The organism is Ruegeria sp. YTSA072, from assembly GCF_059610285.1.
On record NZ_JBXWNI010000016.1, the window covers coordinates 1 to 56,344 of the forward strand.

Genomic DNA, 56,344 nt, shown 5'->3' on the forward strand with positions numbered 1-56,344 from the left:
GAGAATTTCGATCTGATCATGAAAGACGGCAAAGTCTACAAGAACACGCTGGACTGAGTTCCAGATGAAGTCCTTTGCTCAAAGCCAATTTTGTAACGACTGCTTTGGGCTCGTAGCTGACATCCGATCCTGTCACTCAGGCAGTTGCCGGGCAACTTGGCGGCCAATGTCGGCAAATGTGCTGCAACCAGCCTTGTGCACTCGCAGCTACCAGATTACTGGGCTATGTCCGGTCAGGGCTCTGACCGCCAGTTGGTGCGAGCCGCAGAGGACGGCGGGACAGAGCCCAAAGTCGACACTTTTCATGAGGCTCGAACCGACTCTTCTTGGAGAAACAACGCGTTTGCACTACCCTCGGTGTTGCCCAGGAGAGGAGCATAACGTTGGACCGAAAATTGGCAACGATCATGGTTGGCGATTATGTCGGCTCGACTAGCGCAATGGAACGAAACGAGGAAAGCGCCCTCTCCCAAGTTCTGAGCGGACTAGACCTCGTTACACGTTGTGTGAGCAAGCATCACGGAAGAGTTTTCAATACAGCTGGCGATGCCTTGCTTGCTGAATTTGAAAGCCCCGTCAATGGCCTCAAAGCCGCGATAGAAGCTCGTTCAGAGCTTGCAACAGCACCAGGTCTTACACCGCAGTCTATGCGCTTTGGCTTGCATTTGGCAGATGTCGTTCGGGTAGGGGAAGATTTGCGAGGTGATGGTGTCAACATCGCCGCTCGATTGCAGCAATTGGCCGAACCCGGTGAAATCGACGTATCGGAAGCCTTATTCGACCATGTCCGTAGAGTGTCGCCCTGTGCATTTGAAGACCGGGGGGAACATCGGCTCAAAGGGCTGGACGAAGCCATGCGCATCATGCGCGTCGGTGCCTCTTCGGATCGCCATGTTTTCCAACTTGCTCCGACCGTTGAAGCACCAAAATCCGCCATCAAGCCGAATTCAATCGCCGTTTTGCCATTCCTGACGAGAACTGGAGCAGACGAGGATCAAGATTTTCTCGCCGAAGGATTAACGGAGGAATTGATCCACGATCTGAGCCTCATCCGTTCACTTTTTGTGAGTTCTCGAACAGCTTCCGTGGCGTTGCAAACAGATGATCCCAAACTAATCGGGGATACGCTTGGTGTGCGGTACGTATTGGCTGGAAAGGTTCGTAAGATGGGCTCACGTGTGAGTCTGAGCGTGACCCTAACTAGAACCAGCGACGGAGGGCTTGTCTGGTCAGATCGCATTCAGCGGCCTTTCGACGAAGTAATCGACGCGATGGAGGAGATAGTTGCGCGCGTGGCGGCCACGGTATCAGGCCGGATTGATCACGAAGCGATTAGCGCGGTCCGTATGAAACGGCCCGAGAATATGACCGCTTATGAATATTATCTGCGGGGTCTGGAACAACACCGTATGGGCACTGTGGCAGACTCGTTCTACCGCGAAGCACGAGAATGGTTTCGAAAGTCGCAGGAAGCCGATCCCAACTTTGCGCGCCCCATTGCAATGGACGTGTGTTCCTGGAGCGGTATGGCAGATTTCGATCTGGCATCTGCAGAAGAAAAACTCAACCGCGCGATGCAACTGGATTCTTCGGATCCCGAACTGCACCGCATTCTGGGTACTTTACAGATTAAGCTGAACAATGACTATGACGCCAGTCGTCGCCACCACGAGCGAGCGATGCAACTTGCTCCGAACGATGCCTACATTCTTGGGCGCTGCGCCGCTTTCTACACTTTCGATGGGCAGCCAGAGCGGGCCCTGGAGTTACTGGAGCACGCGGCGACACTTGACCCGTTTTTGCCGGTTTGGATTGTCGAGGAGCAGGTGGCGGCACTATACGCATTGGGGCGCTTCACAGAATCCAACGAAGAGGCCAGGAGCCTCAATTTCCAGACTCGTCGATCCCGGCTCTACAGAGCAGCAAGCCGAGTAGCTCGAGGCGACGTTGAGCGCGCACGTGAAATCGTGGCCGAAGCGTTGGCCGACGACCCCACTCTCAGTCTGGAATATGTGAAGTCACAGGAATTGCTACGCGACACAGAAAAGTTAAACGCCCTTTTTAACAATTTGCGCAAAGCAGGGTTGCCTGACCACCCTATCGCCAGTGCGAATTCGTAAAGATTTTGCACTGCAGAGGTGACACTGAGCAATTGTTTTTGTCCAACAGCGCTGAAAGGACCGCTTTGTCCGCAGGGCCGCCGTTCGTTCCTCATTGTGAACTTTCGAATGTCTGTTGTGAGCCCAAACTTTTACGTGGTTACGGCTTCGCAAAACCACTGTCCAAATGCGTGTCCGACTGCGATCAGAAGCAAACTGCTTGTTGGTTCGAGGCGTTTCACTATGTTTGGTGGCCGGAGGGCTCCGGTGCGTTCGCGAATTACAACTCTAATGGTCGTCGATATGGTCGGTTACTCATCTATGATGAACGCCAATCAGGATGCCGCAATCGAAGCAGTACGAGAGCTCAAGCGCGACCAATTGGAGCCAGTGCTCGCCGACTTCGGTGGCGAGGTCCTAAAACGCATGGGTGACGGCTGGATCGTTGCCTTTGCCTCAATCGGTGCAGCTTTGGACAGCGCCATTCAGGTGCAAAGCAATCTTTATGACCACCCGACCATAAAGCTAAGGATCGGTTGCCATCTGGGAGAAATAGTCGAAGACGATGATGATTTTTACGGCACTGGTGTGAACATCACTCAACGCATTCAAACTGAAGCACCGCCCGGTGGCGTGATGGTGTCGGAAGACTTTTACCGTCAGCTGTCAACCGAACAATCAGCAGTGCTTAGCGACGCTGGCACATTCAGCCTGAAAAATATCTCGCAGCCGGTCCGGCTATATCAATGGCGACTTGCGCCCGGTTCAACAGGCAAGTCGGGTGATGTACCATCAATTGCATTCCAGTCCTTTGATTACGCGCCGGTTGATCCAGAGACCAAAGCGCTCGCTGGTGACCTCCGTGATCAACTTATCGTAAGAGTATCGCGAAGAAAGGGCGTTTCCGTTTTCGATGCATCTGCCAAGTCTGTAGAAGCCGCGACCTATGATTTGCGCGGGCGCGTTCGGATCGCTGGGAGGCGCGGAAGGTTCACCATTACGTTGGTCTCACGTGCCAACGCGAGGCCTGTATGGTCACAGACATACGAAGCTCAGACTGAAGATGTATTCGATTTCTGCGACACTGTCCTGGAGCAGGCAGAGGGGGATTTACGTCTCCAAACCAATGCGTTCGATGGGGATAGACTTGCTGGGCTCCCAGTTGACGACTTGAGTGTATCTGAGCTCCGTGCACGTGCCGCCAATGAATTTTACAAGGTTACGATGGAAAGCTGGGAAGAGGCACTTTCACTTATAGAACGTGCCATCTCGCTCAATCCGCTGGACGGGATGTCGCTTTGCATGCGCGTGGAAGCACAACTCATGCTCCACGGTGCACGCTACAAGATTATGTCTGCCGAAATTAAGAAAAGATGTGAGGAAGTCCTAAACACCGCGGTGATGCAAGAGCCCAAGAGCGACTATGTCATTTGGGTCCGAGCGAATTTCCGGCTTGCAGTGCAAGACGATATTTCAGGAGCGCTCGCTGATCTTAAACGAGGACGGCAACTTAATCCCGCGTATTTGGAAAACCATGAACTTGAAGGTCAGATTTTGCTTCGTAGGTCTGAATTTGCGGGCGCTGATGCTGCATTTTCGCGTCTCGTAGAGCGTGGCGAGCAGGATCCACTGCAACCATATCGGCTGTTCATGCGTGGCATTGCAAGGTATTGTGGCGGAAATTTCGAAGGCAGTGTTGAGGATGCCTCTGCCGCCTATGACATGCGCCCAAATGAAGCTGGCCACCTAAAACTCCGCGCGATGGCGCTGACTGAGATGCAACTTCATGAACAAGCCCAGGCATGCTTGCAAGCGGCCCGGCAGCTATCACAAGCCCCAATGATGACGACAAAACCACCGGTCTTGCCACCTGACATGCGCTGGATGTTAGACAGGCTAAAACCTGTCTTCTGAAGTCAATTGGCCATGTTATTGATGCAAATCTTGTGTGCGGACATCGTCCGCTTTGTCCGCGTCACCGCCATCTGCGTACCACTCAGAGAATGTCCGGTTTAAGTAGTTCTCGACCTGCCGCATGAGCGAAAGACCGAGGTGTGATCAAGGTCCGGTAAGGGCTCAAAGTGGACCTTCGCTGTATCTGCGATGAATGTCTGCCATGCGGACAAGGCTTCTGTTCGCTGCGGTGGCTCCAAGGTCGGCTCTGCTCACGCAAGTCAGCCTCAAGCAACTTTGACCAGTAGTTTCTGCGCCTCTCCCCATTGCCTCGGCGATTGCCCATACATGCGCCTGAACTCGCGACTGAATTGAGACGGGCTGACATAACCAACGTCCATTGCGGCTTCGTTCACAGGCATCCCGCCCGCGATCTTCATAGCGGCGTTGTTGAGGCGCATCGACTTAACGAACTGGATTGGGGCCATCGTCGTAACCTGCTTGAATTTGCGATGGAAGACGGCCCGGCTCATGCCCGCTCGGCTCGCCATATCGTCTATTGAGATCGGCGCATCCAGGTGTGACGACACATGCGCAATGGAACGAGCGATTGCGTTACCGGCACCGAATGCCTGCCGGGCGAAGGTGCCAGCTTCTCCCTTCAGGATCGAATAGAGCACCTCACGCAATCGCGCCTGGCCGAGAACCGCTGTATCCATCTCGCTGTTTCCGAGCTGAAGTAGCCGCAGCAGCGTATCAGTGAATCCAACGTCCCATCTCGCGAGCCTAATTCCCGGCTCCCGCAGTTCTCCTTTGACCACAGGCAGAACGCCCCCGGCGTTTTCCATCTCCATCGCCAACTCGGCCATAACACGTTGTTCCAGTGAGATCATAACCCCGTAGAGAGGGTTGTCATGCGAGGCCAAAGGCGTCCCCGCCTTGACCGGCATCGACATTGGGCAGCAGAGATACCGGCTGTTGTCGTATTCGTATCTTCGGCCGTCCAAAATGGCTTCCTTTACCCCGCTGACAATGGCCACGATGCAGGGCTCGTAAACAGCCGGAACACAGGGGATTGATTGCGTGGCACGAAAAAGCTGCACGCCCTTGATGCCCGTCTCCGTCACGCCGTCCGTTTCAGTTCGGTCTGCGATGATTTGCTTGATCTGATCCTTGCTCATTAGAGCGATGTAATGGCTCCAGGTCGATGCTGGCAACTATCTTGATACAATCAGGCAAGTATTTGTGATGAACTTGTCTATTTCTGCATGCTAGCGAGAGTTATCTGCATTTCCAAGTTGAAACACAATTCGCTCGATCCCTGCGCCAACACAAATAGGAGACAAAAGATGCCAGACACCACATTCGGACCCAACGGCTGGACGCCCGAGCGCCTTGGTAATCTCTCCGGCAAGATCTACCTCATCACGGGTGCCAACGCCGGCGTCGGCTTCCAGGCCGCGCGGACGCTCCTAAAAAAGAACGCCAAGGTTGTAATGTTGAACCGTTCGGCTGAGAAGTCTCAGGCGGCTGTTGCGGACCTGAAGAGTGAGTTCGGCAGTGAAGCAGAGGTGATCTTCATTCGCATGGACCTGGCCTCGCTCGCAAGCGTGCGTGAAGCTGCGGACGAGGTTCTGAATTCCGTTCCCCGGATCGGTGCGCTCATCTGCAATGCTGCTATCGCGCAGGTGCCAACCCGCAAGCTGACAGAAGATGGGTTCGAGAGCCAGCTCGGCACCAACCATTACGGTCACTTCCTACTCTGTGGTCTTCTGTTTGAGCGGATCGAAGCCTCGAAAGGTCGGATCGTCGTTGTCGCCAGTCTCGGCTACAATATGGGTCTGAAGACGATCAAGTTCGGCGACATGAACTGGGAGGAGGGTTACGGGCCGAACACCGCATACTCGCAAAGCAAGTTGGCGCAAATGATGTTCGCTTATGAACTACAGGACAGGCTTGCCGCCGCAGGGCGCACCGAGGTCGAGGTTTATGTCTGCCATCCCGGCTCGTCGGCAACGTCACTGATCAGTACGAGCGGCAGCCGGACGATGCGGTTCATCTGGTGGCTGATGACCAAGACACCGATGGTTCAAACGGCCGAGCAAGGGTCCTATCCCGAAGTCATGTGCGCCACCGAAGAGAATTTGACCGAACAACGCGCACTCTACGGACCAACAGGCCGCTTAGAAGCCGTTGGCCCGGTCGGCAAGGGTACATTGAACCCACACGCGTATGACAAAACCGTCACGGCAAGGCTTTGGGAAGTGACTGAACAAGAAACAGGCTTCAAGTGGAAGATTTGATCCAACGGGTCTCGTGCGGCTGGTGATACTTCACCCACAATCGGACATTCGTGCAGCGTGCAGCATTTAGTGAAATGGGCTCGTTGCAGCCATCGGAGGCATTGCAGTATATGCTGGGCCTCGCCAACTACCCAAATCATGGCCGGCCCATAAGAGACATTCATCGCAGTCACTGATGCCGCAGTGCGGCTTCACCAGACCGGCCATTCGCTACGGACAAAAAAATCCTGAAACTGCCGAACTCACAGATTGCAGACAAATGCAGCCGTTTGATCTACCGCTATTGGGCGGCTCGAAACATCGGAAACAGGGGTGGGGCTTGGTCGGCTTTGATTAGACCCATCTCTTGGAAACCATAGCGCTTATACAGCGATAGATTTGTAGGGTTTGTCGACTCTAAGTAAGCAGGTCTTCCATCTTCATCACAACGTTTGAGGCAGCATTCAAGCAACGCGGACCCCAACCCTTTTCCTTGGCGAATTGGATCGACCGCAATAAAAGCTAAATGCCAGCAGTCCTCATCGGGATGATAATTGTCCATCTGCCCGAAGGTTTCGAACAACGCATCATGCTTTTCTGATGAGACCGTCTGCTCAAAACAGGCGACAAGCAGTTCTTCGTCAGGGTGAATGCTTGGCGGAAGCCAAAGTGCGCCAGCAGTAAAATCATCGTTTCGAAACGCGCTACCCTGTTCAAATGCACGCCCCCCAAAGAAGTCCATTACGCGCGGGAAGTGGGTAAGGAAATCGGCAGGTTCAGGATACAGCCAACGCATGAATGGGTCGGCAGAAAATCCAAGAGCAAGTCCGCTTAACAAACTTTCTGCCTCACTTCGGGTTGATGATCTAAACATGAAATTACCTTTGGTCGTTACACCTCGATTTTCACGTTTCAGCATGTGGGCCGCAAATACTTGTTGTCAAATGCGCAATTTATTGTCCTGCTTAAGCAACGAAGGATGACTGCGTCGAGCTCCCAGCAGACCTCTGAGGCGACGCAGCATCCTGTGATATTGTCTCTCGTCAATGTCGGGTTGTCGTTGTGGGAGGGTATGGCGGATCGGAGGGTCAGTCATGGAAACCCTAACTTACCTGCCATTCGCGCTTCGCCCAACCTGGAACAAGGGACGTATCGTCGGTCAGAAGCGGCCGCGAAAACCTAAGCATGTCTGGGCGATCCGAGTTCGACTTGAACTGGCCGAAAACCACCACGATCCCGCGTTGTTCAACATGGCAAGTCTTGCGGGCGAGGGCATCGATGACGATTGACGACCTGCACATCATCGAAAGCTTTTTCAGTTACTTTTGGATTGTCTCTCCCATAAAGTTCGTCGAAATCAGAGTTGGCGGTGATCGAATGAACGGCGCAGAATCTTTAGTCAAAACCTTTCTTCACAACGGCGTGGATACAGTTTTCGCCAATCCAGGCACGTCTGAAATGCACTTTGTTGCGGCTCTTGATAGACATCCCGAGATGAACTGTGTTCTGTGCCTGTTCGAGGGTGGAACGACGGGCGCCGCTGATGGCTACTACCGCATGAAACGGGACGTCGCCGGCACTCTGCTGCATCTTGCACCGGGGCTAGGCAACGCATTTGCCAATCTACACAACGCCCGAAAATCAAGGTCCGGGATCGTGAATGTGGTGGGAGATCACGCAACACATCACCTGCGTTATGAAAGCCCACTCAGAGGGGACATTATTGGCGTAAGTCAGGCTATAAGCCATTGGACACGAGTTTCTGATCACGCCACAAGCGTCGCATCGGACGGGGCCGCAGCCATTCAGGCCGCCCGATCTCAAAACGGCCAGATCGCCACTCTTGTTCTTCCCGCCGATACTGCTTGGGATGCAGCGACTGGCCCTGCGACGAATAGCATTCTGGCCCAACCACTTCATCGTCCGTCTTTGGAAGACATCGAGGCCGCAGCCATGCGTCTGAAGACTGCAAACGCAGCTTTGATGATAGGTGGGTCCGCGCTTTTTGGTTCACTTCATGTACTGGCTGGAAAAATTTCCGTCAAAACCGGATGCCGCCTGTTGGCGGATACTCTAATCCCTCGAATTTCGAAGGGGGCCGGGGCTGCCAAATTGGATCAACTTGTGTATCCAATTGCACCCAAGATCGCTCAGCTTGAACAGACATCGTCAATCACTTTGATCGGCGCCGACCAACCCGTTGCCTTCTTTGCATACCCGGGGAAACCGAGCACACCTGAGCCCGCCGGTTGCACGGTTTCAAGCCTGTGCGCTCCGAGGGATGATATTGCATGGACTCTTCAATCACTGGCAGACGCAGTTGGTGTTTCGAGCAAGACACAGCTGAACACATACGCTCTCGACCTGCCTCCAATCCCAACCGGAGATCTCACCTTAGCAAAAGTCGGCCAGACGTTAGCGGCCCTCATTCCCGAAAATGCTATCGTTTGCAATGAATCCGTGACGTCCGGGTTCCACGTCATTCCTCCGACTGCAGCAGCGCGACCACATGACTTGCTTGGGGGAACCGGTGGGGCGATAGGGCTTTGCCTACCGTGCGCAACTGGCGCAGCAATTGCATGTCCAGACAGAAAAGTAATTGCACTAACAGGCGATGGATCCGCCATGTACACATTGCAATCTTTGTGGACGATGGCGCGCGAAAGCCTGGATGTTACGGTGATTGTATTTGCCAACCGCGGCTATCAAATACTTCGGGATGAGCTGGCAAATGTCGGTGTTGAGAGTTTTGGCAAGAATGCGGAGGCAATGTTTGATGTGGAAAACCCAACGCTTGACTGGGTTGCGCTTGCTAAAGGGCATGGTGTTCCCGGGATACGAATTGAAGACACCGATGGCTTTGTAAAAGCCCTTTCTGCGGGGCTATCACGTGACGGCCCTTTCTTGATCGAAGTTGTGTGCCCGCCAGCATCTTGAGCACAAATTCTTTTTGAAACGGACGGCCCACAACCGCCGTTGACCACCGGTCTCCTCCGCTGCGGTGCGGCCCGTCGAACCTGCCGTTCGCTGCGAGAGCAAGATTAAGGTCATGCTGAATTCACACAGTGCGGACTTTGCCGCCATGCGTTTGTCTTCGCTGAATGTCCGCTACTCAAAAATAGACCCGACGCTTGGCCGGGCCTGTTGGTGACGACGGGGATCGTCACTCCGTAAGGTGCTTGTAAAAAGTATTCCAGAAAGCGCCTCATTCTACTTTTTGGGGCTTGCGCCTGGCAAAGCGGAAAAAAAGCCGACCGTCGGTTACAGCAAAGCCAAGAGCAATGATGGCAAACCCGACCCAAGCTTCTGGCTCCATCTTTTCACCAAGGAACGTGACACCAAGACCGATAGCGAACGGTGGGATCAGCAGCGTAACCAAAAGAAGATTGGCGGCTCCGGCGCGCGCAAGGATTGCGAAATAAAGTACATAGGCCAGCGCTGTTGATAGAGCGGCCATCCCAATAAGCGCTGCCCATACTCCAGCAGACAGAGCGAAGCTTGGGGGACCATCCATCACGAGAACAATAGGGATCATAAGCACTGTGCTACCGATCAGCATGCCAAGTGCATTCACAAGTGGTGGTTGGCCTGAAAGAGCAGTTCTGCCCCATACACCGGCAAATGCATAGGAGAGCGTTGCCCCAAGGATAGCCAGCTGTGCCAGATTTCCCGGATTGAACTCGGTCAATGCGCTTGGCCCCATAATAAAGGCCACCCCTAAAATACCAAGTGCCGCACCTGCTATCTTCTTTGGAGTCAGCGGCTCGTCCTTAAGAAGCAAGCCAGCCACGACCGCAGCAAACATTGCCGTCGTTGCGTTGAGTATTGAAGCCAACCCGCTGTCGATTTGCATTTGCCCCCAGAAGATCAGCGAGAACGGAATAGCGTTATTGAGCGCCCCCATAACGAGATAAGCGCCCCATACCCGAGGGGCACGTGGAACTCTCAATCCTTTGAATAGGACGATGAGTGCCAGTATTGGGACTGCCCAGATCACCCTATGCAGCGTTATTGTCAGCGGGGGCACTTCAGTCAGTGCAACCTCGCCGAAGAAGAACGACCCGCCCCAAACCGCAGCGAGCAGAAGCAGCATGACGCTGGCTGTAAAATCCATTGCTGGCATGGGTTGGTTTGTCATGTCTTCTGGTTCCGTCACTAACTATCACCTAACGGATTAGCTGACGTGCCCCCGACACCGCGACCCGTTTCTTGCGGAAAGCCAAAACAAAGCCAACTCTCATCTATCCAATTGTGAACGGCTGCATTCGCCTATCGGCGGAGTGCCTCAGCAATCATTTCTGCAAGCCTTTCGGGCTGATCAACGCTCGCCCAGTGTGTGGCATTATCGAGAACGATCCGATCCATCTTGTTTTCTTCTAACCAACGGACGGTGCTATCCGGACAGTTATCAGGGTTGTAGAGATAAATCACATTTGCCGCGTTCTGCAAAAGCTCGCCGGGCACGCAGCTTGCTGAATAACGCCGTGCGTCGGTGCCGAGTTGCCACAGTGCCAGAGTATCAGCCTTCGAAACTTCATTACGATACCGTCGGATGATTGGTGCCGTTTTCGCCATTTCATCAAGCCGTTCAAGAAACGCCGCACGAAACGCAACTGGATCACCGTAGTCGGCGGCAGTTCCAGAAAAATAGGCATCCTCGGCAGTGATATTACCTTCCAATGAAATAATGGTTGTCAAAGGACAGCTTGCCCTTTTGGCAGCCAGTGAAGCTATGATTGAAGCAACCGAATGAGCGACAATGATCTCGGCTCCGTGCTTGTTCGCTTCGTCGGCGACGATTTGAGCAAGTGCCTCGAGAGTTGTTTCTTTTGCCAAAGGCTGAGCGCCAAATCCCGGAAGATTGATGGGTAGCAAACGATAGCTGTTGGCGAGGTGGGTGTCAGCCAAATCGTCATACATGCTCGCATTGTCACCAAAGCCTGCAACACAGAGAATGGCGGGCCTTTCATCGTTCGCTTGACTGGGGTGTTTGGTCATTTCGGCTTCCAGAGCATCGTATGCAGACATTAACACTGCTCCGCAGCATTCGACAATTTGGGCTCTCTCCAGCCGTTCTCTGCGGCGGGCATCGATGGAAGGTAAGAGCCCTAAGCCGCCATTGTTCTGATTTCACGCGTTTGCAAACGCGGCATGGCTGGCGGCCCATAGCCGACCTTAATGGCCTTTGCGTCGAAAGTCCGGATTGAATCCAACCCGACATTTCAGTTCGTTAACGATCTCTCAGTATCAGGGTCTCACTCAGCTAAATAATTGAAGGAAAACTTGCGTTATGATCGGGTTTGTCAATTCTACAACAAAGGCACCTATCAACGGGATTATCAGTAGTGCACGAGGTGCGGCACCATAGGATTTTTCAGCGGCCGAAATATTGGCCAACCCCGTTGATGTGACGCCAAGAAACACGCCTACAAACCCGGACGCCATCACCGCACTTTCATAATCAGATCCCATTAGCCGGAACAGGATAATCCCCGCAAAAGCGACGGCCAGCAATGTCTGAACCGCCAGAATCGTAAAGATTGCAGGTCCGACTGCGGCCAAAGTCCACAATTGCATTGTCATCAAAGACATTACCAAAGCAAGGCCGATAGAGAGCTCGGAAATCAGGGCCAGACTTCTTGATTGGTTTGGTTTTGGGAACTTCAATTTACGAAACACAAGTGGCCCCAAATTAATGACCAGTATTCCACCAATAAGACACGCGGCAAAGGTCGGAAGATTGAAGTTGATCTGATCTAACAGATAGTGAATTCCTGTACCGATACCGATTGTAAGAGCCACCGTAAGAATGGTGCGAAGCATACTGTCGTAAGATATTTCCACCTCAGTTTCAGAATGCGCGACGCCAATACTCAAAATTGCATCTGTCTCAGGTGTCAATTTGTGGTGCGCTACCAAACGGGCGGCAACTGGCCCGCCCAAAACCCCGCCAAGCACCATACCAACGGTGGCAAAAGCGATGCCGACCTCGCTGGCCGAGGCAACACCATAGTCGCTCTCGAAAACTGATGCCCATGCCGCTGCTGTCCCCGGCCCTCCAGCCATCGAAATCGACCCACCAAGCAAACCGATAAGTGGGTCCAGGCCCGCAGCATATGCGACGAGTCCACCGACCACATTTTGAAGGATCATGAACGCCACCGCCGCAACTGCAAAGATGGCGAATAGTTTTCCACCCTTGCGCATGGTTTCGAATGTTGTGGACAAGCCAAGCGCCGCGAAAAACACAATGAGAAGCTCATCTCGCAAATCCATATCAAACCTGAACTCAATACCTAGAGCGAAATGGATCACACTAAACAAGATCGAAACCGAGAGGCCCCCAACAATTGGGTCGGGTATGTTAAGCTTTCGCAGGAACCTAATTTTCGCGTTTGCAAATTTTCCAAAATACAAAGCAAGAATAGCTATAATTATAGTTTGTCGGCCATCTATAGCTATCGGATCCACTACGAACTCCTTTAGTAAGGCTGGGTGCTACACCGGTGTCAAACGTGCGCAGCACATCAGTTCTGTGCGAGTGCGCGCAGTTCTCGATACCCATAGACGAGCCTCGTTCAACTTGTTTTGGGTCGCCCCATAGACCCCAATATGAATATCGGGATTATTCCAAGTCAATAGAGATGTCTATGTTGGCTAAGTTTGAGAAAAACAAGGACAATGACTCGAATTACAATCGGTTGCCCGCCAAAGTACGGGCGAGCCATCTAAAACAGCCTTATCCCGGTCAACGGACCTTGGTGCTCGCCCCAGCGAAGGACTGGTTTACGCCGTCCCGGCAGGTCACTTCGTGCATGTGGCAGGTTTTTCGTGCTTGCAGCGAAGGTCTGCTTGGTGGCACTTCCTGCCAAGTAGCTTGTGGCACGGCGGTTGGAGGCCATCGGTCTGGATGCACGTTGTTAACAAGATTGGGCGGCAGCTTTTGGGATTCAGGCGGCAATTCACTGGGAATACGCAGAGCAGTCAGAAAAAGCCCTGAACTGGGCGTCTGATCGTGAAGTACACCACAAACGGAAGCAAAATCGCGACTATCAATCTCATCTGAAAAAACCTTCTGATAGTTAGACCGCTATGTTCTCACAAACATGGTTAAACGCAGATTTACTTAAACAGCACCCCCGTCAAGCGGAGGCGCTACTTTCAGGCCGTTTGGTTCTCATTTTCTCCACCGCCATGTCTTTTGCGGACCGGCTTTTTCGTTTTGCAACGGTGCGCTGCGCATCAAAAGCAGCCTGAAGTTCCTGATCTTTTTCCGAAACCTCTTTCGCTGGGGCAGGTGTGGGTTTGGCTTCAGTAAGAGCTTTAGCCGTGTCCTTTGCTTGCTCGACAGTCAGATCGAAGTGTGTACCTTTGATTTTCGGCGCGTCACCTCCCAAGAACTGCATGAAATACGGATCCTCGAAGTATCGGATCTTGTTTGCGATCACTGGCATTTTGCCTTCACGGATCAGCACAACCTCGTTTTCCGGCAGACGACCAACGTGTTCTGGCCGGAGCAGCCGAATGCCTTCTTCACGCTCTGATATGCTGCCCATTTCCATTTTGCCGAGCGCCCGAGACTTCGACTTGCTCATGACTGTTTTGTCACCGATAGACTTGGACACATGTTCGCGTACCTCTGAATCCTCAGAGGCTGCAAACATTTGCGTCCCGGCGTTTGCCAGCATCGCCCGCACACCTTCATGCCCATAAATGTCCTGCAGGCGCGACAGCGTTTGCGAAATCACGATGATCCGACCGCCGAACGATCGCATGGTGTCATAGGCTTCAACGACGCGCTCAAGATGGCCGAGACGCTGAAACTCATCGAGCAGCATCAAAACCTTGAACGGCTCATCTGGGCCCGGTTCGTGGGTTTCGATTGTGTTCACCAGATCGAGGAAGAACAGGCGAATGAGTGTCCGGAACTCTTTGACCTTTTTCCCCGGCACAGAAAAGTAGATCGAGGTGGGGCGCCGACGCAGATCTTCAAAGTTGATGTCATTGCCCTGCGTCGCTCTTGCCACAGACGGGTTGCGCCAGAGCTGAAGGCCGGAGTTGTTCATAACCGAAATCGTTGACCGAAGGATTTTGGATTCTTCGGCTGCAAGATTCAGGAACTCATCTGCTGCCCGGGCATAGCCTACTTCTTCGGGTTCTGTCGCAAACTTTGTCCCTACCTGTCAGGTCGAGTGCATTTCTGGTAGCGCGCACTAGAACTTGACAGGAGCAGGCCGTGACGATCTCATTTAAGGGTGCGCATTTTCCGAAAGACGTGATCTTGCATGCGGTTTTCTTATACCTGCGCTACGGTGTTTCATACCGGGATCTGGAAGAAATCATGGCGGAACGTGGCGTTGATCTGGATCATGCAACGCTAAACCGCTGGGTCAGTCGATATGCAGGCCTCATTGCTGAAGCTGCGCGGTATAGAAAGCGTCCCGCCGACCGTTCGTGGCGAATGGATGAAACCTATGTGCGGGTCAAAGGCAAATGGGTTTATCTTTACAGAGCGATCGACAAACACGGCAAGACCCTGGATTTCATGTTGTCCGAGCGCCGGAATAAAGCCGCTGCGACGAAGTTCTTCGCCCGCGCGCTTGAGGTGAACGGTCTACCGCGCAAGATCGTCATCGACAAAAGTGGTGCCAATACAGCTGGCATCAAGGCGATCAACAAAATGCTCAAGAGCTTTGGTTGTCCAATCCCGATCGAGATGGTCAGGCGCAAATACCTCAATAACATCATTGAACAGGATCACCGATTTATCAAACGAAGGATCAGACCCATGCTGGGGTTCAAATCCTTCGCTTCAGCCGCATCTGTCCTGGCAGGCATAGAACTGGTCAACATGATCCGCAAAGGTCAATTCACGCCCGGACTCCGTCCGTTTCAGCAGTTCATCCAAATGGCGGGATAAACTGCTCGCCAAATCCACTGATGCTTTGCCATCTAAAAAGTTTGCGACAGAACCTATCTCGGCCAGTTGGTGATTTTGGAATTTTCAAGCTGAGTAAAGCCCGGAAATCGAAACCACCGATCCTGACCCACCCTTAGAATAACAGGCTACGGTGAGATCCAGATCCCAGGCGCTTGCGATCATGGAAACAACACAATCGCGGTCGACATATCAATGTCTGCTAACACGTTTGCGTTGTTGGTTTATCGCACACGCAGCGAACTTCCGCTTCCCGCCCTCTGTGCAGAATCTAGCGATCTAACAGCAAAGTAGGTTCGGTTGCTTGCCCGCCCCTACCCTGCCCGCCTGATGCCACCAATTTAAACTCCTGGTTTCAGTAATCCGCGCCCTGCCGAGTATCCCATAGACGCAGAATTTCTATCTGGGTGGGCATTACACGATAGATCAGCTTGAATGGGGTTCGCGGCACTGAAAGCTCCCGTATGTCTCGGCGTGTGTCACTCGGGTGACCTGCATAAGGGTTGGCTGCAAGAGTAAGCTGAATGGCTTTGAGCTGAGTTCGTGCCTTTTCGCTGCCTTCGGGAAAAACTGACGTGTAGTAGTAACGGAACCATTGAATGTCCCGGGCCGTATCTTCGAGAAATACAATCTTCATTGGCTGTTGGATTGCCCGCTTGCTACCGGAGCCGAAAGTTCATTCTCGGTATCCCAGCTGTCTATCCAGGCATTCATTTCGTCTGCCGTGATGAACTTGCCTTGGTCTGCTTTTTCAACAGCCGCATCAATGGCTGCACGTTTAGCGGCTTTGGATTCTAACATCATTCTAATTGCCCGTACGGCGAGTTGTGCAGGCGGTCGGTCTTCGATCGCAGCTTCCCGTTCCAGGGTCTTTCTCAGGTCTTCATCGAGACGGATTGAATATGGGCTGGTACTCATCGCAATCACCTGTTTCCGTGTTGTAGTACAATGTAATACATCTGAATGAAATTCACAATAGACCGATGGCATGTACCGAACCTGTTGTTCTGAACTCATGAGCGTGAGGAGAAATCATGGGTGCGGCCTTCACTTCTGCGGTTATTTTGAATTTTGCGTCAACAATGCGGTTGGTTGTATGTCTCCTTGATCGATTTTTGAAATCAGTGAGATCAAATAGGCTTGATGGGATTTTATGTTCTCCGCTCGTTGGAAAATATATCCGAGCACTAAGAAACGGAGAGCTGGGCCATATGTCGATTTCATAGCATACCAGGTCTGACCAAATCTTAGGTACTCGGCGATATCGTCCATAAGTCGGTCACAATGTGCCTGATCCCGGGCAAAGCGAAGTTCCGAGCACAAACGTGGAAAGCTGCGCTCCATTTGATCTGGAGAAACTTGAATCTGAGAATATTCTTCTTTCTTAACTATTGGATTCAAAGAGTCCTCTTTGTGCCCCTCAATTTCATTGTCACTGTCCCTCAAATTATCTGAATCTGTCCGTTTTATCTCAGAGATTTCCACAGAGATTTCAGCCAGCAGTTCGCTGAGTACATTTGCATCTGGTTTGCGACGCAGAGCATTGCGTGCGGTGACCATCAAATCTGAGATTGTGGCGTCGTTTGCCACGAGCTCTCTGAGACGCGCCAGAGCTGTAGAAACCTTGTCGCGGAGCACCGTGAACTCCAGAACTCGATCAGCATGCCTCTGGGCTTCCTCGATGAACTCAGCGTGCCGTTCAGACAAAGGCATCAGGGACAGTCCAGTTGCTGCGACCACCCTGCCCTGTCGATCCCGGCGTGCCCAACGTTTTCCGTTGGCGCTCATGACGCGGCGGATAAGCCCAAGCTCAACCAGCGCCGAGATATGGCGTTCAACGGTCTGTACACTGACGTGAGTTCGTTTGGCGATCGCAGCGTTGGAGGCAAAACAAACATGGTGATCATCCTGGTCTGGTGAAATCTGATCTCCAATCACAAAGGAAATCATCGCTCTCAGGACGTTGAGGGAAGTGGATTTAAGCCCAAGCGGTTCTCTGGCTTCCTCGACGGCTCGAAGAAGCAACCATTTTTTAGGCGTACTACCCCCCTGCCCTGCCGTTCCCAACAAGGTTGCTCCGTTTGGAGCCAATGCTGTTACTGTTTTCATAATTTTATGTCAGCAGACAAAGAAAACCTATTCACCCAGAGGCGTTTTTTGTTGTCTCGTGATTCGCGGGCTGTTAGGGTTTAGGTGTCAAATCTATAACCACTAGTTGGTTTTCAGCCCTCGGAGCCTTAGGTTTCGGGGGTTTCTTCTTTGCTTTCCTCCTCTTTGCTCGTTGCCTCATGTAGAGTTAACAATTGTTAACTCGCTTACTCCTCGGCGTTTTCTTTGAAGCGCTCGTAGGATTCCTGAATTAACTGAGCAAGGTTTTCCGTAAGCCAACGTGAGTAGGCTTCATTCTCCCCTGCTCTTTTGATCGTCATATTCACCGCTGAATTGCTGGTCTTGATAACAACGTCGGGTGCCGGTCGGTTTTCTTGTGCTTCTTTTTTTCGAGCCAGGCTGCCTAAAAGCCCATTTAACCGATCGTCTGAACTACCTGGGTTGAGTGTCTCCAAGAGCTTCATAGCCTTGTCCGCTGTTATCACCTTTTTTCGTAACGCATCGGCGAGTGCCGTCCATTTGGGCCGTCCGGATTTCGGTGCTGGGCCAATCATATCGCCAAGATCTTCGGGAATATCGTTTGTAATTCGCTCCAATTGCGACAGCGTGTTTTTAGAAATTGCCAGCGCCGTGATCGCTTCCGAACGGTCATATCCTTGGTTCAGAATCTCTCGAGCAAACCGGGCTCTCTCGTAGTAGCTGAGGTCAACACGAGAAGAGTTCTCTAAACCTTTTGCCTGAAGCGCCTCTTTGTCATCGAGAGTCCGTACAAGCGCGCGTACAGGCTGATTTAGATGCTGACAGGCCAGGATACGGCGGCGGCCGTAAATAACTTCGAAGTGGCCGTCCACTTCCTCAGACGGACGCAAGAGGACAGGAACCTGTTGGCCTCCTGCGTCTTTGATGCTTTCGGCCAGCTCCAGAACAGCTGCATCGACGTTGGGCTCGGCTTTTGAGTTAACAGGTGTTAACTCCACTCCAAGCCTGTCCTTCGGACCCCAAGGCAATATGAGCGAGGTATCAATTTCTTGGATTCCGCCGGCGCCAACACGGACGGAGGCTATGGTGCCTCGTGGAAGCGCGGCATTGGCACGCTCGGTTTTCGTAGGCGGAATGGGAGGGTTTCCGGCTGCCGCCGCTATTGCTGCAGCCATGCTGGTTTTGTTTTGTTTAAGTGCCATTTCAACGGCCCCACGCGGTTTGAATCATGTTTGAGACTTCGTGCCCGACGGCATCCATGCTCGATCGGGCGCGGTCATAGGTAGACCGTGTCATTTCTGATCGAACAACTTCGTACATTGTCATTTTCAGCATCGCGGCATCGGCAATCGCCGTGCTTCGCAGCGCAGTTGCTCCGATTACTCGATCCTGAAACAGCGCCCGCATAAGGCTTACAATTTGCTGTGATGGGGTATCCGAGGGGTCGTCCCGTGTTATGAGGAACCGGAAATTGTCATGGACAATCGGAATCCCGGAGTTCTCAAACTCTTCCAGGTATGCCGAAGTCATCTCAAGAAACTGCTGGGTGGAGGCCACGTCCAACATGCTCGGTGTCAGCGGTACGATCACAGATGTTGCCGCAAACAATCCTGCCAGCGTCAAGAAACCCAAAGAAGGCGGGCTATCGATAATGATTACATCATAGTTTGCTTCGACTTCTTCGATTGCGCTGGCAAGACGATTATAGAAGGGAACGCCTTTGCGGGCGTAGACAGCGGTTTCCGTTTCAAACTCTGACAGGATCAACTGGGCGGGGGAAAGATCCAAGCCAGGGAAGTAAGTGGTCCGGACGCACTCTGACATCGGGACCGAGTCCTCGTAGCGCAGAGCATCATAGATCGAATTCCCCTCAAACTCGATTTCTGGCTGAATTCCACAGAATCCGGTCAAGCTGCCTTGTGGGTCAAGGTCGATAGCCAGAACGCGATAACCTTGAAGTGCAAGATAGTGGCAAAGGTGAATGGCTGAGGTGGATTTCGCACTACCACCCTTGAAGTTCATGAGTTGAACAACCTGAAGCTGGTCGGCATCGCGACGACCGGGAAGGTACTTTCCGGGCTTTCTGGAACTTCCTTCAAGGATCTGGCGCATTGCTTTGATTTCGGCTCCGGAATAAAAGCGACGTCCGTTCTTGTTGAACTCCGGCTCTGGAAGAGAGCCCTCAGCATGGCCCTTTCGCAAGAACTGTCCGGTTGTGCCAAACAGGTCGGCAACCTCTGTCGCGCTGAAGAGTCGGAGGGTCTTTGACAACTCAGGAGAATACGCCTGAGTTAAGTGGGTCGTCAGTGCAACTTGTAGACGATCAGAGATTTCACGTGTAACGTGAGACTGCGTCGTCGCAGCAATTGGTGTGGTTTGTAACATAGTTGCAGATTTCCTGCTCTTTTTTGTTTGGTTGCGCAACTTGAGTACATTTAGGCACTCGTATTCCGATTCATGTCAAGAGAAAAATCAATAACTTGTGGGTCGTTGCGAAGCCTGCACAAGCGTCCCGAAGTTAACAGCTGTTAACTCACGTCTCCATTGGGTGCTTAAGAGGCGCTTTGAGGTTGCATGCTTGCGGCAAAAGTTCGCCTTCGGAATTCGAGATTAGAGGGTTGCCAGACGCCGGCCACTTTGTCTTTTCAGCCAAGCGAAATCCTGCCAGAAATACTGCAATGCGCTCACGTTTTGCTCAAGTTGCAGATGATTAAATCAGATTAGTATTGAGCCCCACTCCACTAAAAAGCCCAATTGGTGGTTATTCTTGAAAAGTGCTGACAAGCTCATTGTTTTGCCAGGGCAGGGCGGTGTTCTAGTAGCTGACTTTCTGTGTCCGCTAATTTGATGGTGTAGTTAATACTCTTCCAGTGCTGGTCTTTGGAGCAACTGCCCTGTGAACCAAGGTATACTGAAGTTGCTTATCAATTGGACCGATGTTGGTTTCATTCCAATAGATCGGTTGCCGGATTGTCGGCGATATCGTCGTCGTCACCGCATTTCTGGGCCAGTGCGATAGGTGCAAGTCGGTCTTGATCGGTGTGCCTCCTGCGGGGCTTGAGTAAGGAAACCCGAACGCAGCCCCTACGGTGAGGCATAATCCTACGGTAGTCCTGTTAGCTTCAGTCAGTGTTTGTCGATCTGGTCGATGGCGTCCGGGTTGAGGCGGCGTTTCCGTATCCGGCCAGATTTCGAGACCGAGTGAAACATGGGGCTGTCCTCGGCGTGACCCACTTCGATCCAACACGCCAGCGGCCTCGCTGCGCGACCCTTGCGCACTAACCGTGGAGCCTCGCGTTTTGGGGTGGTCTCAACTACCTGCGGCGACACCTAAGTTAGGTCATTCTCGTTGAATTTCTTCAGCGACACTCCCGCCTCCAAAATAAGGCGCGCCGAACACCGAACGCTGCCATCTAACTGAGTTCAGTCCGGTAATAGGATCGTCCGGTCAGGGGAGTCCCGGCGCGAACCTTGGCTGGTGACCATCTGATGTTCGAGAATATCAAGGGTGATCAGATAGGCGTTCGGGGCAATGAGGTCGGCCCAGTGTTTGGAATGTGCGAAAGTGGAGGGGTGATGGTTTACCCAGCCACGACAGTGGGCACTCAACTGCTCCGTTAGGCCGGCAATAAGAACAGCTTGACTAATTTGCCGCGTGTGGAATTCCCAACTGTTGAACCAACCTCCTCTTTGGCATATATTGCCAATCAGGAGGCTTATGCCATGGTAACCCGCAATGTGGTACTTACAGAATCGCAGGATCAACTAGTGCAGAATCTGGTTGCGTCCGGTCGTTATCAGAACGCCAGTGAAGCGCTGCGTGCCGGGCTTCGGCTTCTAGAACGGGAAGAAGCGGGACTGGTGTCTCTCAAACAAGGCCTGCAGGAGGGTGTGACGCAGGCTCAGACTGGAGATCTGGCAGAAGGCAGCGGTTCGGATGCGATCCGTCGTGCCTTTGCAAGGGCACGTTCCAAAGCGTGACCAGACCCTTTCGACTGACACGCCGTGCTGAATCCAGCCTGGTGGAAATTGCCCGATGGACAATTGACAAGTTCGGACCGCATCAGGCCGATCTTTATGAACAAGAATTGATAGCGCGATGTCAGGCCATCACGGAGGGCAGGGTGGCCAGCCGTAGCTGTTCATTATTGGTCGAGGAGGCGGCTGATCTCAGATACGTACAGGCAGGAGAGCATTTCCTCGTCTACCTGGACCAGCCGGATAGTGTGATCATAGTCGATATCTTGCATTCCCGTTGTAATTTGCCACGACATGTTTCCGGGCTGGTCACTTTGATGGATGCGGCAGGGAAAAAGACATAGGCACTGCAGTCAGAGTTTCCCTCAGGCTGAGATTTCTTTGAATAATCAGTAAGTGATCACCCCAACAGGTCGGTTGCCGGGTTTTCTGCGACGTCCACATCATCATAATATTTCTGCGCCTGCGCCATGGAGCGGTGCAGGGACAGGCGCATGGCGGCCTGGATCGGGGCACCGTCCAAAGCGGCCTGGGTCAAGAAACCCGAGCGCAACCCGTGGGGCGAGGCAAAATCCTCCGGCAGTCCCGCCAGTGCCAGCCGGTGTTTGACGATCTGGTAGATCGAATCCGGGCTGAGACGACGCTTCAACACATTGTCAGCCTTGGAGACAGGGCGGAACAGCGGCCCGTTCGTGACTTGTCCGACCTCGATCCAATGCACCAATGCTTGCGCGGCGCGACCCTTCAGCACCAGCCGTGGGGTTTCACCTTTCCGGGTGGTCTTGGTCTCCAGCAGTGAGAGCCAGACCACGCCGGTCTTGTCGAATTCCTTGAGAGAGACATCCTCACGCATCAGCCCGGTGATCTCCGACCGCCTGCGCCCACCGCTGGCCCAGCCGAGCATCAGGATTGCCCGGTCGCGGCAATCGCGCCGCGACCCCCGGCAGGTGGCCAACAGTTGCTCCAGAACCTCACGGGTGATCGGGTGCTGCGACTTCGGGGCAGGGGGACGGGCGGCGGCGCGGCGGGCCTTGGCGCGGGCCTGTTTCACCTGTGGCGCGCTAAAGGGGCTGGCGAGGTTCTTCATCCGGTGAAAGGCCAGCCAGGAGGCGATGCGCCGGTCCAGCGTCGAAGGGGCCGGGCAGGCCAGCGATTTGCGCAGCCCTTGCGCAATGAGCGCTTCTGCGGTTTCGCGCGCCACATCCGTTTCTGGTGCGTCATTCAGATCGCGCGCGTGATCAAGGATGAAGGCCAGCGCAGTGGCCTCGGATTCCGGCCAGTCCAGCGTCGCTATGAACCGCGCGGATTTCCAGGCGGTGACATAAATTAAATCCCGTTCATAGGCACGCAACGTGTTTTCCGGTGTGCCGCGCACATAGAGGTCGGTGAGCGCCTCCTGATCGGTGGCGGAGAGGGCAGGGGAGACGGCAGGGAGATATGCGGCAGGGGGCTTCATGTGCCCATTCTGAGCTCATTTCCCCGCAAAATCAAATACTCCTGATAAGCGGTACTTATCGAGTGTAATGGTGATTTTAGGAGTAGACTGATGTAACGATCAAAAGTGCCAAATTATGAGCATAAATGGTAAAGCACTAGGGTTCTGTTGCGAAGTTTCGGTTAGAAGAAGAGAACGTGCAGGGATGTGTCGCAAACATTTGGAGCGGCCAAAGTCAGCGACTTACTGGACACACCTATCCTACGATCTCGGCGAATAGCTGGAAGCCAGACGTCGTATTGCTGGGGAATTGCCGCTTCCGGATCATGTTGGCGACCTCTATGCCGTCCAAAGTAGCTGATGCGGAACTGAACGATTTGAACCCACACATGTGCCGTACGCGACGCTTGATAAATCGATGATCTTGTTCGATCAGGTTATTCAGATACTTGGACCTGACCGTTTGGATTTTGGCTAGGCAGCCGAACCGCTTCAGGATCCTGTTCACCTCTCGAATGCCTGCCGCATTAGCACCGCTTTTGTCGATGACGATCTTGCTCGGGATTCCATTTGACGACAGCGCTTTGGCAAAGAAACTGGCTGCTGCTGGACGGTTCCTGCGCTCGGACAGCATGAAATCAAGAGTATTCCCAGCTTTATCGACGGCCCGATAGAGGTACATCCATTTGCCGCGAACACGAATATAGGTCTCATCCATGCGCCATGAACTCAGCGTTTGACGCTTCTTTGATTGCGCACGAGCTGCGACGATCGGCGAGTATTTCACAACCCACCTATTCAATGTGGCATGGTCCACTCGCACACCGCGCTCAGCCATGATCGCTTCCAAATCCCGATAGGACACAGTGTACCGCAGATAGAAGTAAACAGCGTACAAAACTGCATCCTTGGGGAAATGACAGCCCTTCAATGAGATCATGCTCAAACAACCTGTTAAAAAAACTATTCGACGAGAACAAACGTTGGAACCTGCGGGCTCGTCAATCCAGACAAAAAGTTTGCGACACATCCCAGTTGGAGTATGAGTTGCGCCAACTCAACGCCTCGCTGCCCAGCAATGACAAGGCGCGCCTGCGCTGGTCTGGCGACAACCGCATTAGCATTACACCTTTCACCCCGGCACCAGAACCAAAAGGATTGATCGGCCTTAAATCAGAGATTAGTCGACGGTGGCCCATGACCGGGCTGCTGGATGCGCTGAAGGAAACCGCGCTGGACACAGGCTTTCTGGGAGCATTTGAAACGTCGGCCAGCCGGGAAGCACTGCCGCGTAATATTCGGGATCAACGCCTGCTGCTTTGCCTCTACGGCCTGGGCACCAATGCCGGTTTGAAACGTGTAGCTGCTGGCACGCCGGAAATCAGCTATGATGAGCTGTTGCATATCCGTCGCCGCTACGTCGATCCCGCGTCTCTTCGGGCAGCGGCGGCCAAGGTTGCAGATGCCACGTTGGCGGTTCGCAATCCGTCAGTTTGGGGCAATGCGGGAACCGCCTGCGCGGCGGATTCCACCAAGTTCGGAGCCTGGGATCGCAATCTGATGACCGAATGGCACGCACGCTATGGCGGGCGCGGTGTCATGATCTATTGGCATGTAGAACGGCAGGCAACTTGTATTTATTCCCAGCTGAAACGCTGCTCATCATCCGAAGTGGCCGCGATGATCGAAGGGGTTCTGCGCCATTGCACCGACATGGAGATCCAGCGCCAGTATGTTGATAGCCACGGCCAAAGTGCCATCGGCTTCGCCTTCTGTCATCTTCTTGGATTCGAACTGGCCCCGCGTCTGAAGGCCATCGCCCGACAAAAGCTGGCCTTACCGAATTCCGCAATGCGGGGACAACTGCCCAACCTGCTACCGATCCTGTCCGGCACTGTTGACTGGGCCGAGATCGAAAGACAGTACGACGAAATGGTCAAATACGCTTCGGCCATGCAGCACGGCACGGCCGATCCGGAAGCCATCCTGCGTCGTTTCGCCCGCGCTGATGTGATGCATCCAACTTATAAGGCTCTCGCTGAGCTCGGGCGAGCGATCAAGACCATCTTTCTATGTCGTTATCTTCGATCCGAGGATTTCCGCCGCGAGATTCATGAAGGGCTGAATGTGGTGGAGAACTGGAACAGCGCCAATGGTTTCGTGTTCTTTGGCAAAGGCGGCGAGATTTCCAGCAACCGGATTGCCGATCAGGAAATCTCCGCCCATGCTTTGCATCTGCTTCAGGCATCCCTTGTCTATGTAAACACGCGCATGGTGCAATCCGTGTTGTCAGAACCGGGATGGGCAACCCGCCTGTCTGAGCGGGATTACCACGGTCTCACGCCACTGATCTATTCCCACATCAATCCCTATGGCCGGTTCGATGTTGACCTACACAAGCGGATCGACTTCGGAGCAATGGCCGCCTGATCCGTGCGTCACAAAAGGGTACACCCGCAGGAGACAGGGTGATGTGGCACGCCAAGATGTCACAAATGAGTAGTCAACAGCATATTGTTACATTATCAGAGTGGGAACCACCCTAATGTGACAATTTGCTATGCCCAAGATTGGATATGCTCGCGTCAGCTCATCAAGCCAGGATCTTGATATCCAGAAAGCCACGCTGAGAGCAGCAGGCTGTGAGATCGTTCGATCCGAAACAGTCTCTGGTGCTTCCCGTGATGACCGTTCTGAATTGGCTACAGTGATAGAATTTCTGCGCGAAGGGGATGAGCTGGTTGTGCATCGCCTAGATCGCCTCGGTCGTTCCACGCGTGACGTGCTGAACTTGGTATATGAGCTGGACGCCAAGGGCGCATCACTTCGTGTTCTTGAACCGGACGTAACCACCGCCGGAGATATGGGTCGCATGGTCATCACCGTTCTCGGTATGGTCGCCGATATGGAGCTGAAGTTTATCCGCGACCGTCAGCGTGCTGGGATCGACACCGCCAAAGGTAAAGGTGTCTACAAGGGGCGGCGGAAATCCGTAGATGATGAGGAAATCCGGCGATTGGCGAGCGAGGGCACCGCAAAAGCCCAGATCGCGCGTGAACTAGGGATTTCAAGAATGACCGTATACCGGGCGCTTGCTGATACAGACGTCTGAACCAGCCCTTCGCGTTTCGCGCGGTGGAAGTCTTCGGATCGAAGATACCGGCCAAGGAAGTTGGATTTGACGCAAGAGTTATACGATGCGGCAAACGAGATTTCGGAAGGGGTCAACTTGAGCGACAAAACCGTGTTCCTTCAGGGTGATTCAACAGACCTTTCTTTTCCCGACAGCCATTTCGATGGTGCGGTTCCAGTTCACGTCGCTATGAACGTCCCGGAAAAGGCTACGGTCTATGCCGAGGCGCGACGTTTTCTCAAATCCGGCGCAAGGTTTAGAATTTATGACATTTTGCAGGGAGAAGGCGGTGAGTTTTGTATCCGGCACCTTAGGCTTCAGAACCTTCGATCAGTCATCTCGCGACACCCGAGGAAATGTCCACGCATCTATTGGCCGCTGGTTTCAAAATTCTGAGTGAAGCGGACTGAACTTTGGAAAGTCACAGCTGGCTCAAGGAAAGAGCCGAAGCACCGAAGTCTGACAAACGACTTCTGGTGACGATCCAGCTATTGTTCGGAGCCGTTCGCGGGGAAATGACAAAGAACCAACTCCGGGGCTTCATGAATGCCGGATGCTAACCTGTTCCTTAATTTGTGAAGCCTAATCAACCGTTTCCGCATTGTCTGTTTCTCAGAAACTGAAAAACCTGCTGGTGAATATCCTGCGTGGATGGCTCCTGCATAGCCAGACATTGATCCACGTGGTCATTGCGTCCACGCTTCAATGGCGTAGTCTCTTTTCACCCGAATTGGCGTAGTTGTCCCATGATAGACAATCATCAAAGCCTGCCCCAAGAGCCCGCCGATAGAATAACAAAACCCTTCGCACGCTTCCTAGAGATCCAAGCGGCCGCGAGTGGGCTCCTGTTCCTGGCTGTTCTGCTGGCTTTGGCGCTGGCAAACTCGCCTTGGCAAGAAGGCTTCCTGGGCTTCTGGAAGACCCCTATTGGCCTGACATTCGGTTCGTTCGATTTCACCCGCTCGCTGCGACACTGGATCAACGACGGGCTGATGACCCTCTTCTTTTTCGTGCTTTCTCTGGAGCTCAAGCGCGAGATCGTACTGGGCGAATTGCAAAACCCGCGACAGGCCGCCCTGCCGTTCGCGGGCGCTTTGGGCGGCATGGTGGTGCCGGTCGCGCTCTATCATTTGTTGATGTCCGGGCAGCCCGGGGCGCACGGCTGGGGAACCGTGATGGCAACCGATACGGCGTTCGTGATTGGGTGCCTGGCGCTTTTCGGAAGGCGGATCCCGTCCACCTTGCGTCTGTTCCTTCTTTCTCTGGCCATTTTTGACGATATCGGCGCAATTCTCGTAGTCGCCTTCGGTTACGGGGAAGCGTTGAACTGGTCGGCGCTCGGTTTGGGTCTGCTGGGAATTGGTATCGTCGCAGGCGCCTCGCGCGTCGGGATCAGAAGTGTCCCGGTTTATTTTCTGCTCGGTGCGGCAGTCTGGCTATGCATCGACGCCTCCGGCGTTCACGCGACCATCGCAGGGGTCATTCTGGGCCTTATGACGCCGACGCGCATATGGGTAAGCGATGCCCGGCTGCATGCAATCCTTGGGCGCCTACGCGCCGTTCCGGCCGGCTATCGGCAGCAGGGAGGTACCGCAACCCGCCATAACCTGCGTCAAGCAAGCAGAGCGGTCACGGAGGCACTCTCGCCAGTCGAACGGCTCGAGACAATGCTGCACCCTTGGGTCGGCTTTGCAATCATGCCGATCTTCGCGCTGGCAAATGCCGGCATCACGGTTCAGGGTGCCGATTTCGAACAACCGGTCTCCTTAGCGATAATTGTCGGCCTGGTGTTAGGAAAACCGATCGGCGTCTTCGGGTTCAGCTGGCTAGCTGTCCGATTGGGCCTGGCAGTGTTAGCGCCGGGCCTGTCGGGGCCGTTAATTCTGGCCGGCTCGTTTCTAACTGGTATCGGTTTCACGATGTCGCTGTTCATAGCGGGTTTGGCCTTCGATCCGGCGACGCTGAATGCCGCAAAGCTTGGAATTCTCTCAGGATCAGCTATTGCCGCAACGGTCGGGATCCTCATGCTGCTCCTGCTGACAATTCATGCAGCGCGCGCAAAATGCGCTACAAGTACCGCAGATCAAGACCGGATACCCTAGAATGGGAAGAATACCGGGATCACCCCGACCACGGCTGCGCCGACGATAAGATTCATCGGAACGCCGATCCTGAGGAAGTCGGAAAACCTGTAGTTCCCTGCGCCATATACCAATGTGTTGGTCTGATAGCCGACCGGAGTGGCGAAACTTGCACTTGCGCCAAACATCACAGCGACGACGAACGGCTTTGCGTCGACACCGAGTTGTTCCGCAACACCGATCGCGAGAGGTGTAACGACGACGGCAACGGCGTTGTTGGTAACCGCCTCGGTGAGCGCCGAAGACAGTATGTAGATCGCAGCGAGCGTAACAATTAGGGGCAACTCTACGAGAGTCGGCACCAATGTCTCCACGATCAGGTTGACAGCTCCTGCATTCTGCATACCGCTTCCGACGATTAGCATGGAAAAGATCAGCACAAGGACGCTGGCGTCGATGGACGCCCAGGCTTCGCCGCTGTCGATGCACCGGAGCACGAGGATGGCAGCGACCGCGACAAGGGCAAGCACGCTGATCTCGGCGAACCCGGCTGCGGCGAGCGCCACAACCGCGAAAAGCGCGAACAGAGCTAGCGGCGCTTTCCCGCGGCGGAAGGCGCGCCCCCCGGCATCTGTGATCGCGGCAAGATCGCCCGCCTCGGTCATTCGGGCAAAGCCTTCAGGCGTTCCTTCCAAAAGCAGTGTATCGGCGGGGCGCGAAAGCGCCGTCGACAGGTCGGGTCCAAGCACTTCCCCATGTCGGTGGGCGCCAAGAACACGCATGCCGTATCGGTGCCCCATGGCAAGCTGGGCAATGCGCACTCCGCGGCTTCGGCGTGAAAGCGTCACGATAGCTTCGGCGACGATCAGCTCCGAGGTGTTTTCGGCCTCTGGCCCCTGGCGCAACCCGACTTCGATCCCTTCAAGTTTCCTGAGGGTGAGCAGTTCTGATGTCGCAACCTTGGCAATGATCCTGTCGCCCGGTTCGAGTATGTGTTCACTCAATCCCTCTCTCTTGACTCCAGACCGCGCACGGATGCCGACGATTTCAACACCTCTTCGGCTGAGGGCGGCGATTTCATGAATCGTTCGACCAATATTCGGGTAGTCCTCTTGCGGGCGTACCTCGGTCAAAAAAGTCGCTTTATCGTCGCCGCCCTGTTCCGCAATATCCTTTCGGTCCGGCAGTAGGACAGGTCCAAGCAGGAGGAGCGCCACACCGCCTGTGGCCGCGGCCACCAGACCGACCGGTGTGATCTCGAAAATTGAAAACGGTTCCAAGCCAGACGCCTGGGAAACGCCGTCCACCAGAAGGTTGGTCGACGTGCCGATCAGAGTACACGTCCCGCCCAGGACGGACATGTAGGATAGCGGAATCAACAGGCGTGTCGCGGCAAAGCCCAGGCTCTGCGCCAAACGAATGGCCACCGGTATGAGGACGATGACGACCGGCGTGTTGTTAATCAGACCCGAGGCGACTAGCGTCGCGATGAGAAACGCCGCTATACCGGCGACCGGGCGCTTGCTCCCTGCGGCGACAACCTTGTTCGCAAGTGCGTCGAGAAACCCGGTTCGGACCAGCGCGCCGCTGATTACGAACATCGCGGCGATCGTTATGGGTGCAGGGTTCGAAAACACTGCCAGAACTTCATTCGTGGGGACAAACCCCAATACGACAAACAGCGCGGCGGCCCCCGCAGCGGTTACGTCCGGTTCGAAGCGCTCGGAAAGAAATGCTGCGAACAGAAGGATGACAATTGCGAGCGCAAGATAGGGTTCATAGTCGGCCATGAGCTCAATCTGTCCGCCCTCCTTCATTCATACCTTTGCCGCTGACGATATGCCGGTCGCAGCATCCACCTTCCTGAATAGAGCGACAACTGAATAATCAGCCCAATTGTCCCGACAATACTGGCTCAGAAAGAAACCCTACTGACGCAGATGTGGCCGTCCGTGGAGCAACAAATGTCCTATTGAGGTGCTCCCAGTTTCCTATCCAACGCACCAATTCACTGACCAGTGGCAATATTACGCAAGGCTCAGGTGGGAAGTGCCCGGGCCTCTGCAAACGACAGCAATCTGCGGCTTTTCTCATCCCAAAGGTGCAGTCGCGCGCAGCGGAAGCTTTCCCAAAGCGTAATGCGTCTGGTCTGTGCCAGGACGTCGTGATCCTTGACCACGTCGTGTAAACGGTAAAACGGGATGCGGCTGGCCAGGTGATGCACATGGTGGACTCCGATGTTCCCGGTGATCCAGCGCAGGATGCCGGGCAGAGCGTAGTGCGAACTGCCGTGAAGGGACGCGTCCCGGATGTTCCAGTCTTCCTCGTGCCGCCAGCTGGTTTCCTCAAACTGATGCTGCACGTAGAAAAACCACATGCCGGCTATTGCGGCCAGAAGCATCGTCGGCAGGAAGACGAACAGCATTACCTCCCAACCGCCCAGCAAGACAATCACTGTCAGAGTGAGGCCTATGGCAACATTTGTCGCCATCGCACTCAACCAGTAGCGCCAGCCGGACCGCATCAGGTGTACTGGCAGCCGGTTGTGCAGGAAGAACGTGTAGAACGGCACCACCCCGAACAGGAAAACCGGATGGCGTAACAGGCGGTAAAGCGTACGATCGGGCCATCCCTTCCCGCGGTACTCCCTGACTGTCAGCACCGGCAGGTCTCCGATGCCCCGCCGGTCCAGGTTTCCGCTCGTGGCGTGGTGGATCGCGTGGGTCTTGCGCCAGACGTCGTAGGGTGTCAGCGTGATAACGCCGATCACGCGACCGATCCAATCGCACAGACGCCGGTCGCGGAACAGGGAACCATGCCCGCAGTCGTGCTGGATTATGAACAGCCGGAGCAGGAAGGCTGCATTCGCCAACGCGAGAGCCAGTGCCAACGCGGTGCTGATCGAGAGCACCCACCAGGCAACCGCCCATATTGCCACGAAAGGCGCGAGCGTGACCGTCAGTTCGAAAATACTGCGAGAGGGGATTGGCTGCCGGTACTTCATCAGGGTTCGTGTCCAGTCTGATGCGGTCAGCCGCGCCTCTTCCTGTCTTGGACCGGTTACACCGGAGGGGTATCCCGCGCTGGGTGCCCCGCCCGTGACGGGCAAGGGTCCTGGCTGGACCCGCGCTTGCCGCGCGGTCGAGGCAGATCCGGCAGTCTGCATGTCGGTTTGGATGCTACCGTCTTGGTGGCCCATGCTACCCGGCATGTCCTGCTGGTCGGGCTGTTGGCCCCGTGCGTTATTCGAGTTGGACGAAAACGGCATGGGCGATATCTATCTCGCTGAAATTATGTGTCATCCCGGCGGCCTCCGAACGGAGTTCCCGCTAGCAATGATCCGGTTGATGAGAACCGCCACGGACCGATGCGCCTCTATCTCTCCATCAGTTACAGCCGCGGTTTCATGCGTCTTTGCAGCATCGCGAAGGATACCCATGATCTCACGTTCTGCGAGAAGCTTGTGATCGTTCATCGCCAGCAGCATCGACTCGCAGATTGCGAGGGCCGCCATTCCCGAGAAGTCCTGTTCGCTACGCATTTTGTGACTTCCTTCCAGGTAACGGTTAAAGTAACGCGCGACCGGGCGGCCTCGCTTATCACAAGCATCTTCGCAGAAAAAAGGCTATGTTGGGCTAACCGAAAGCAGTCTCTGCACGATTGCGCCTGGAGCTTTTCCGGCTTGTGAGGCCCCGATGACGGATATCTTTGAAAGCCCGCTGACACGGAAGCTGCAAGTCTTCGTCGCCTTGTCTGACGATGAATTGGACGTTTTGAAGCGTTTGCATCTGCGCCGCCGTTCCTTCACCGCGGGGCGTGATCTTGTGCATCAGGGGCAGTCGGATCAGGCCGCTTACATTCTGGCCGCTGGTTGGGTGTGTTCCTACAAGCTTCAGCCGGATGGAACCCGACAGATCGTAGACTTCCAGATACCAGGGGATTTTCTTGGATTGCGCAGCGTCCTTCTGCGCACCTCCGACCACAGTTTCGAACCGGTCACGGACATTCAGGCGGTGGAGGTTCTGGGGGGCGACCTTCTGGAAGCATTCGAGAAAACGCCTCGCCTGGCGGCAGCCGTTCTCTGGGCAGCATCACGGGACGAAGCCATGGTCGTCGAACACCTCGTTGGGGTTGGCCGACGCGCCGCAGATTCGCGCATGGCGCATTTCTTCTTGGAACTGGCGGAACGGCTGAGGTTGGTCGGAATGGGGAGCAAGAAAGGATTCGCTTGCCCTTTGACGCAGTACCATCTTGCTGATGCACTCGGCTTAAGCGCCATCCATGTGAACCGTGTTTTGAGGCAGCTTCGCGAAAAACGGCTGCTGACCTTTCAGGACGGCCGCGTGACGTTCGACGACTATGACGGATTGGTGGCCATTTCAGGTTTCGATACGGCGTATCTGGATCAGACCGGCTCACTTTTGAAATGAAGGAGGCCGCCCTTCGCTAAACTTGGGCGGCCTGATTTTCTTCTAAGACGAGATAAGTCAGTAATAAGACGAGATAAGTCAGATAATCTCTTCTGCAGCCGCGTTGAGTTCCCTGTCCGTCTCGTCGTAGTTATTCGCCTCGTGCGCTTTCTCGGCAGCCTGGTAGTGTTCCAGCGCCCGATCCTTTCTGGGACCGGCAGGTGCTTTGTCACAAGCTGCTTTGACCGAGGTCATCTTCTCGGTGATATTGGTTTGTTCAGGCGTCATTAGAATGTCCTTTCCTGGACATTCCGAGAATAGGAAACGCTGGGCAATGCGGCTCGTTTCAAGAACCGCACGCTTCACGCGCTTCTATTTTGCTCGGAAATGAGTGCCGCCGGAGATTCGGCAGGCACGAAGCCATGTACTCATCTTCTCCGCCCCGCAATACTGACGCAGGTTAGCTTGGGATAAAGCCACACCGCGTGGGTAATGATCTGAGGGGGAAATCGGTGACGCTTGTAGCTGATGGATGTTGAATTCATCAATGTCACCTACGTCCAAATCATATCATCGGCAACCGAACGACGGTTAACGTGACGACACCGTTCAGACCTACCGGATTTTCATAATTTCTTGGGGTCAGACTTGACCTGTTCCGGGCCGATGAAGGCAGGTTTGAGTTTGGGTTCGACTTCTGAGTCTTCAGCAGCCTTCGAATTCAGCAACGCTGCCGCTCTGATCGTCAGATCCTTGAAAGACACGCTTTTTCCTTTGATTGCCAACAAGTATTTCGAACTCGCGATGGAACATAAAATTCACTTGTGGCTAGTGCACATATAGGTGTTGGAGACCCGATTTACTATGGGCTACCAAGAGATCGGTTCCTCTATCGTGATTTGATGCTGCCTCAATTTGAGCTCATCGGCCTATATCACCGTTGGATGCACACGATCCGGTTCTATCACAGCTCCGTTCCAAGTTGTTTCACTGACAAAGACCTTTTCGACATCGGTCGCGTTCATCGCCCTCATGAGCGCACCGTAGTTCAACTGACACCTGATTTCGGCCCCAACCTGCAAAGCGCATTTGGAGGTTTCAGTGACAGTGTGATCACTCGTCGCGCCGACAAATGTGATGTCCGTAGGAAAGCTCAGCCCGCCAACATTCGTGTCCTGCAGCCCGACAGCAAGAACCGAACGGGACTTGCTGGAACTATCCTGCACAAGACGCAACGCCAAAAGAGCCGGATCAATCAGACGCAAGGGAAAGGGCCTTGTCTTGAACTTTGTTTCGATCACCTCGACCACAAGAGTGAACGCATCTGTATGAAGCCCATCTATCTGCTCGCCGGAAACGGGATCGGTGCCCAACAGGATCGCCTCGCCCAGGCGCAGTTCGTTGATACGCCCCTTTGTCGGTAGATCCAAAGCCCAAGGTAAATTGGCGGAACTGCCTCCTGATACGGTCTCAAGAAATGGGCCGCAAGCGCCCTCGATTTCGTATGCGAGCGTCGTTACGACATCCATTGCATCAGCGTTTGGAGCAATGTTGCCCAGGCAGGCGAAGTTGGCACCAATACCTTTGAGAGCTACGCCAGGCATCTTCATCACCAATGTCGCGATACGCTCAAGATCTTCTGGCATTATCCCATCGCGCATATCTCCCATCTCAATCATCAAGATAACGCCATGCACCTCGCCATTGCGTAGCGCGACTGCGGAAAGTTCCGCGATAACGTCAATCTCTGTATTGTAACTGGTTTCACAGGTCTCGATGATTTGATCGATTTCGCTCAGCAAAGGAGAGCGGATCATGGATATTGGGCAGATGATGCCGGCGCAACGCATGCGCTTTACGTTCGCGACCCGGGCATCGGCCAACTGGGAAACGCCGCTTTCTAGCATGGCATGGGCGACGGCTGGGTCACCGCAAACAGCCTTTGTCACGCCTGTCACACTGATCCCGTGCGAAGCAAGACGGTCCACCAGAAAGCGCGTATTCTGGCGGATCTTGCACAAGTCGATTTCGATCCGCGGCGTCGTCATTCGGCAACCACACGCGGCAATGGCCGCAACTGGGGATAGGCAGAAAGAACCAACTCTGCCAAGTGCGCCGCTGGTCGGAGCAGAGCGTCAGTCACTGGGAGACAGAAGTTGCGTGAAAAGCCCCTGATGGCTGTTTCCACCTCGGTGTTCGTCATTCCTTCATGATTGAGCGTGACACCAATCACTTTCGTTTTGGCGAAAGCTTCGATAAGTTTTATCTCGAGGCGCGGATCGGGCATCGGCATGTTGGGAAAATCGCAACGGTGGGTCCGTTTGGGGGCGTGTTGCAGAATGACGGCGTGTGGCTGGCTACCGCGAAGAATGAATGCTGATGTGCAGAAAGCCGGATGGCTGAGCGCGCCTTGGCCTTCAATTAGGATGACATCTGGTTGTTCCTTTTCGGATGCCGCAACAATGACACGCTCAAGCTCGCCACAGCAGAACTGAGGCGGCACTGCATCCAAGGCAATACCATACTTGGCTCCCTGCATCACGCCGGTCTGACCGGTTCCGACCAAAACCGTCTTGATCCCCCGTTCATTCAGGGCATTCGCCAGCAAAGTTGCCGTGGTCCGCTTTCCGATTGCGCAATCAGTGCCCAACACAGCGATACGGATCGCTTCAACATCTGCAACGCAGCCGTCAAACAGACGCATGTTCTTGCTAGGTTGCGGCTTCCGAATGTCCCGAATGGTAACACATCCAAACTGGGCGGCTGAGCCAATTTCGAGATCGTCGCCGAGATATTCGTGTAGCCCACTGACGATATTCATGCCTGACGAAATCGCGTCCAGAACAACGCCTCTGTCTGCCGTGGACAATGTACCACTGGACGGTGCCATTCCATAGATCAGAGTGTCTGGGGCTACCGCTTCGTGAGCGATGGCCGCGCTAAGATCGCCATGCACTGGAATGCCGTTGTCGATACCATCGAGAACCTCGCCGCTGTCACGCCCTTCTAGAGTGCTGTCAATTACTGACAGAACACGAAAGACCTGCGAAAACCGGACTAGACCGTTTGCAGTCTTGCCGTCAGTCTTGCCGAAATTCCCTTCACAATAGACGGTGGCGGTTGGAGCGTCATAAGAGATTATCTTAGGAGGGTTATCTGGACAAATTGAGAGTTCCATCGGCGGCGCCTGTGCTGCTCTTGCGACCGGTCTCTTCATTTGCGCTAAATGATCTTCCGTTTTCATGTCTGTTCCTTTCTATGTCGAGCCAAACCCGGGACAATGAAGCCACCAGGGTCAACGAAGTGACGCCTGATTTGGGATCAGCAGGCTTCGCGTTAGTTGTTCAGAACGCAAACGCCCTTTGATCGCTGGAAATTTCGGTGGCACTCCCAGCGGTTTCCGGCCCTGTCCAAGTGGGCGTTGGCCGGTAAGTCTATGAAAACGCATCCACTGGCAGTTTCCGCATACCCGCGGTCACATTTCCAACCTTGTCCATGGGAGGCATCGTCAAAGTAAGCGTTCTCGGGAACAATAACCGGTTCACAAGCGCCAACTCGCTGGAAGTACCCGCGCTCGCATGTCCAGGGTTGCCCATAAGACGATCCATTCAGAAAGGCATTGGCTGGTACCATGATTGGGGCACAAATCTCACCTTCGGCCCGATAGCCCCGATTGCAAACCCAAACATCACCATAAGACTCGCCCGACAGGTACCCGTTGTCAGGTACTGCAACTTCCAGGCAAGTCTCGTCAATTTTCACGAAGCCGCGCAGGCACCGCCAACTTTTTCCTGAAGAGGCGAGATATCCGCCTTCGGGTACGGGTACTTCGACACAAGCCAGGCCATTTTCTTCTAGAAATCCATGCAAACAATCCCAGCCCCTGCCATAGGTCCTGTTTGTTGCGTAAGCATTCTGAGGGACTATAATGGCGACGCAAAGGTCGTCTTCGATCCGGTAGGATCGGTCGCATTCCCATCCGTCCCCGTAACTCCTGGAGTGTGCATTCTCAGGCATGAGGGCGTCTGCAGATTGTGCGAACACAGGGAATGCGAATGACGCGAAGATACCAGCCAGAATGTACATTCTTACCGAAAGCCGTTCTGACGGTTTCTTTTTGGGCAATTTTCTAGGTGTCATAACTGGCTCCCTTCTGACCTAATGGCATCGGCTTTTATTCTTGGGTTTCAGTTGCCCTGTTAAGGTCCTGTTGGGTGCGCCACGACTCAGGCCGTTCGTCTCGTAGTGGTGGCACGTCTTCGTTCTCGATAGTTTGGATAGGGTGTCCCGTCAGTTCCGCTGATTGAACGGCCATCGTCATCACAAAAGACAGCTTCTGCAGCGCCATTTCAGCCAACGGTTTTGGTGTGGCATGTTTCATCCCTTTTCCACCGTGTTTTCCGCGCGTTCCGGCGGCTTGTCGACGTCAAGGCCGGCAAGACAAGCTTGAGCGATGTCACGGTCCGGAACATCCGTGCCCGGAATGGTTGCCCAGCCTGTCTCCATGACGGCATCGCGGCGTTTGTAGGTTGTGGCTTTTCGAATAGTGTCAATATGTGCAACCCGATCCGGATCCACGCGTGCCATATCGAGGCAGACCGGCACCATCGCCGCTATGACTTGGTTTCGAGCCATCGCCGTCGCTCTGGTATCTGCGGTTCCGCCAGTCACCCAACCGCCCCATGAAAATCCAACCACACCGACAAAGACCGCACCGATCACGGCCCCATAGATGCTAGGTTTCAGCCATTCAGGAGTGTTCATTTCGAATCCTCTAGCGGAGAAAGCGCCGCCTCGCTATCATTTTTCAGTCTGGGTCAATGCGCCGGTCCCGGCGCAGCGCCGTTTCTAGGTCTTTCTCGGTAATTGGACGCTGTTCGGTGCGACCAATCTGGCTCCCTTTCCCATGGACGACCGAGTAGGTCGCAGTCCGGCGAAAGGCCTCAAAGCTGAGGCTTTGCAAAAGCTCTTCTTCGACGACGATTTCATATTCGCCTGCGGCCAGCTCGTCCGAGTAGCCCGGCAATACAAACGCATTGGCAAAAGTCACCATCGATCTCGACGATCGCGTGCTCATCCCCGACCTCCAGACTGTCTGCGGGTCTTTCCCGCGCCATTGTCACTCACCACCAGGTTCCAGGGGCTACATGGTCGAACGAACTCCCTCCTTGTATCTCATGATCATTCGACGGGCGCTGACGCATGTTAGTCTCGGCCACCGGAATGCAATCTACCGAAGGCCCCTGGACCGCCAACTGGACTGACCTGTGTAAGGGCACCGCGACGAGCGATCGCGTAAAATTGGTTAAATCTGAAAATGCTCCACCTGTGTGCGTCCAGAACTTCGTTTTGCCCGGTGCGTACTGGTCAAGAGCTGACCGTCAATAAAAGAGGAGAATAAAGATGGCTGAAAACAAAGCACTGGGTACTCGCCCACCTGAATTCGAACGCTTTCTCTATGCACCTGTCGGCGAAGACCGGAACGGATATGTCGTGACGGTTCTCTCGGCGCTTGCACGTCTTGGCCTCGATCCCTGGAACGAAACCGCCGAACTCGTGAAGTTGCGGCGGGAAGAAGCCTGCGCGCGGCTTGAGATCCTCCTTTCGAAATTCAGGGACGTTCCCGAGCTAAAGCAGGACCACAATGCCGTCGCGCAGGAATTGAGCCTGTTGCTTCCGGAAAGCCCACGAGTAACTCCTCTGACGCGGGTGAGCTCGACAGTTGCCAATGGTCGCTTGGTGTCCAGCGGTGCAATCTGGACGATACTCGCGATCGTCTTCGTCCTGATACAAATGCTGTTCATCAATTCGCCAGGATCAGACGAATGACCTCTGCCCATCAAGCGCCCGTGGACCACCGGCGATCGATTGAGAGACCTGAGGTCACGTCGGCGATCGAAGACGCGTTCCTTTGGAGCCTTGAGGAGAGGTTCTGGACTAGTGGTCTAGATAGCGCGTGCGCGACGACTGCACAGAACGCCGTCATGATCTTTCCCTTTCCGCCCGGCATCCTTCAAGGCGAACAGGTCTGGGACCACTTGCAACGGAATACAGGCTGGCGATCTGTTGTGATGACCGACCGCAATACGACGCTTCGCGGCAGCATTGCAATGCTCGCGTATCGCGTTTCGGCCGAGAAGGCCGGCGTGCCGATCTATGAGGCACTCTGCGCGTCCACATATTTGCAAGATGAGGACAATTGGCTTAGGATTTCGCACCAGCAAACACCCGTGATCCCGACTGAATTGCTCACCAAATTCGTTTGGTCCTGATCCGTCCAATCCGCGGGCTGAAACAAGGTTTGCAGATCGGCGACAGTTGATAGAGATGAAGAAAATAACTGCTGGTACGACCTGTGCAGGTTTTAAATGCCTTGTCATGTTCGAGCACCGGCGCAGTGCAATCTGTGGGCGTCGATCTCGCAGATTTCGGGCATGTCCTCCTCCTTTCCTGAAGGAGTGTGTTTGCATCGGGTCCAAAGCACCAGCCACTGCGCATTGTGAAAGGAAAAACCAATATGTTGATACTCGATTTCCTTTCGGTCTTTCTGATAGCTGCCCAAATATTGGCTTTGTACCTAATCGCCTCAGATTTGATGATGAACAACACGCCGGTCGTCATTGTCTTAATCCCGGTGGCCATTCGATTGGCGCGAAGCCTCATTTTTTGCCGCAACACGCCTGCTGATCCCGCAATCATACATGGCGGTTCTTGGAGGAACTTGCACACTTATCGGGAATACAACCAATTTGCTGGTTGATGGTGTGCCGCAGGCATCGGGAATCGAGCCCCTTTCAATTTTCGAAATTATTCCGGTCGGTTTGGTTGCGGCAGCCACGGGCGGTTTGGCATTACTCATGCTCGGGCCTTTTCTTTTGCCCGATCGCGGGGATATTGCACGACTGGGCGCAGACAATGAAACAGCCTTCTTCACAGAGCTTCGTCCGTGGGAGGATTATCTGGGCGTGGGTCAGCGCATGGGCGGAATTTTTGACCTGAACCGGCGAGGCATGGAGATCATTGGTGTCCGGTCGCGATCCGGGGTAAAGCGCGATCGCCTGAATGAGCACGTTCTCGAGCCAAGTGACAAGATCATTGCCAAGGTGACGACATCGGAACTCCTCACCCTCCGTAGGATCGAAAGTAGCGAAGTTAGTTTGCGTCAAGGACCAGTCCCCGAGACCGTCATCGACCTGATAGTCGCTGAGGCTATCGTTACCCTTTCCCGTCGAAGTCGTGGTGTGCGAATTTGCCCAACTCGCTATGGCATGCGCGTTATTGGCGCCCACCGGCACGGGGAAACAATTGGACCTGACTTGTCAACGGCACTCCTGCGTCCGGCTGATACGCTGCTTTTGGAGGGAACACTTGAAGGCTTTGCGCAGATGACCGAGGCTGGCGATCTCGCAGCGATCACGGATGCCGGAGGCCGCGCTTTCCGCCGCGAGAAAGCGCCGCTCGCTCTCCTGGCGCGGTGTGTGGTCGTGGTCCTTGCAGCCGCTAGGATAGCCGAGGTCAGTGTGCTTGCTCTCATCGCCATTGCGACCATCCTCGTATTGCGGTGCATCGACAGCAACGAGGCCTGGAGTTCCATCGACGCAGGTGTTCTTGTCCTGATCTTCTCAATGTTGATTGTGGGGATAGGTCTTCAAAACTCTGGGGCCGTTGGCCTGATCGTCAAAAGCGTAACCCCGGCACTAGACGGAATGCCTCCAATTGTAACGCTTGCTGCGGTCTACCTATTGTCCTTGGTGCTGACCGAAGCAGTCACCAATAACGCTGTTGCCGTCGTGGTGACCCCGTTCGCAATCGGCCCTGCCGAATAGTACGGCATTGACCTGCGGCCCTTTGTTGTTGCGGTGATACTTGGGGCGAGTACAAACTTTGCTACGCCTGTTGGCTACCAGACTAATACCTTGGCATAGTGTTTCAATGTCGTCGCCTTTTTGGACCTTCAGGCGCTTTGTCCCAAGCGGCCTTGACGGAGGCCATGTGCTTGACGGTGTGGTTTTCCAGACTCTGGTCTTCATCATTCATTGGAATGTCCTTTCCTGGACGGTCCGAGAATAAGAAGCACGAGACTCATACAGCCCTTTTGGGGAGCTCCATGTTCCCCGCGCCCCTCAGGTACTCAAAAAAAATGCCAACCAAATACACAGCGGACACATGTCACCTAACGGATTTCAGAGCGCCTTCGTACTGACGCAGGTTAGCCCGCTTGAGCCAGATAAAAGATCCGCGCAAGCATCAGAGCGCCCATGAGTGCAATCAGCATCCAATAAATCGGGATCTGCCTCTTCCCAAGGTTCGAGTTCTAGCCTTGCAAGGGCCGAAAGTACCGTAACAGCATTGCCCTTCCGATCCTCACCAACGAAAGCTAGCAAAAACCGATCGAACTCAGGGCTATGCGGGTAAAGAATGCCACCTGCGGGCATCACCATTTCCTCCTTTTCAGTGCTTTCGGACCTTGGGAGCGAACGTGCCGACTGACCGGGGCCTCCTCTGGCAAGATCAAAATGTTTCGGATTATTTCGATCATACCCGCATCGCTTGGAGCACGCGCTGACGCAGATCAGCCGGTGTCCAAACCTCTAGAGTCAAGCATCAGGGCAGCTCCAAGGTTCGCCGGCACTGCCCAGGGCCCAGCGGCGCTAACATGGGTCAGCGCGCATCGCCCGGTTCTGGGATAATGTATGATGACCGCAAATGCAGGCTACCTCTCTGCAATCAGGATACGGCAGCCCTTGCAGCGCGGAAGGCACGTATACATCGCGGAGACCGGGGATGGCGCTGCGTTCAATCAGATCCACCGTGACCTTCCCGCGCCCGTTTGCCCTATCCGGATATTCGGACGAGCTGCCTGCCGGTGAATACGAAGTATTGGTTGAGGAAGAACTTATCGAGACGCTGAGTTTCACGGACTACCGCAGAACAGCGATTTTCCTGACCATAAACGGCAAGGGGCGTTCGCTGGGCCGAACAGAAATGCGGCCAATTACCTGGACCGACCTGGAAACGGCACTTGGCCACGGCATTCAATGTGACACCTGAAGATAGCGAGGCGGCGCTTTGCCGCTGGAGGAACTACAATGAACACTCCCGAATGGCTTAAACCCGGCCTCTACGGTGCCGTCATCGGCGCGGTACTTGTTAGTGTAGCTGGATTTTCTTGGGGCGGCTGGGTAACCGGCCGAACCTCGAACGACAGGTCCGTGGCTATGGCCCGTGAACATGTTGCCACCGCATTGGTGCCTGTCTGTCTGGACATGGCCCGATCCGATCCGGAACGGGCTGCCAAGATGGCGGCGATCCGGGCAGCCTCTACCTTCCGGCAGCGAGAGGCCCTGATGGCGGCTGGCTGGGTGACGATACCAGGCACAGAGACCCCGAACCGGGACATCGCGCAAGCCTGCCTTGCAGCCCTTGACGTAAACAAGTCACCGGAGCGTCCGGAAAACACGATCAATGAAGGATGAGCAGCGCCATGTCACCACCTCTGCCTGAAACAACCGATCTTGAACGGCGCGTTCTAGCCCATGAACGGGTTCTCCAGTCGCTCATTGCTTACATGTCGCACACGGAACCGCGTTTTGTTGAGCACCTGAAGAAGCGTTTTGTTGAGCCGATGGCCATGGTGCGGCACGAGCATGACCACCGGAACGCGGATGACTACGCGGAGGAGTTTATTCGCGCCGTGATGGCCCTTGGAGAAACGCAATTGCCAAAGGCGGCGAGCTCCAGCGTACTCGTTAAGCCATTGCACCAACCGGAAAAGAGACAAACTTCGGCACACCCCTATTATCCAACCGCGCAAGCTGATCGTGTCCGTGTCAGAGAGAGGAATGGGATCTGGGAGGTCAAGGTGGATGGCGTATTCCACGGGGACTACCACGACAAGGGCATTGCTCTGGCAGCCGCAGCTTTGGCGCGCTTGTCGCTTTGATGAGAGGACTTCTCCTATGAACGAGCTAGTCAGAAAGTCAATTGCGGTTTTCGCCCGGCCTTTCAGTGTGCCTGACTTCGACGAGAGGCTTCCGGCAGGAGAGTATGACATTGAAACGGAACTGTGTTCACCGCCCGACCAGCTGCACCCGGAAGTCTGGAAAGCATCTGTAGCGGTGAGGCTGCATTCTCGGGCATCCCACCCCGGCCTGGCGAGAACCTTGACCGTTTCACTGGCCGACCTCGATGACGCCCTGGCAAAGGACAAGCTGACCGGAAAAGATCTGGCCGAAATTTTCCTCGAAGAAATGCTGGCAGACCCGATGGTTCGGCTGGTGATGGAGGCCGACGGTGTTTCCGAGATGCAGCTTCGGCATCTCTACGCGGGCGGGCGCGCATCTCAGGCGGACAAAGAGACATGGGATGCGGATACAACAGGTACATCGCCACAAGAAAACTCACAAATACAGGCTGCTGAGAACGAAGGAATGCCGACACAGAGGGAATAAGACACGTGGATCCACCCCGCCGACCGCCAAGGTCTGCGCCGAGTGCCGGTTCGCACGAGCAAGGGAGAAAACGATATGCCCGACCAGAACGGCGGCCCGGAAGACCGTGGGCCATGGCAAAGCAAACATAAGAGCAATCCTCCCGAGATTGACGATCTTCTTCGTCAAGGCCGCGACCGCCTGAGCGGATTACTCCCTGAAGGGCGGCCGCCTCTGAGAGGGGTACTGGTTGCAGGAGCGATAGTCTTGGCGGCGGTTGCAGCCTGGTCTTCTTATTACACAGTCCCGAGCGACTCGGTCGCCGTTGTCCAGCGTTTCGGCAAATACATTGCTGAGGTTCCGCCTGGCCTGCATTTCAAATTCCCGTTTGGCATCGACGTTGCCACACTGGTGCCCGTGAAACGGCAACTGAAGCAGGAATTCGGATTCACCACGCCGGGCAGGAGTGATCCCTTCCAAAGCCCGTCAGACGGCCGACGTGAAACCGAAATGGTTACGGGAGATCTGAACGCCGCGCTTGTGGAATGGGTGGTGCAGTACCGGATCTCGGACCCCCTGAAGTTCCTGTTCGAGGTACGCGAGCCAAGCGCGACTTTGCGTTACGTCTCTGAGTCGGTGATGCGCGAGGTCGTTGGAGACCGCACGGTTGACGAGGTCATCACCATCGGCCGGCAAGAGATCGAGAGCGAGGCACTTTTTAAGATGCAGGCTCTGTCCACGAAATACGCCATGGGCATCAGCATCGACCAGGTGCAGCTGAAAAACATCAACCCGCCGGGACCCGTTCAGGCGTCGTTTAATGAGGTCAACCAGGCCCAGCAGGAAAAGGAACGCCTGATCAATGAGGCGCGCCGCGAATATAACAAAGTCATTCCGCTGGCCGAGGGCGAGAAAGATCAGCGGATCCGCGAGGCCGACGGCTATCGCCTGAAACGCATCAACGAGGCGGAAGGCGACGCCGCGCGGTTCACCGCGCTTTTGGCCGAATACGTCAAGGCGCCTGAGGTCACGAGGCGGCGGATATACATAGAAACCCTCCAGGATGTTCTGCCCACAATCCTGTCAAAAATCATTGTCGAAGGATCGACTGCGAGCATCCTGCCGCTTTTGAACCTCGACAGGCTTCAGGAGGATCCGTCATGAGCATCAGACTGGGTCTCATTGCAGGGATTGCGGCTGCAGTTGGCGTGATTGCCTCCGGTTCCCTCTACACAGTTGGCGAAGTCGAACAGGCCATTATCACCCAATTCGGCAAACCCGTGGGAGAACCAGTTATAACGGCCGGTTTAAAGCTAAAGCTGCCCATCGTTCAGGAAGTCAACCGGATCGACCGCCGGGTTCTTGAGTGGGATGGCAATCCGTCCGACATGCCCACCAAGGACAAGCTCTACATTTCCGTCGATCTGTTCGCCCGCTGGAAAATCACCGACCCATTGCAATATTTCCTGCGGCTGCGCGATGAGCGCAGCGCGCAATCCCGACTAGACGATATTCTCGGCAGCGAAACCCGCAATGCCGTCGCCAAACACGAGTTGATAGAGATTATCCGGACTACGAAAGGCCGGATCCCGCTGCGGGACACGCTTCTAACCGATGAGGAGCGTGCGCAGGACATAGGTTCTCTGGTTCCTATCCAGAAAGGCCGCGCACTTGTGGAACAGGAGATTTTCGCAGCCGCCTCAGAGAAGGTTCGTGTATTTGGGATCGAGCTTCTCGATATCCGTTTCAAGCGGATCAATTACAATGAGAGTGTGCGTCCGAAGATCTATGACCGCATGATCTCCGAGCGTCGCCAGATCGCTGAACGTTTTCTTTCCGAAGGCAATGGCGAAGCCGCGCGAATTCGCGGCAACCGGGTTCGCGATCTGAACAAGATACAATCCGAAGCGTATCGCGCCGTCGAGGAAATCCGCGGCGTGGCTGACGCCTCGGCGGCTGCGATCTACGCAAAAGCCTACAACATCGACGCCCAAGCAGCCGAATTCTATGCGTTTACCCGGACAATGCAGGCCTACAAGGACATGATTTCAGGCGGAACGACGCTGGTCCTGACAACCGATAGCGAACTTTTCAGGTTTCTGAGAGGAATGGAGGCCGGAGAGCCGTCTGGAAGTACATCTCCTCCCCCTCCCGGCCTGACGGCTGCGGCCGAACGCTGATGAATCGGAGGACAAAGAGATGACGGAAGAACCGGTGGATTTGGACGAAACGCGAAGCGCCGAACGCCAGATTGCGACCGACACCCGATGCCGCAAACGCGGTGTTTGGGAGCAAACGTCATCCACACCATCCGCGTTTAATAGGTTCAAAGTTTTGGGTTTTCGGCACGTGCATCCGCCGCAAACGCAAAAGTCCAGTTTGTCCGTTGAAATCACCTCGCGTCTTATCGGTACGCATAGGGCACAACGAATGGCAACTGGTTTACATGTTCACTATTTGTTTTTCATGACGCCCAAATATGCACGCTCGGGTCGGTTGGGCCAATAAAGAAAAACGTTGCGCCTTGTGGCGGAATTTGACCGACTGTCCCGCGAATAGCGGATTGGCCCGCAAATCGTGAGTTCAGCCCGATTGATTAGACGTTTTGCACAGATAATCTCTGGTTACAGGAACAACCATCTGACCTCGGCTTAGCTGAAACTGAAATACAACCAAGCCCTGTTCCGAAAAGGCCATCTCGGATACGATCAGATAGTATCGCCACATTCGCAGAAACCGATCATCGTAGAGGTCGCGGATCGATTCCAGATTGGCCTCGAACTTTTCCTGCCAACATTGAAGCGTTCGCGCGTAGTGGCCGCGCCAGACTTCAACATCTGTGGTCACCAAGTCCTGCTTTTCAATCTCCTTCATGGCTTCGGACATTGATGGTGCATATCCGCCGGGAAAAATGTATTTGTGAATCCATGGCGACGTTCGACCGGGTGCGGTGGATCGACCGATTGTATGCACCAATGCGACGCCATCCGGTTTCAGATTCTCACGCAGTTTGCGAAAAAATGTTGGATATTGGGGCCGACCAACATGCTCCATCATTCCGACCACAACGATACGATCAAATTCTTCGTCGACCTCTCGATAGTCGATCAGGCGAAATTCGACCATATTCCCGACACCGGCCGCTTCGGCTCTGCTTTTTGCATATTCCAACTGCACTTTGGACAAGGTCACACCAACCACCTTCGCTCCATAGTCTCGCGCCATGGTAATTGACATGCCGCCCCAACCACAGCCGATATCCATCACTGTCATTCCTGGTTCGATTAAGAGCTTCTTGGCTATGTGCGCCTTCTTTGCTACCTGGGCCTCTTCGATGCTTTGCACCGGATCTGAGAAATAGGCGCAGGTATATTGAAGGTCTTGGTCAAGAAAAAGTTCATAGAGATCAGCGGAAAGGTCATAATGATGTTCGACATTTCTGCGCGCGATATGAACGGGATTATACTGTGCGATACGTCTAAGTGACTTGCGCAGCCCTGTGACCGACGTGCCGTAACGCCCACCACCATAGTTGTTCGCATTGCGCACAATTAGCGAAACAAAGCCGCGTAAATCGTTTTGCGAAATTGTGAGAGTCTCATCCATATAGGCTTCGCCCAAGGCGAGATCGCCGTTCATTACCAATTTGCGCGGAAGCGCTTTGTCGTGGAGGGTTATGGCTGAACTGGGCCCTTTTCCGCGGCCATAGGTGCTGCAACGCCCATCCGGCCAAGTCACCGCAAGCTCACCTTCTTGGATGATCTTGGTCAAAAGGCGGTCAAGCAATGACACCCACAATGTGACGTCCTCCAATGCTTCCACGATTAGACTACACTCCATGGCAATCGCACAAGTTGAAGGAGCAAGTTATGTCCGCTTAGTGTCCGCAGAGCGGTCGGTCGTGCGCGTAGATAACGCCACATTGAATAGGTAGGTTCCCAAATACTCGCCGATGATCGCCGCGCGAGCACAATCGAAAAGGCACCCTGTGCTGAATTCCTGGCGCATGGACCGGATTTAACTGCGTGTTCGCGGCAATTGGATGCGCCTTTATCGAACTGTCGATAAAGCAGGTGACAGGGAACACCCATGATTTCGTGCTGCCTGAGCGATGGAACGGTCTCGCAGCAACCAAGTTCTTTGCCAAAGCGTTGTAGTCAATCGGAAGCACTGGCAAAACCGTAATCGATAAGAGCGGAGCCAACGCAGCAGGTATTTCAAGAAGTGAACAGGAACTTGAGGCGATTTGGTTGCCCGGTTAAAGTACAGACAATAAGGTCGAAACTCCTGAATAGACTGATCGAGCAAGAACATCAGTTCAAAATACAGCGTGTTCGGCGCATGTGTGGGTTCAAATCTTTCGCATCTGCGTCCGCTAACTTGGATGGCATTGAAGTCGTCTATATGATCCGAATGAAGCAGCTCTCTAGCGCTACAACTTTGGGCTTTCGGTTGTTTGGTGTGATCGCTGGATAAATGTGTCCAGCATGTCGTTAACTCTGGCCGTTCTAAAAGTTTGCAACACAACCGTTCAGCACCCGAAAGAGCGACGATTGCAGATAGTTTTCGAGTGAGAGGTCTGTTTTCGATTGTTTTTATTGGGTCATCCAAGTGCGGCGAAAATTTCACGAGAAAATTCGACGCGAAGCTGCTTTCAATCAGTCCAACATGCAGAAAATTCTGCAACGATGGTTGAATTCATCGAGCCCACTTCTGGTCCTGATGAGTTAACGCGACAGGAACGGCCCATGATGTCTGACCCAACAGAGTTTGCAGGAATAGCGGCACTCTCGATCTATGAGGCACCATCGCTCTCCTTGAATAATCAAAAATTGCTTCCGGAACGCCAAGCCGCGAGGGAATTACGCGCCGCGGTGACGGCTCACGAAAACGCTCCAACAATAGGATTGGAAACAAAATGCCATCAGGCCGTTGCTGACTTGATTAACGCGATCATAGTCACCAAAAACACGGTTCGATGTTTGTGACACCGCGCGGTAGTGGTTTGACTCCCGACCTTTGAAGTGGACCCGAAAAAGAATCCGCCACCGCTCCCGCCCGAATGAAACTCGCCCGATCAGCACGCCTCCGTCCAGTGCTGTTCTGCTCGGCAAACCTTAAAAAGGAGTGCTTCGAAGCCGTTCACTTAGCGTCGCCTTTTCGACGAAGACGAAAAGACCATGGACCAGACGGTCTTTTCCGACGCAGCAGACCATCATCCAATCCTTGTCTCAGGGAGTTCCCGACATGTCCGCCAAAGACGTCAAATTCAGTGCTGATGCGCGCAGCCGAATGCTAACAGGGATCAACATGCTGGCGAACACCGTCAGGATCACTCTTGGTCCAAAAGGTCGAAACGTCATTTTGGACAGATCCCACGGTGCCCCGCGTATCACCAAGGACGGCGTTACTGTTGCCAAAGAATTCGAGCTTCCGGATCACTTTGAAAACATGGGAGCCCAGATGGTGAAGGAAGTCGCGTCCCGCACCAACGAAGAGGCTGGCGACGGCACAACCACTGCTACCGTACTGGCTCAGGCGATCGTCAAGGAAGGGATGAAGGCCGTTGCCGCTGGCATGAATCCGATGGATCTGAAGCGAGGTATTGAACAAGCCGTCCGGGTCGTCGCCGCAAAGATCAAGGACCTGTCCCGACCGGTTGGCGACAGTGTCGAAATTGCGAAGGTAGGGGCCATCTCCGCCAACGGAGATATAGCGATTGGCCGTCAGATCGCCCATGCGATGGCTGCGGTCGGCACTGAAGGCGTAATCACGGTTGAAGAGAGCAAGGGATTGGAGACCGAAACCGAAGTGGTCGAAGGTATGAATTTCGATCGCGGTTACCTTAGCCCATATTTCATAACAAATGTGGTCAAGATGAGCGTAGAGCTGGAAGACTGCGTTATACTGTTCCACGAGAGCAAGTTGTCGTCTCTTGCCGACATGGTGCCGTTCCTCGAAGCAGTCATGGAAGCCGAAAAGCAGCTTCTGGTTGTTGCCGAGGACGTGGAGGGCGATGCGCTGGCCATGCTTGTGGTCAACAAGCTTCGTGGTGGATTGAAAGTTGCCGCCGTGAAGGCGCCTGGGTTTGGGGATAGCCGCAGGGAGATGCTGGAGGATCTCGCGATCCTGACGGGCGGTCAAGTGATCTCGACCGATTTGGGGGCCAAGCTTGAAACCGTCACGCTGGACATGCTCGGTGCCGCAAAGAAAGTCGTCATCTCAAAGGACGATACGACCGTCATTGATGGCGCTGGCGACAAATCAGCAATCACTTCACGGGTCGCCCAGATTCGCTCCCAAATCGAAGATACGACGTCCGACTACGAACGGGAAAAGCTGCAGAGTCGTCTTGCTAAACTGACAGGCGGGGTCGCCATCATCCGGGTCGGAGGGGCCACGGAGATTGAGGTAACGGAACGCAAAGACCGGGTTGACGACGCGTTGAACGCCACTCGCGCGGCGGTTCAGGAAGGTGTTGTTCCAGGCGGTGGTGTTGCGCTGCTCCATTCAGACAAAGCGCTTGCGACCCTTAAAGGTGCCAACTCCGACCAGGATGCCGGCATCAGGATCGTCCGGCGATCAATCCAGGCACCGCTGCGCCAGATTGTCGAAAATGCCGGCGTGGACGGATCGGTCGTCGCGGCAAAGATCATCGAAAGCGAAAACCCATCCTTCGGGTTCGACGCTCAAACGGAAACTTATGTCGACATGCTGACAGCGGGGATCATTGACCCCACCAAAGTTGTCCGGGTTGCTCTGGAAGATGCGGCGTCGATTGCAAGCCTTCTGATCACAACCGAGGCGATGGTCGCACAAAAACCCAACAGGTCTGGAACTGCATCAGATTTGGGACCCTTGAGGGCGTGACGCAGGTCTTTTGACCCAACGACGGGACCACCTCAATGCAGTCGGTCGATTTGTAACATGCAAACGTATTGAGAGAAACCAACCTGAAAGGAATTTAGATGTCAAAAGGTGACAAGAGGCGCGGCAACCGCGAAGTTAAAAAGCCAAAGAAACCAAAGGAAAAAATCGTGGCGACGGCCGATTTCACAAAGGGTCAGAGGCCGGTCAGGATCGGGAATAAGAAAAAGTAATTTTCATAGTCGCAAGACGAAGATTGAACCACAGCAGTGCGTGCAGGATTCGCGTCGTTAGGAAGGGATGGAGACATGGGCAATAGCCGCAACTCCGGCCCATGGTGTCCGAAGGCCATTGGAGCGCCGCTTTGGCATGCTTCGCAATTTGGTTTCCGAAGTTTCTGATCTATACCCGGATTGATTCATAACTCACTATAACGATGCGTTCGGTTTCGTCCCAGAGCGCGAGGCTTGAGAAGCGCAAGCTATCGCGGAGAGTGATGCGCCGGGTGTTGGCAAGGACGTCATGACCTCGAAGGACCTCGGGAAGACGATAGAACGGGATACGGCTGGCCAGATTATGAACATGGTGAACTCCGGTATTCCCGGTGATCCAGCGCAGCATTCCGGGCAGTGCATAGTGTGAACTGCCTTCAAGCGCCGCATCCAGAATGCTCCAATCATTTTCCCGCTGCCAACTGGTATCCTCGAACTGGTGCTGCAGGTAAAAGAACCACATACCAGCAATTGCAGCGAGGAGCATCGTCGGTAGAAACACGAACAACAGGACGTCCAAGTATCCGGCCGCGTGATCTAAGATCGGCGCGAGAAGTTACCGCTGACAATAATCTCGTTGATCAATTTGGCGACTGCCGAATGGGTTTCTAGCTCTAATTCCGAACCATTGGCACACTCGTGGGTCACGGCAGCATCGCGCAAAACCCCGACGATCTCACGTTCCTGAAGAAGATTGAGATCGTTTAAGGCAAGTAGAAGAGCCTCGCAGATCGAGAGTGCAGCCATGCCTGCGGGATCTTGGTGGTCTGACATTGGGGTCATTCCTTTTAAAGTCATTGGATTCGTGACCAGGCGAGGTGGTGATGGTTTTTCTATTGTCATATGAGTTTTGGTATTTTGGACTGATCGAAAGTAGCCTCAATACCAAATTCTTCGTAGAGTCTTTGCAGGCTCGGGGAAATCCAACGATGAACACCAACACCAGCCCGCTAACACAGAAACTCTCGGCATTTGTTGCCTTGGCAGAGGCGGAACTGGCCGTTTTGGAACAATTGCACCAGCGGAGGAGAACCTTTGAGGCTGGCCGAGATCTTGTTCATCAGGGACAATCGGAACAGGCTGCCTATATCCTCGCCGCAGGCTGGGTTGTTTCATATAAGATTCAGCCTGACGGATCACGCCAAATCGTCGATTTCCAGATTCCTGGGGATTTCCTTGGGCTGCGCAGCGTTTTGTTGCACACTTCAGACCATGGCATTGAGCCGATTGTTGATATCGAAGCCGCCGAGGTTCTGGTGAGTGATCTTTTGCAAGCCTTCGCAGAGACACCTCGGCTGGCCACTGCAGTTTTATGGGCCGTGTCACGCGACGAAGCGATGGTTGTCGAACATCTTGTCGGGCTTGGGCGGCGTGATGCGGATGCGCGCATGGCACATTTCCTACTGGAACTGGGAGTCAGGCTGTCGCTTGTGGGGATGGGCAGCAAGAAAGGCTATGCCTGCCCGCTCACACAGTACCATCTTGCCGATGCACTGGGATTGAGCGCCATTCACGTCAACCGCGTCCTGCGCAAACTCAGGGAGGACGAGTTGGTTACATTTCGGGATGGGTTTGTGACGTTCAATAACTATGAGGGTCTGGTTAAACTGGCGGATTTCGATCCAGCGTATCTGGATCAGAAGCGGCCGCTTCTGGCCTGATTGGGTCCCACAATCTGGTTTTGGACGATCCTGCTTGCATCTCCAACGCGTGACGTTACATCAGCGCCCGACTGGCTTCCTTGAGTTTCTTGTGAGCCTCTTCGTCATTTTCGGCTTCATGGGCACTTTCAGCGGCCTGATAGTGTTTCAATGCCGTCGCCTTTTTGGGGCCTTCAGGCGCTTTGTCCCAGGCGGCCTTGACGGAGGCCATGTGCTTGACGGCGTGGTTTTCCTGACTCTGGTCTTCATCATTCATTGGAATGTCCTTTCCTGGACGGTCCGAGAATAAGAAGCACGAGACTCATACAGCCCTTTTGGGGAGCTCCATGTTCCCCGCGCCCCTCAGATACTCAAAAAAAATGCCAACCAAATACACAGCGGACACATGTTACCTAACGGGTTTCAGAGCGCCTTCGTACTGACGCAGGTTAGCCCGCTTGAGCGAGATAAAAGATCCGCGCAAGTATCAGAGCGCCCATGAGTGAAATCAGCATCCAATAGATCGGGACCCGGGGGCCGGTATACTTTATTGTCTCAGGCAATTTCGAAACGCGATGCGACACGCGCTTAGGTAACAAGGCCACCAACTTTGTCGCCACGCTGCCGCTCGCATGATCAAGCGTGGGTACATCTCTGACTGTCGAAAGATGTGCTTTCAGCCGGGCATGCGCTGCATCCCGGCCCAGAAGTGTAAGCTCACGAGCCTCGGTCCAAGGCTCGAGCCCGAGACGCGCAAGGGCTGACAAAACCGTGACTGTTGCACCGGTTTTGTCTTCACCCACTTCTGCAAGCAGGAAAGGGTCGTAGTCGGAGCCATCCGGGCGAAGAACATCTGATACAGACATGATTTTTCCTTTCGGGCTGGGGGAGCGGCGCTCGACAAAAATCGTTGGGACAAAGATACCGATCAACGCGTTGGATACCGCATTCAATATTGCTTGATTGCTGCAAGGCGCAAAGACTTGCATCTGCCTGGATGCGCCACCTTCTAGCCCCGATTGTCGGGGGTGAGGTAGTTGCACACATCCTGACAGTAAAGAACCTGATGGGTACTAACTTCGATCAGCATAAAGCCCGTGGGTTGGGAATAATATAGCCCTAAGTGCTGTGACTTGACGGGGCATCTGGACTGATGCGGCCGACCATGGTCGGTGCCGGAAATCCAGCGATCAATTCAACGGAGGTATGGGATGCTCACGCGTTCGATCAGGTCAAAGGTGACGTTCACCAATGCCTTCAGGTTGGGAAACAGCGACATCGTGTTTCCGGCTGGCGCGTATGAAATTCTCTTCGAGGAGGAGTTGCTGCAAGGCGTCAGCTTTGAGGCTTACCGACGCACCGCGACCTACTTAATGGTCAGGGGTCGAGGGAGTCATGTCGGTCAAACAACGATGCACATGACAACACAAAAGGATCTGGAGCACGCCATTGCCTGCGACTAGGCCCGTTGTGAAACAATTCAACATAGCGAAGCGGCGCTTTCTCCGCTGGAGGACTTGATATGACCAATCCTGAATGGCTGAAACCCGGTATGTATGGCGCACTGCTCGGCGCGGTGTTTGTCGGTGTCGTTGGATTCTCTTGGGGCGGCTGGATGACTGGCGGAAGCGCGAACAAGTTGGCAAGCGAAATGGCGCGGGACCAGGTGATCGCGGCGCTCGTGCCAATTTGCCACGACATGTCCCGCACGGATAATCAGCGTTTAGCAAAGCTCGCAACGATCCAGGCTGCCACGTCGTACAAGCGACGCGACGCCGTGATGGATGCGGGTTGGGCAACCATGCCTGGTTCCGATTCTCCGAACCGCGATCTCGCCAAAGCGTGCATAGAAGGGCTGAACCTTGATGCATCTTAATATGATTGCGTCAAGGCCGCCCTCGTCAATTCACACTGGTTTGCTACGGTAAGTGGGATGTTTGGATTGCAACTAGAAAGCGACCATGGAACCTATTCGACCCTTGATGTTAGAAAGTGGGATACCGATGCAAGCAGTCTGAAATTTCCCTCAAGTACAATCTACCGCGGCGCAACAAGCGATCACACCGGCTCAGCCAAACTCACCGGGCCCGTCAGGCGCGAAATGAAAATAGGCATGAACTACAACGCTCTTATTGGGGGCAATAAACGCGCCGGATGTCGCGAGAATTCGACTATGCAAGGAAAACTTGCCAAAACTAACGGGGATAGCGAAGCCTGCCTAAATTTGAAGTTGTTGTAACTTCTCAAATAGCGGTCCGATACCGAGCGTCATGTGCTGATTTGCTTGGCAACGCGCCGTAGTAAATCGGCCCTTCAAACCCCATATACTGATAGGCTACGTGCGAATTTTCGGGTCTGACCGACGCACCGAGGTCTCAGTGGAAAATCCGAAATCGATTGGGATCATGTCTTTCAATGACCTGGCTATTAGGTCTGCCGTCCTGCTGAACCGTCGAATAAGGAAACCGACAATCAGGGCGGCAAAGGCCGGTTCAGCCAATCTCGAAAAACCCCGAGAGTCGCGCCGGAACGGGCTGGCGAGCCCTACCTGGCCCTTAATCGAAAGGACCACCGCAATGGATGACCAATTCAGCAAGACCATCGCAGTTTTCGACTGGCCATTCACAGTGCCCGGTTTTGCAGAAACGCTCCCCGCCGGCGAGTATGAAATCGAGACCGAACTCGCCTCGCCTCCGGATCACCAAGACCCTGAAGCTTGGAAGGCCTCGGTTGTTGTCCACCTGCATCCACGCATTTCCCATCCGGGATTAACCCGGAGCCTAACCGTTTCATTAATTGATCTCGACAATGCCCGCGCGAAGGACAAGCTTTCAGGAAGAGAGCTGTCTGATGTTTTTCTGGAAGAAATGCTGGCAGACCCAATGGTGCAGCTTGTGATGCAGGCCGACGGGGTATCCGAGGCCCAATTGCGCCATCTTTACTCTGGATCGCGGACAACGCGGGAGAATATCGATCTCGTTGACCAAAGTCCCAAAGACGAGACCCCGCAAGTTTTTTCGCAGGACAGCTCTGAAATTCAGAACGCCGAAAATGAAGGGATGCCATGCCAACAGGCCACTTCGCTTGTACCTGAATGAAGTGGAAGAAGCGAATGCCTGAATCAACGATACGCGAGGAACTGATGCAAAAGAAGAAGGAATTCATCGTCTCGGAACCGCCAATGCGTGCGCTTGCAGATGCGCCCAAGGAACGGTTCTGCTTGCGCTGCAAATCCTCTTTCTGGAGTGAAGGTTTTGGCGAGCGCATCTGTTCCCGCTGCAAGGGCACCTCAGCTTGGCGCGCGGCTGTGCCGGAAGGCGTCGGTCAAGGTCGCCGCCGCTCTGGCGGCCGGTCGTGACAGATCCCTTGATTGTTTTTAGGGCTGCCTGGCGTCGTTGTCCGAGATAATGCGAAAGCCCCCTTCGTCCGCGGTGCTTACCTATCACAACGCACGGATCTCGCCCGCGCAGCGAATGGCCGGTTTGATGAAGCTGCGTTGCGGCGTGGCCTGACCCGATGAATGGCAGCTTTGGGCCGTCAAATGCACGAGTGGAACTTCGCTTCGCAAGCGATTTGCCTATCCCATGGAGGAGACTTTTTGATGAACTTCAATCACGTTTCCTTCTGGGTCGTGAAAGAACACTTGGTGCCACTCTTTCGAGAAAGCCGTTCCATAGTCTGAGTATGGAATGCCGCATTCATCGAGCTTTCTGAGAAAGGCATCAAGGTCATCGGTACGAAAGGCAATATGCCCTCGTTCAACCGGATTTATTGCATGCATGTTTTTGAACGCGACACCTAAGTCCCGTTCTGCAAGATGCATCTGCATGCTACCTTCGGTCGCAAATCTGATTTTGCCGTCATAGCCCATATCTTCGTTTGCTTCAGTGCGAGGGAAATTTTGTTGTGGGATATCAGCAAGACCAAGTACGCTTGTGTAAAAGTCGTGCATACGATCGACATCGTCGGCCACAAAGTTAATGTGATGAAATTCCAGCTTCATTGTCAGTCATCTGTTCAATGTTTTTCTTCTGCGGTTCTAACATCAAAGGCCGCAGCTTGGGATAGAAGAAGTTGAATTAGTTTCTCCGAATTACAGTTTTGCCCGCAATCCAGCTACTTCCCGTACCAGGTCATTGTTCTCGCAAAAGGCAGATCCTATATGCGCGGCGATGGGTTTTGGAGGCCAAGTCTGATGGTGCGTACGTTTGTTCTCATGGCCGTGATGACAGCTTTTGTGGGTGTCATCGGGCTCATGCTGGGCGGTGAGGTGGGCCTTGTCATCGCGCTCTGCCTCGCATTTGCGATGAACTTCTTCTCCTACTGGAATTCGGACAAAGCCGTTCTGCGTATGCATGGTGCGCGGCGTGTTGATGCGCGCTCGGCACCGGAGCTGTGGAAAATGACCGAAATGATGGCCCGGAAGGCCGGTATGCCCATGCCCGCGCTCTACATCATGGAGACCGAGCAGCCCAACGCCTTCGCCACCGGACGCAATCCGGAGAATGCCGCTGTTGCCGTCACGCGCGGCTTGTTGAGCAACATGAGCCGCGAAGAGATGGCTGCTGTTGTTGCTCATGAGCTGGCACATATCAAAAACCGCGACACGCTTACGATGACCATCACCGCAACCCTGGCCGGGGCAGTTTCGATGCTGGCGAATTTCGCGATCTTCTTTGGCGGCGGGCGCGACAGGCCTTTGGGTATTGTCGGTACTATTGCCATGATGATCCTTGCGCCCCTGGCTGCGGGCATGGTGCAGATGGCGATCAGCCGGGTGCGTGAGTATGAGGCAGATG

60 protein-coding genes and 2 pseudogenes (1 of these 62 cut by a window edge) are annotated in these 56,344 nt (G+C 54.2%); 32 read left to right on the plus strand and 30 right to left on the minus strand.

Annotated features, from left to right (window positions below; genetic code table 11):
- Positions 1–383: 383 nt before the first annotated feature.
- Both AC2FIB_RS19665 and AC2FIB_RS19670 read left to right on the plus strand, forming a co-directional pair.
- Positions 384–2,120 carry an adenylate/guanylate cyclase domain-containing protein gene (locus AC2FIB_RS19665; RefSeq protein ID WP_282168737.1) on the plus strand — a complete coding sequence of 579 codons (1,737 nt, stop codon included), beginning with the start codon at positions 384–386 and terminating at the stop codon, positions 2,118–2,120.
- Positions 2,121–2,366: 246 nt separating this feature from the next.
- Complete coding sequence (locus tag AC2FIB_RS19670) at positions 2,367–4,013, plus strand: adenylate/guanylate cyclase domain-containing protein (RefSeq protein WP_496838672.1); 1,647 nt, start codon at positions 2,367–2,369, stop codon at positions 4,011–4,013.
- A gap of 266 nt (positions 4,014–4,279) precedes the next feature.
- Here AC2FIB_RS19670 and AC2FIB_RS19675 read toward each other — a convergent pair whose 3' ends face one another.
- The gene (locus AC2FIB_RS19675; protein WP_496737838.1) at positions 4,280–5,173 is read right to left on the minus strand and encodes an AraC family transcriptional regulator; all 894 of its coding nucleotides are present in this window, start codon (positions 5,171–5,173) and stop codon (positions 4,280–4,282) included.
- Positions 5,174–5,341: 168 nt separating this feature from the next.
- Here AC2FIB_RS19675 and AC2FIB_RS19680 point away from each other — a divergent pair, with 168 nt between their 5' ends.
- Entirely contained in the window at positions 5,342–6,295 is a 954-nt protein-coding gene (locus AC2FIB_RS19680; RefSeq protein ID WP_496737839.1) for an SDR family oxidoreductase, read from the plus strand.
- A 280-nt stretch (positions 6,296–6,575) separates the two neighbouring features.
- On the opposite strand, the gene AC2FIB_RS19685 is transcribed toward AC2FIB_RS19680, so the two are convergent.
- Positions 6,576–7,193: a GNAT family N-acetyltransferase gene (locus AC2FIB_RS19685; RefSeq protein WP_282171156.1), complete on the minus strand. Its 618-nt coding sequence runs from the start codon at positions 7,191–7,193 to the stop codon at positions 6,576–6,578.
- A 175-nt stretch (positions 7,194–7,368) separates the two neighbouring features.
- On the opposite strand from AC2FIB_RS19685, the gene AC2FIB_RS19690 reads away from it, so the two are divergent.
- Together AC2FIB_RS19690 and AC2FIB_RS19695 are read left to right on the plus strand one after the other, a co-directional pair.
- Positions 7,369–7,563, plus strand: a complete 195-nt coding sequence (locus AC2FIB_RS19690) for a hypothetical protein (protein WP_282171155.1) — start codon at positions 7,369–7,371, stop codon at positions 7,561–7,563.
- An 88-nt stretch (positions 7,564–7,651) separates the two neighbouring features.
- Positions 7,652–9,211: an acetolactate synthase large subunit gene (locus AC2FIB_RS19695; RefSeq protein ID WP_496842666.1), complete on the plus strand. Its 1,560-nt coding sequence runs from the start codon at positions 7,652–7,654 to the stop codon at positions 9,209–9,211.
- A gap of 268 nt (positions 9,212–9,479) precedes the next feature.
- On the opposite strand, the gene AC2FIB_RS19700 is transcribed toward AC2FIB_RS19695, so the two are convergent.
- The 4 genes and pseudogenes from AC2FIB_RS19700 to AC2FIB_RS19715 form a co-directional block, all read right to left on the minus strand.
- Positions 9,480–10,430, minus strand: coding sequence for a DMT family transporter (locus AC2FIB_RS19700; RefSeq protein ID WP_496842650.1), 951 nt, complete (start codon positions 10,428–10,430; stop codon positions 9,480–9,482).
- 113 nt (positions 10,431–10,543) lie between these two features.
- Positions 10,544–11,302: an alpha/beta fold hydrolase gene (locus AC2FIB_RS19705; RefSeq protein WP_496781222.1), complete on the minus strand. Its 759-nt coding sequence runs from the start codon at positions 11,300–11,302 to the stop codon at positions 10,544–10,546.
- A gap of 231 nt (positions 11,303–11,533) precedes the next feature.
- Complete coding sequence (gene gltS, locus AC2FIB_RS19710) at positions 11,534–12,745, minus strand: sodium/glutamate symporter (protein ID WP_282170908.1); 1,212 nt, start codon at positions 12,743–12,745, stop codon at positions 11,534–11,536.
- A gap of 671 nt (positions 12,746–13,416) precedes the next feature.
- Positions 13,417–14,415, minus strand: a pseudogene (locus AC2FIB_RS19715) (type IV secretory system conjugative DNA transfer family protein); the annotation flags it as partial.
- A gap of 95 nt (positions 14,416–14,510) precedes the next feature.
- On the opposite strand from AC2FIB_RS19715, the gene AC2FIB_RS19720 reads away from it, so the two are divergent.
- A complete protein-coding gene (locus AC2FIB_RS19720) occupies positions 14,511–15,194 on the plus strand; it encodes an IS6 family transposase (RefSeq protein WP_496842651.1) in 684 nt (227 codons plus the stop codon).
- A 373-nt stretch (positions 15,195–15,567) separates the two neighbouring features.
- Here the strand turns inward: AC2FIB_RS19720 and AC2FIB_RS19725 are convergent, their stop codons facing one another.
- From AC2FIB_RS19725 to AC2FIB_RS19750, 6 genes are all read right to left on the minus strand, one after another.
- Positions 15,568–15,849, minus strand: coding sequence for a type II toxin-antitoxin system RelE/ParE family toxin (locus tag AC2FIB_RS19725; protein WP_496842652.1), 282 nt, complete (start codon positions 15,847–15,849; stop codon positions 15,568–15,570).
- Positions 15,846–16,202 carry a CopG family ribbon-helix-helix protein gene (locus AC2FIB_RS19730; RefSeq protein WP_282121176.1) on the minus strand — a complete coding sequence of 119 codons (357 nt, stop codon included), beginning with the start codon at positions 16,200–16,202 and terminating at the stop codon, positions 15,846–15,848. The genes AC2FIB_RS19725 and AC2FIB_RS19730 overlap by 4 nt, the downstream gene beginning before the upstream one ends.
- Before the next feature lie 69 nt (positions 16,203–16,271).
- Positions 16,272–17,321, minus strand: a complete 1,050-nt coding sequence (locus AC2FIB_RS19735) for a helix-turn-helix domain-containing protein (RefSeq protein ID WP_282121177.1) — start codon at positions 17,319–17,321, stop codon at positions 16,272–16,274.
- A 206-nt stretch (positions 17,322–17,527) separates the two neighbouring features.
- A complete protein-coding gene (gene repB / locus AC2FIB_RS19740; RefSeq protein ID WP_282121178.1) occupies positions 17,528–18,502 on the minus strand; it encodes a plasmid partitioning protein RepB in 975 nt (324 codons plus the stop codon).
- A 1-nt stretch (position 18,503) separates the two neighbouring features.
- Positions 18,504–19,685 (minus strand): plasmid partitioning protein RepA, encoded by a 1,182-nt coding sequence (gene repA, locus AC2FIB_RS19745; RefSeq protein WP_282121179.1) that lies wholly within the window; start codon positions 19,683–19,685, stop codon positions 18,504–18,506.
- Positions 19,686–20,426: 741 nt separating this feature from the next.
- Entirely contained in the window at positions 20,427–20,630 is a 204-nt protein-coding gene (locus tag AC2FIB_RS19750) for a hypothetical protein (protein ID WP_282121180.1), read from the minus strand.
- A 393-nt stretch (positions 20,631–21,023) separates the two neighbouring features.
- Here AC2FIB_RS19750 and AC2FIB_RS19755 point away from each other — a divergent pair, with 393 nt between their 5' ends.
- On the plus strand, positions 21,024–21,281 hold the full coding sequence (locus AC2FIB_RS19755) for a type II toxin-antitoxin system ParD family antitoxin (RefSeq protein WP_282121181.1): 258 nt from the start codon (positions 21,024–21,026) through the stop codon (positions 21,279–21,281).
- Positions 21,278–21,622 carry a type II toxin-antitoxin system RelE/ParE family toxin gene (locus AC2FIB_RS19760; protein ID WP_282121182.1) on the plus strand — a complete coding sequence of 115 codons (345 nt, stop codon included), beginning with the start codon at positions 21,278–21,280 and terminating at the stop codon, positions 21,620–21,622. Before AC2FIB_RS19755 ends, AC2FIB_RS19760 begins: the two co-directional genes overlap by 4 nt.
- 56 nt (positions 21,623–21,678) lie before the next feature.
- On the opposite strand, the gene AC2FIB_RS19765 is transcribed toward AC2FIB_RS19760, so the two are convergent.
- Both AC2FIB_RS19765 and AC2FIB_RS19770 read right to left on the minus strand, forming a co-directional pair.
- On the minus strand, positions 21,679–22,734 hold the full coding sequence (locus tag AC2FIB_RS19765) for a tyrosine-type recombinase/integrase (RefSeq protein WP_496842653.1): 1,056 nt from the start codon (positions 22,732–22,734) through the stop codon (positions 21,679–21,681).
- Positions 22,735–22,969: 235 nt separating this feature from the next.
- Positions 22,970–23,653 (minus strand): IS6 family transposase, encoded by a 684-nt coding sequence (locus AC2FIB_RS19770; protein ID WP_496707534.1) that lies wholly within the window; start codon positions 23,651–23,653, stop codon positions 22,970–22,972.
- Between the two features lie 92 nt (positions 23,654–23,745).
- On the opposite strand from AC2FIB_RS19770, the pseudogene AC2FIB_RS19775 reads away from it, so the two are divergent.
- The 4 genes and pseudogenes from AC2FIB_RS19775 to nhaA form a co-directional block, all read left to right on the plus strand.
- Positions 23,746–25,143, plus strand: a pseudogene (locus tag AC2FIB_RS19775) (Tn3 family transposase); the annotation flags it as partial.
- Between the two features lie 130 nt (positions 25,144–25,273).
- A complete protein-coding gene (locus tag AC2FIB_RS19780) occupies positions 25,274–25,825 on the plus strand; it encodes a recombinase family protein (RefSeq protein WP_299665490.1) in 552 nt (183 codons plus the stop codon).
- Positions 25,826–25,891: 66 nt separating this feature from the next.
- Entirely contained in the window at positions 25,892–26,242 is a 351-nt protein-coding gene (locus AC2FIB_RS19785; protein ID WP_367180567.1) for a class I SAM-dependent methyltransferase, read from the plus strand.
- Positions 26,243–26,592: 350 nt separating this feature from the next.
- Entirely contained in the window at positions 26,593–27,948 is a 1,356-nt protein-coding gene (nhaA, locus tag AC2FIB_RS19790) for a Na+/H+ antiporter NhaA (RefSeq protein ID WP_282121140.1), read from the plus strand.
- Here the strand turns inward: nhaA and AC2FIB_RS19795 are convergent.
- The 3 genes from AC2FIB_RS19795 to AC2FIB_RS19805 all read right to left on the minus strand — a co-directional run bounded on the left by AC2FIB_RS19795 (position 27,945) and on the right by AC2FIB_RS19805 (position 31,468).
- Complete coding sequence (locus AC2FIB_RS19795; RefSeq protein WP_496842654.1) at positions 27,945–29,717, minus strand: SLC13 family permease; 1,773 nt, start codon at positions 29,715–29,717, stop codon at positions 27,945–27,947. The genes nhaA and AC2FIB_RS19795 overlap by 4 nt on opposite strands.
- A gap of 248 nt (positions 29,718–29,965) precedes the next feature.
- The gene (locus tag AC2FIB_RS19800; RefSeq protein ID WP_496707540.1) at positions 29,966–31,195 is read right to left on the minus strand and encodes a fatty acid desaturase; all 1,230 of its coding nucleotides are present in this window, start codon (positions 31,193–31,195) and stop codon (positions 29,966–29,968) included.
- Between the two features lie 30 nt (positions 31,196–31,225).
- Positions 31,226–31,468, minus strand: a complete 243-nt coding sequence (locus AC2FIB_RS19805; protein ID WP_282121138.1) for a hypothetical protein — start codon at positions 31,466–31,468, stop codon at positions 31,226–31,228.
- 154 nt (positions 31,469–31,622) lie between these two features.
- Here AC2FIB_RS19805 and AC2FIB_RS19810 point away from each other — a divergent pair, with 154 nt between their 5' ends.
- A complete protein-coding gene (locus AC2FIB_RS19810) occupies positions 31,623–32,357 on the plus strand; it encodes a Crp/Fnr family transcriptional regulator (protein ID WP_496707542.1) in 735 nt (244 codons plus the stop codon).
- A 78-nt stretch (positions 32,358–32,435) separates the two neighbouring features.
- Here AC2FIB_RS19810 and AC2FIB_RS19815 read toward each other — a convergent pair whose 3' ends face one another.
- From AC2FIB_RS19815 to AC2FIB_RS19845, 7 genes are all read right to left on the minus strand, one after another.
- Entirely contained in the window at positions 32,436–32,624 is a 189-nt protein-coding gene (locus AC2FIB_RS19815; protein ID WP_496842656.1) for a hypothetical protein, read from the minus strand.
- Positions 32,625–32,962: 338 nt separating this feature from the next.
- Positions 32,963–33,100 carry a hypothetical protein gene (locus AC2FIB_RS19820; protein ID WP_282121136.1) on the minus strand — a complete coding sequence of 46 codons (138 nt, stop codon included), beginning with the start codon at positions 33,098–33,100 and terminating at the stop codon, positions 32,963–32,965.
- Between the two features lie 165 nt (positions 33,101–33,265).
- A complete protein-coding gene (locus AC2FIB_RS19825; protein ID WP_282170941.1) occupies positions 33,266–34,384 on the minus strand; it encodes an alanine/ornithine racemase family PLP-dependent enzyme in 1,119 nt (372 codons plus the stop codon).
- The gene (locus AC2FIB_RS19830) at positions 34,381–35,514 is read right to left on the minus strand and encodes an N-acetyltransferase DgcN family protein (RefSeq protein ID WP_233494631.1); all 1,134 of its coding nucleotides are present in this window, start codon (positions 35,512–35,514) and stop codon (positions 34,381–34,383) included. The genes AC2FIB_RS19825 and AC2FIB_RS19830 overlap by 4 nt, the downstream gene beginning before the upstream one ends.
- A gap of 996 nt (positions 35,515–36,510) precedes the next feature.
- A complete protein-coding gene (locus AC2FIB_RS19835; RefSeq protein ID WP_298854938.1) occupies positions 36,511–36,717 on the minus strand; it encodes a hypothetical protein in 207 nt (68 codons plus the stop codon).
- Entirely contained in the window at positions 36,714–37,100 is a 387-nt protein-coding gene (locus AC2FIB_RS19840; RefSeq protein ID WP_282121132.1) for a hypothetical protein, read from the minus strand. The genes AC2FIB_RS19835 and AC2FIB_RS19840 overlap by 4 nt, the downstream gene beginning before the upstream one ends.
- A gap of 43 nt (positions 37,101–37,143) precedes the next feature.
- Positions 37,144–37,413 carry a hypothetical protein gene (locus AC2FIB_RS19845; RefSeq protein WP_299665506.1) on the minus strand — a complete coding sequence of 90 codons (270 nt, stop codon included), beginning with the start codon at positions 37,411–37,413 and terminating at the stop codon, positions 37,144–37,146.
- Positions 37,414–37,739: 326 nt separating this feature from the next.
- On the opposite strand from AC2FIB_RS19845, the gene AC2FIB_RS19850 reads away from it, so the two are divergent.
- The 10 genes from AC2FIB_RS19850 to hflC all read left to right on the plus strand — a co-directional run bounded on the left by AC2FIB_RS19850 (position 37,740) and on the right by hflC (position 44,946).
- The gene (locus AC2FIB_RS19850; protein ID WP_282121130.1) at positions 37,740–38,165 is read left to right on the plus strand and encodes a hypothetical protein; all 426 of its coding nucleotides are present in this window, start codon (positions 37,740–37,742) and stop codon (positions 38,163–38,165) included.
- Positions 38,162–38,608: a hypothetical protein gene (locus AC2FIB_RS19855; protein WP_496842657.1), complete on the plus strand. Its 447-nt coding sequence runs from the start codon at positions 38,162–38,164 to the stop codon at positions 38,606–38,608. Before AC2FIB_RS19850 ends, AC2FIB_RS19855 begins: the two co-directional genes overlap by 4 nt.
- 245 nt (positions 38,609–38,853) lie before the next feature.
- On the plus strand, positions 38,854–39,096 hold the full coding sequence (locus AC2FIB_RS19860) for a hypothetical protein (RefSeq protein ID WP_282121201.1): 243 nt from the start codon (positions 38,854–38,856) through the stop codon (positions 39,094–39,096).
- Entirely contained in the window at positions 39,038–40,162 is a 1,125-nt protein-coding gene (locus AC2FIB_RS19865) for an SLC13 family permease (protein WP_496737232.1), read from the plus strand. Before AC2FIB_RS19860 ends, AC2FIB_RS19865 begins: the two co-directional genes overlap by 59 nt.
- A gap of 958 nt (positions 40,163–41,120) precedes the next feature.
- On the plus strand, positions 41,121–41,387 hold the full coding sequence (locus tag AC2FIB_RS19870) for a hypothetical protein (protein ID WP_496707547.1): 267 nt from the start codon (positions 41,121–41,123) through the stop codon (positions 41,385–41,387).
- 38 nt (positions 41,388–41,425) lie between these two features.
- Positions 41,426–41,812, plus strand: coding sequence for a hypothetical protein (locus AC2FIB_RS19875; RefSeq protein WP_496671860.1), 387 nt, complete (start codon positions 41,426–41,428; stop codon positions 41,810–41,812).
- A gap of 8 nt (positions 41,813–41,820) precedes the next feature.
- Entirely contained in the window at positions 41,821–42,279 is a 459-nt protein-coding gene (locus tag AC2FIB_RS19880) for a hypothetical protein (protein WP_496707549.1), read from the plus strand.
- A 16-nt stretch (positions 42,280–42,295) separates the two neighbouring features.
- Complete coding sequence (locus AC2FIB_RS19885) at positions 42,296–42,787, plus strand: hypothetical protein (protein WP_282121196.1); 492 nt, start codon at positions 42,296–42,298, stop codon at positions 42,785–42,787.
- Positions 42,788–42,862: 75 nt separating this feature from the next.
- Entirely contained in the window at positions 42,863–43,930 is a 1,068-nt protein-coding gene (gene hflK / locus AC2FIB_RS19890) for an FtsH protease activity modulator HflK (protein ID WP_496707550.1), read from the plus strand.
- Complete coding sequence (gene hflC, locus AC2FIB_RS19895; protein WP_010442286.1) at positions 43,927–44,946, plus strand: protease modulator HflC; 1,020 nt, start codon at positions 43,927–43,929, stop codon at positions 44,944–44,946. The genes hflK and hflC overlap by 4 nt, the downstream gene beginning before the upstream one ends.
- Before the next feature lie 403 nt (positions 44,947–45,349).
- Here hflC and AC2FIB_RS19900 read toward each other — a convergent pair whose 3' ends face one another.
- Positions 45,350–46,606, minus strand: coding sequence for a class I SAM-dependent methyltransferase (locus AC2FIB_RS19900; RefSeq protein WP_282121194.1), 1,257 nt, complete (start codon positions 46,604–46,606; stop codon positions 45,350–45,352).
- Between the two features lie 384 nt (positions 46,607–46,990).
- Here AC2FIB_RS19900 and AC2FIB_RS19905 point away from each other — a divergent pair, with 384 nt between their 5' ends.
- The 3 genes from AC2FIB_RS19905 to groL all read left to right on the plus strand — a co-directional run bounded on the left by AC2FIB_RS19905 (position 46,991) and on the right by groL (position 49,636).
- On the plus strand, positions 46,991–47,242 hold the full coding sequence (locus AC2FIB_RS19905) for a DDE-type integrase/transposase/recombinase (protein WP_366524170.1): 252 nt from the start codon (positions 46,991–46,993) through the stop codon (positions 47,240–47,242).
- A 272-nt stretch (positions 47,243–47,514) separates the two neighbouring features.
- A complete protein-coding gene (locus AC2FIB_RS19910) occupies positions 47,515–47,754 on the plus strand; it encodes a hypothetical protein (RefSeq protein ID WP_282121193.1) in 240 nt (79 codons plus the stop codon).
- 259 nt (positions 47,755–48,013) lie between these two features.
- Positions 48,014–49,636: a chaperonin GroEL gene (gene groL / locus AC2FIB_RS19915; RefSeq protein ID WP_496707552.1), complete on the plus strand. Its 1,623-nt coding sequence runs from the start codon at positions 48,014–48,016 to the stop codon at positions 49,634–49,636.
- A gap of 399 nt (positions 49,637–50,035) precedes the next feature.
- On the opposite strand, the gene AC2FIB_RS19920 is transcribed toward groL, so the two are convergent.
- Entirely contained in the window at positions 50,036–50,425 is a 390-nt protein-coding gene (locus tag AC2FIB_RS19920; RefSeq protein WP_496737249.1) for a fatty acid desaturase, read from the minus strand.
- Positions 50,426–50,442: 17 nt separating this feature from the next.
- On the minus strand, positions 50,443–50,679 hold the full coding sequence (locus AC2FIB_RS19925; RefSeq protein WP_299664513.1) for a hypothetical protein: 237 nt from the start codon (positions 50,677–50,679) through the stop codon (positions 50,443–50,445).
- 155 nt (positions 50,680–50,834) lie between these two features.
- Between AC2FIB_RS19925 and AC2FIB_RS19930 the strand changes: the two genes are divergently transcribed.
- On the plus strand, positions 50,835–51,566 hold the full coding sequence (locus tag AC2FIB_RS19930) for a Crp/Fnr family transcriptional regulator (RefSeq protein WP_496707556.1): 732 nt from the start codon (positions 50,835–50,837) through the stop codon (positions 51,564–51,566).
- 55 nt (positions 51,567–51,621) lie between these two features.
- Here AC2FIB_RS19930 and AC2FIB_RS19935 read toward each other — a convergent pair whose 3' ends face one another.
- Entirely contained in the window at positions 51,622–51,822 is a 201-nt protein-coding gene (locus AC2FIB_RS19935; RefSeq protein WP_496707558.1) for a hypothetical protein, read from the minus strand.
- 172 nt (positions 51,823–51,994) lie between these two features.
- On the minus strand, positions 51,995–52,411 hold the full coding sequence (locus AC2FIB_RS19940; protein ID WP_496707560.1) for a hypothetical protein: 417 nt from the start codon (positions 52,409–52,411) through the stop codon (positions 51,995–51,997).
- Between the two features lie 345 nt (positions 52,412–52,756).
- On the opposite strand from AC2FIB_RS19940, the gene AC2FIB_RS19945 reads away from it, so the two are divergent.
- The 4 genes from AC2FIB_RS19945 to AC2FIB_RS19960 all read left to right on the plus strand — a co-directional run bounded on the left by AC2FIB_RS19945 (position 52,757) and on the right by AC2FIB_RS19960 (position 54,903).
- Positions 52,757–53,008: a hypothetical protein gene (locus AC2FIB_RS19945; RefSeq protein WP_282121187.1), complete on the plus strand. Its 252-nt coding sequence runs from the start codon at positions 52,757–52,759 to the stop codon at positions 53,006–53,008.
- Positions 53,009–53,067: 59 nt separating this feature from the next.
- Positions 53,068–53,421, plus strand: coding sequence for a hypothetical protein (locus AC2FIB_RS19950; RefSeq protein ID WP_176865328.1), 354 nt, complete (start codon positions 53,068–53,070; stop codon positions 53,419–53,421).
- Between the two features lie 700 nt (positions 53,422–54,121).
- Entirely contained in the window at positions 54,122–54,643 is a 522-nt protein-coding gene (locus AC2FIB_RS19955; RefSeq protein WP_496720973.1) for a hypothetical protein, read from the plus strand.
- Between the two features lie 14 nt (positions 54,644–54,657).
- On the plus strand, positions 54,658–54,903 hold the full coding sequence (locus AC2FIB_RS19960; RefSeq protein WP_496707561.1) for a hypothetical protein: 246 nt from the start codon (positions 54,658–54,660) through the stop codon (positions 54,901–54,903).
- Positions 54,904–55,122: 219 nt separating this feature from the next.
- Here the strand turns inward: AC2FIB_RS19960 and AC2FIB_RS19965 are convergent, their stop codons facing one another.
- Positions 55,123–55,548 (minus strand): VOC family protein, encoded by a 426-nt coding sequence (locus AC2FIB_RS19965; RefSeq protein ID WP_496707563.1) that lies wholly within the window; start codon positions 55,546–55,548, stop codon positions 55,123–55,125.
- Positions 55,549–55,740: 192 nt separating this feature from the next.
- On the opposite strand from AC2FIB_RS19965, the gene htpX reads away from it, so the two are divergent.
- On the plus strand, positions 55,741–56,344 hold the 5' portion of the coding sequence (htpX, locus tag AC2FIB_RS19970; protein WP_496707565.1) for a zinc metalloprotease HtpX. It continues 275 nt past the right edge of the window; 604 of the gene's 879 nt are visible here — the first part of the coding sequence; the start codon lies at positions 55,741–55,743; the stop codon falls past the right edge of the window.

Coding starts and splice junctions, on each gene's coding strand:
- AC2FIB_RS19800 (WP_496707540.1), bottom strand. CDS start 31,195: ATGCCGTTTTCGTCCAACTCGAATAACGCACGGGGCCAACAGCCCGAC.
- AC2FIB_RS19815 (WP_496842656.1), bottom strand. CDS start 32,624: ATGACGCCTGAACAAACCAATATCACCGAGAAGATGACCTCGGTCAAA.
- AC2FIB_RS19885 (WP_282121196.1), top strand. CDS start 42,296: ATGAACGAGCTAGTCAGAAAGTCAATTGCGGTTTTCGCCCGGCCTTTC.
- AC2FIB_RS19900 (WP_282121194.1), bottom strand. CDS start 46,606: ATGGAGTGTAGTCTAATCGTGGAAGCATTGGAGGACGTCACATTGTGG.
- AC2FIB_RS19870 (WP_496707547.1), top strand. CDS start 41,121: ATGGCGCTGCGTTCAATCAGATCCACCGTGACCTTCCCGCGCCCGTTT.
- AC2FIB_RS19845 (WP_299665506.1), bottom strand. CDS start 37,413: ATGAGCACGCGATCGTCGAGATCGATGGTGACTTTTGCCAATGCGTTT.
- AC2FIB_RS19770 (WP_496707534.1), bottom strand. CDS start 23,653: ATGATCTCATTGAAGGGCTGTCATTTCCCCAAGGATGCAGTTTTGTAC.
- AC2FIB_RS19685 (WP_282171156.1), bottom strand. CDS start 7,193: ATGCTGAAACGTGAAAATCGAGGTGTAACGACCAAAGGTAATTTCATG.
- AC2FIB_RS19680 (WP_496737839.1), top strand. CDS start 5,342: ATGCCAGACACCACATTCGGACCCAACGGCTGGACGCCCGAGCGCCTT.
- AC2FIB_RS19765 (WP_496842653.1), bottom strand. CDS start 22,734: ATGAAGCCCCCTGCCGCATATCTCCCTGCCGTCTCCCCTGCCCTCTCC.
- nhaA (WP_282121140.1), top strand. CDS start 26,593: ATGATAGACAATCATCAAAGCCTGCCCCAAGAGCCCGCCGATAGAATA.
- AC2FIB_RS19850 (WP_282121130.1), top strand. CDS start 37,740: ATGGCTGAAAACAAAGCACTGGGTACTCGCCCACCTGAATTCGAACGC.
- AC2FIB_RS19730 (WP_282121176.1), bottom strand. CDS start 16,202: ATGCCATCGGTCTATTGTGAATTTCATTCAGATGTATTACATTGTACT.
- AC2FIB_RS19880 (WP_496707549.1), top strand. CDS start 41,821: ATGTCACCACCTCTGCCTGAAACAACCGATCTTGAACGGCGCGTTCTA.
- AC2FIB_RS19925 (WP_299664513.1), bottom strand. CDS start 50,679: ATGTCAGACCACCAAGATCCCGCAGGCATGGCTGCACTCTCGATCTGC.
- AC2FIB_RS19825 (WP_282170941.1), bottom strand. CDS start 34,384: ATGACGACGCCGCGGATCGAAATCGACTTGTGCAAGATCCGCCAGAAT.
- hflK (WP_496707550.1), top strand. CDS start 42,863: ATGCCCGACCAGAACGGCGGCCCGGAAGACCGTGGGCCATGGCAAAGC.
- AC2FIB_RS19695 (WP_496842666.1), top strand. CDS start 7,652: ATGAACGGCGCAGAATCTTTAGTCAAAACCTTTCTTCACAACGGCGTG.
- AC2FIB_RS19865 (WP_496737232.1), top strand. CDS start 39,038: ATGGCGGTTCTTGGAGGAACTTGCACACTTATCGGGAATACAACCAAT.
- AC2FIB_RS19955 (WP_496720973.1), top strand. CDS start 54,122: ATGGATGACCAATTCAGCAAGACCATCGCAGTTTTCGACTGGCCATTC.
- AC2FIB_RS19780 (WP_299665490.1), top strand. CDS start 25,274: ATGCCCAAGATTGGATATGCTCGCGTCAGCTCATCAAGCCAGGATCTT.
- AC2FIB_RS19940 (WP_496707560.1), bottom strand. CDS start 52,411: ATGTCTGTATCAGATGTTCTTCGCCCGGATGGCTCCGACTACGACCCT.
- repB (WP_282121178.1), bottom strand. CDS start 18,502: ATGGCACTTAAACAAAACAAAACCAGCATGGCTGCAGCAATAGCGGCG.
- AC2FIB_RS19735 (WP_282121177.1), bottom strand. CDS start 17,321: ATGAAAACAGTAACAGCATTGGCTCCAAACGGAGCAACCTTGTTGGGA.
- AC2FIB_RS19690 (WP_282171155.1), top strand. CDS start 7,369: ATGGAAACCCTAACTTACCTGCCATTCGCGCTTCGCCCAACCTGGAAC.
- AC2FIB_RS19960 (WP_496707561.1), top strand. CDS start 54,658: ATGCCTGAATCAACGATACGCGAGGAACTGATGCAAAAGAAGAAGGAA.
- AC2FIB_RS19855 (WP_496842657.1), top strand. CDS start 38,162: ATGACCTCTGCCCATCAAGCGCCCGTGGACCACCGGCGATCGATTGAG.
- AC2FIB_RS19805 (WP_282121138.1), bottom strand. CDS start 31,468: ATGCGTAGCGAACAGGACTTCTCGGGAATGGCGGCCCTCGCAATCTGC.
- AC2FIB_RS19725 (WP_496842652.1), bottom strand. CDS start 15,849: ATGAAGATTGTATTTCTCGAAGATACGGCCCGGGACATTCAATGGTTC.
- AC2FIB_RS19935 (WP_496707558.1), bottom strand. CDS start 51,822: ATGAATGATGAAGACCAGAGTCAGGAAAACCACGCCGTCAAGCACATG.
- AC2FIB_RS19860 (WP_282121201.1), top strand. CDS start 38,854: ATGTTGATACTCGATTTCCTTTCGGTCTTTCTGATAGCTGCCCAAATA.
- groL (WP_496707552.1), top strand. CDS start 48,014: ATGTCCGCCAAAGACGTCAAATTCAGTGCTGATGCGCGCAGCCGAATG.
- AC2FIB_RS19835 (WP_298854938.1), bottom strand. CDS start 36,717: ATGAAACATGCCACACCAAAACCGTTGGCTGAAATGGCGCTGCAGAAG.
- AC2FIB_RS19910 (WP_282121193.1), top strand. CDS start 47,515: ATGATGTCTGACCCAACAGAGTTTGCAGGAATAGCGGCACTCTCGATC.
- AC2FIB_RS19755 (WP_282121181.1), top strand. CDS start 21,024: ATGGTAACCCGCAATGTGGTACTTACAGAATCGCAGGATCAACTAGTG.
- repA (WP_282121179.1), bottom strand. CDS start 19,685: ATGTTACAAACCACACCAATTGCTGCGACGACGCAGTCTCACGTTACA.
- AC2FIB_RS19675 (WP_496737838.1), bottom strand. CDS start 5,173: ATGAGCAAGGATCAGATCAAGCAAATCATCGCAGACCGAACTGAAACG.
- AC2FIB_RS19840 (WP_282121132.1), bottom strand. CDS start 37,100: ATGAACACTCCTGAATGGCTGAAACCTAGCATCTATGGGGCCGTGATC.
- AC2FIB_RS19965 (WP_496707563.1), bottom strand. CDS start 55,548: ATGAAGCTGGAATTTCATCACATTAACTTTGTGGCCGACGATGTCGAT.
- hflC (WP_010442286.1), top strand. CDS start 43,927: ATGAGCATCAGACTGGGTCTCATTGCAGGGATTGCGGCTGCAGTTGGC.
- AC2FIB_RS19810 (WP_496707542.1), top strand. CDS start 31,623: ATGACGGATATCTTTGAAAGCCCGCTGACACGGAAGCTGCAAGTCTTC.
- AC2FIB_RS19875 (WP_496671860.1), top strand. CDS start 41,426: ATGAACACTCCCGAATGGCTTAAACCCGGCCTCTACGGTGCCGTCATC.
- AC2FIB_RS19795 (WP_496842654.1), bottom strand. CDS start 29,717: ATGGCCGACTATGAACCCTATCTTGCGCTCGCAATTGTCATCCTTCTG.
- AC2FIB_RS19830 (WP_233494631.1), bottom strand. CDS start 35,514: ATGGAACTCTCAATTTGTCCAGATAACCCTCCTAAGATAATCTCTTAT.
- AC2FIB_RS19705 (WP_496781222.1), bottom strand. CDS start 11,302: ATGTCTGCATACGATGCTCTGGAAGCCGAAATGACCAAACACCCCAGT.
- AC2FIB_RS19945 (WP_282121187.1), top strand. CDS start 52,757: ATGCTCACGCGTTCGATCAGGTCAAAGGTGACGTTCACCAATGCCTTC.
- AC2FIB_RS19950 (WP_176865328.1), top strand. CDS start 53,068: ATGACCAATCCTGAATGGCTGAAACCCGGTATGTATGGCGCACTGCTC.
- AC2FIB_RS19930 (WP_496707556.1), top strand. CDS start 50,835: ATGAACACCAACACCAGCCCGCTAACACAGAAACTCTCGGCATTTGTT.